The organism is Alicycliphilus sp. T452 (genome assembly GCF_054512775.1).
Window position 1 is genome coordinate 1 of record NZ_JBTNEH010000031.1, and the last position, 46,344, is coordinate 46,344.

Sequence of the window (46,344 nt, forward strand, 5' to 3'; positions counted from 1 at the left end):
TTTGCCTGGCTGGAGAAGAACCGCAGGCTGTGGAAGAACTGCGAGCGCCTGCTCAACACCAGCCTGCAGTTCATCCACTTGGCGTTCTTGGCGTTGCTACTCAGGAGATCGTAAACAGGTTCTAAGAACGTGTTCACGATCTAACTTGTTCACAATTCCCGGGAGCCCGGGGGTGAACCTTTGCCACCCTGCCCGCGTCCAATCCCGCCATGAACGACAAGCAAGCCATCAAGACCCTGGCCGCGCTGGCCCTGGCCGCCCTGGTGGGCGCCTGCGCCAGCGCCCCGCCGCAAGCCCCGGCCCCCATGCCCTCCACCACCGCGCAGCACGGCGCCCCGAGCCTCTCCTCCCACGACTGGAACCTGGCGTCCGCCTTCGACGCGCAGGGCAGGCCCGACGACGGCTGGCGCGTGGCCGGCCACGCCCCGATGCAGCTGCACTTCGAGGGCCAGCGCCTGAGCGTGCGCAACCTGTGCAACATGCTGGGCGCCAGCTTCGGCACGCAGGGCGACGACATGCAGTTCGGCCGCCCCGTGTCCACCATGCGCGCCTGCGCCGACAAGGATCTGATGCGGCTGGAGCAGCGCGTGGGCGCGCAGCTGCCGACCGTCAAGCGCTACCAGCTGAGCGCCGGCGGCACGCCGCGGCTGCAGCTGTTCTTTGCCGACGGCAGCCGCTGGGAGCTGGCCGGCCAGCCCACGCCGCAGACGCAGTACGGCGGCCCCGGCGAGCGCATGTTCCTGGAAGTGGCGCCCGAGCGGGTGGCCTGCAGCCATGGCGTGGTGAAGAACGCCCAGTGCCTGCGCGTGCGCGAGATCCGCTACGGCGACAACGGCGTCAAGACCCACGTGGGGCAATGGCAGGTGTTCTATGACGAGGTGCAGGGCTACACCCACGAGCCCGGCATGCGCAACGTGCTGCGCATCAACCGCTTCAAGCGCCAGAACCCGCCGGCCGACGCATCGGCCTATGCCTACGTGCTGGACATGGTGGTCGAGTCCGAGCGCATGAAGTAGGCGCCCGGCATTACGCCAAAAACGGCTGCAGCGCTTGTACAGAAAGCGCCTGCAGCTATTTTTTCGATAGTCTCAGTGGACGGCCTTGATCGCCCCGGCCTGGGTCAGCCGCTCGGCCACCAGGAGCTTCTGCATCTCGGCCCGGCCCATGATGCCCAGGTCCTCGGCCACCTCGGCGATAGGCTTGCCCGTGGCGATGGCGGCCTTGGCGATGGCCGCGGCCTTCTCGTAGCCGATCAGCGGGTTCAGTGCCGTCACCAGCGTCACCGACGCGGCGATGCGCTCGTCCAGCAGGCCCTGGTTGGCAGCTATGCCCTCCACGCAGTTGACCTGCAGCGTATGGCAGGCGCGGGCCAGGTGGTGCAGGCTCTTGTGCAGCGCCCAGGCGACCAGCGGCTCGAAGGCGTTGAGCTGCAGCTGCCCGGCCTCGCAGGCCATGGTGATGGCCGCGTCGTTGCCTATCACCTCGAAGCACACCTGGTTCATCGCCTCGGGGATCACCGGGTTGACCTTGCCCGGCATGATGGACGAGCCCGCCTGGCGCGCCGGCAGCCGGATGTCGGCCACGCCCGCCTGCGGGCCCGAGGACAGCAGGCGCAGGTCGTTGCTGATCTTGGAGAGCTTGGCGGCGATGCGCTTGAGCACGCCGGAAATATCGACGAAGGCGCCCGTGTCGGACGTGGCGGCGATCAGGTTGGCGGCGGCCCTGACCGGCACGCCCGAGAGCTCGGCCAGCTTCGGGACCACCGCGTCGACGTAGCCCAGCGGCGCGTTGATGCCCGTGCCTATGGCCGTGCCGCCCATGTTCACCTCGGTCATCAGGTAGGCCGACTCGCGCAGGCGGCGCTCGTCGTCGGCGATCATGGAGGCGAAGGCCGCGAACTCCTGGCCCAGCGTCATGGGCACGGCGTCCTGCAGCTGGGTGCGGCCGATCTTGAGGATGCCGGCGAATTCGCGCGCCTTGGCCTCGAAGGCGCCGCGCAGGGCGGCCAGGGCGCCGAGCAGCTCCTGGATGCCGAAATAGGTGGCGATCTTGACCGCCGTGGGATAGGTGTCGTTCGTGCTCTGCGATGCGTTGACGTGGTCGTTCGGGTGGATCGCGTCGTAGCTGCCCTTGGGCAATCCCAGGTGCTCCAGGGCACGGTTGGCGATCACCTCGTTGGCGTTCATGTTCGTGGAGGTGCCGGCGCCGCCCTGGATCACGTCGGTGACGAACTGCTCGTGCAGCTGGCCGGCGATCAGGTCGTCGCAGGCCGAGGCGATGGCGCGGGCCTGGGTTTCGTCGATCGCGCCCAGCTGCAGGTTGGCGTGGGCGGCGGCCTTCTTGACGAAGGCGAAGGCCCGGATCAGCGCGGGCATCTGGGCCACCGTGTGGCCGGTGATGGGAAAGTTCTCCACGGCACGGGCGGTGTGCACGCCCCAGTACGCGTCGGGAGGGATGGTCTTGATGCCGATGAAGTCGTGTTCTTGACGCATGGCTAACGGGCTTTCTTTCGAAAATGGATGGAAAAAAAGGCGCCGAGGCGCCTGACGTGGCAATGCCCTGGCCGCCGAAGCACACCCGGAAAGCAGGTGATGCGCCGCCGCACAGGGCATTGGGGCGCGATTATGGCCCAATGCCCGCCCCGCGCATGGCCTCCTTACTTTCGCGCATACCCCCCCCGCCTCTACACTTGCCGCCCATGCCTGACCTGCCCTCTTCCGCCCGCCCGCGCCGCACGCTGCTGCAGGCGCTGGGCCTGTCGCTGCTCGCCTCCCGCACCGCCTGGGCGGCCCCGCCCTCCGGCCCCTGGCCCCAGGACCTGCGCGTGCCCGGCGGCGTGGCGCGCCTGCCGCTGGGGCCCGCGCCCGAACGGCCCGTGGTGCGCATGCCGGACGGCGCGCCCGTGCTGGTCCTGGGCGACGCGATCGAATGGACCGCCCTCGTGGGCATTCCCCTGGCCGCCCCCGTGGGCGAGGCGCACGTGGCCGTGCAGGCCACGCAGGACGCGCCCGGGCGCCGCATCGCCTACCGCGTGGCGCCCAAGCAGTACCGCGAGCAGCGCCTGACGGTGGCGCCGCGCACCGTGGACCTCGCGCCCGAGGACCTGGCCCGCCACGAGCGCGAGCGCGCCCACCAGCAGCAGGTCATGGCGGCCTTCTCCACCCCGCTGCCGGACGACTTGCAGATGCGCCAGCCCGTGCCGGGGCCGCGCTCCAGCAGCTTCGGGCTGCGCCGCGTGTTCAACGGCCAGGCGCGCAACCCGCACAGCGGCATGGACATCGCCGCCGCCACGGGCACGCCCGTCGCGGCGCCGCTGCCGGGCCGGGTGATCGACGTGGGCGACTATTTCTTCAACGGCGGCACCGTCTGGCTCGACCATGGCGGCGGCCTGCTCACCATGTACTGCCACCTGAGCCGCGTGGACTGCCAGGCGGGCGACCGGCTGCGCGCGGGCGACGCCTTCTGCAAGGTGGGCGCCACCGGCCGCGTGACCGGCCCGCACCTGCACTGGGGCGTGATGCTGAACCGCACCATGGTGGACCCCGCCCTGTTCCTGCCCGCATGAAGACCCGCGCGCGGCTGATCCGCTTCAACAAGCCCTACGGCGTGCTGAGCCAGTTCACGCCCGAGGGGCGCTGGCGCGGCCTCAAGGACTTCATCGCCCTGCCCGGCGTCTACGTGGCCGGGCGGCTGGACGCCGACAGCGAGGGCCTGCTGCTGCTGACCGATGACGGCCGGCTGCAGGCGCGCATCAGCGACCCGCGCCACAAGATGGAGAAGACCTACTGGGTGCAGGTCGAGGGCATCCCCGGCGACGACGCCCTGGCCGCGCTGCGCGCGGGCGTGGCGCTGAACGACGGCCCCACCCTGCCCGCGCGCGTGCGCCGCCTGGAGCCGCCGCCCGCCCTGTGGCCGCGCGACCCGCCGATCCGCGTGCGCCGGAACATCCCCGACAGCTGGATCGAACTCGTCATCCGCGAGGGCCGCAACCGCCAGGTGCGCCGCATGACGGCCGCCGTGGGCCACCCCACGCTGCGCCTGGTGCGCGCGGCCATCGGCCCGTACACGCTGGACAGGCTGGCGCCCGGCGCGTGGGACGATACTGAAACGATAGCTGCTGGCGCTTGATGGGCGGGCGCTGGAGCCCGATTTGGCTTGCGATCAACCGCGCTGGCGCAGCCGCAGCGCGCCATCGATCACCAGCACCGCCACCGCCGCGAAGATGGGCCCGTAGGTCGGCCACTGCGCCGCGCCGATGCTCTCGCCCAGCAGCAGCGCCACCAGCGCCAGCAGCACCGGCTCCACGTAGCTCAGCAGGCCGAACAGCCCCAGCGGCAGCAGGCGGCTGGCGGCCATGTACAGCGCCAGCGCCACGGCGCTCACCACGCCCAGCACCGGCACCAGCGCCCACAGGTGCGCGTTGTCCGCCACCAGCGGCAGCGACGAGGGCGCGCGCAGCACGAACCACAGCGCCGCGGGCACGAGCAGCAGCATGTCCAGCCAGTGCCCGCCCAGGTGGTCGGTGCGCATGCGCCGGCGCGCCACGAAGTACACGGTGTAGCCCAGCGCGACGAGCCACGTCTCCCACGACATGCCGCCGGTGCGCAGCACCTCGTGCGCCACGCCCGCGGCCGCGAGCAGCGTGGCCAGCCACTGCAGGCGCGACAGGCGCTCGCGGTACAGCACGCGCCCGGCCAGCACCATCACCAGCGGCAGCAGGAAGTAGCCCAGCGACACCGGCAGCGCCCGCCCATGCAGCGGCGCCCAGAGGAACAGCCAGAGCTGCACCCCCAGCATGGCCGCGCTGCCCGCGAGCCCCAGTGCCAGGAGCGGCTGGCGCCACGCCCGCAGCGCCAGCAGCCGCACGCGCGGCCACTGCCCCTGCGCGAGCAGCAGCACGGTGGTGAACGGCAGCGTGCACAGCACGCGCCAGCCGAAGATCTGCTCGCCGTCCAGCGGCGCCAGCAGCGGCGCCAGGTAGTAGAGCGCGCCGAACAGCACGGAAGCGGCGACGGAAGCGGCGAGACCCTTGAACACGATGCGAGGCGAATGGAAGCGGCGAACGCGCGATTGTCCGCGAATGCGCGCACCGGCCCGGCATGTGTCCGGTATAGTGCGGCGCCTTTTCGCCGCCCATGCCCGCTGCCGCCTCCGCCCTGCTCTGCCTCGTGATCGCCATCGGCGACGGCGATTCGCTCACCGTGCGCTGCGGCGAGCACCGCCCCATGCGCGTGCGCGTGGCCGCCATCGACGCGCCCGAGCGCAGGCAGGCCTTCGGCCAGCGCGCGCGGCAGAACCTCGCGCGGCTGTGCTTTCGCCAGCAGGCGCGGCTGCACACGCTGGGGCACGACGCATACGGCCGCACGCTGGCCCACGTGCGCTGCAACGGGCAGGACGTGGCCGCCGCGCAGGTGCGCGCGGGGCTGGCCTGGGTGTACCGCGCGGGCAAGCCCGACCTGGAGCGGCTGCAGCGGCACGCACAAGCGAGCCGCACGGGCCTGTGGTCGCAGAAGCACCCGATGGCGCCGTGGGACTACCGGCGCCGCCATCAGAACGTGTTCATGATCTTCAATTCAGATCGGAGCGGTAGAGTCTGAATGCCGTTGAGGCATGCAGGCCGGCCCGTGCAGTTTGAACACCTCTGGGGTGATCGAGCCCGTCGCTGAGTACAGAGCGCACGGCCACCGCGCTGATCTTCATCAAGCCCGAACGGTTACGCGCGCCTTCGATGAGTGCGCATGCACAAGAAAGGGATCTGAAGATCATGTCTGTTTTGTCAGTGACGGTGGGCATAGACGTGGCCAAGGCCCACGTGGATGTCTATGTGCTGGGCGCCAAGAGCGAGGCCCAGCGGTTGAACAACGATGCCGAAGGCCATTCGGCACTGGCTACGATGCTGCAGCCCCTGGGCGTGAGCCTGGTGGTGATGGAGGCCACCGGAGGCTACGAGGCGGCGCTGGCCTGTGCGCTGCAGGCAGCGGGCTTGCCCGTGGCGGTGGTCAACCCGCGCCAGGCGCGCGACTTCGCCAAGTCCATGGGCCGGCTGGCCAAGACCGACGCGGTGGACGCACGCATGCTGGCCGAGTTGGGCTCGGTGCTGGTGCGCCGCGACGACCTCGCTCGCTTCCTGTGCCCGCTGGCCGATGAACGCCAGCAGTGGCTGGCGGCCTTGGTCACGCGCAGGCGCCAATTGCTGACCATGCTCCATTCGGAGCGCCAGCGCCTGCAGATCACGCCCAAGAAGCTGCATGCCAGCATCGAGGCCATCGTGGCTGCGATCAAGGCGCAGCTGGGCGAGATCGAGGCGCAGATGGTTGCTCACGTGCGCGAGCACTTTGGCGAGCTGGACCGGCTGCTGCAGTCGGCAGCGGGCATCGGCCCGGTGGCCAGTGCCGCGATGATTGCCGAGCTGCCGGAGCTGGGTCGGCTGAACCGGCGCGAGATCGCCGCGCTGGTGGGTGTGGCGCCCATAGCCAATGACTCGGGCAACAAAAAGGGACGGCGCAGGGTGCAGGGCGGGCGCTTTGAAATCCGCCGCGTGCTGTACATGGCCACGCTGACAGCCACACGCTACAACCCCGCCATCAAGGCCTTCTATGAGCGATTGAAAGCCGCGGGCAAGCTGCCCAAGGTCGCCCTGGTCGCCTGCATGCGCAAGCTGCTGACCACGCTCAACGCCATGGTCAGAACCGGCAAACCCTGGGACAAATCGCTTCACGGCGCTTGACTTTGAAGACGGTTACTCAGCGCGATTGAGCCGGCGGCGGTAGGATCGCCCGCTTTGCGCCCCGCACCGTGACCGATTTCCCCGCCGACTCCAACGTCTACCGCCACAGGGGGTTCGTCGCCTTTCTCACGGCGCGCCTGGTGGCGGTGTTCGCCACGCAGGTGCAGGCCGTGGTGGTGGCCTGGCAGGTGTACGACCTGACGCGCGCGCCCATGGCGCTGGCCTACGTGGGGCTGGCGCAGTTCCTGCCCATGCTGGTCCTGCTGCTGCCCGCGGGCGATCTGATCGACCGCTTCAGCCGCAAGCCCATCCTGGCGGCCAGCTGGGCGGCGGGCGCGGTGTGCAGCGCGCTGCTGTGGTGGCTGGCCGGGCATGGCGCGGCGGGGGTCGATGGCATCTACGCGGTGCTGGTGCTGTTCGGCTGCTCGCGCGCGTTCTCGGCGCCGGCGCTCTCCAGCCTGCTGCCGCAGATCGTGCCACGCGGGCAGCTCGCGCAGGCGGTGGCGGCCAACGGGATGATCATGCGCATGGCGACCATCGGCGGGCCGTTCCTCGGCGGCGTGCTCTACGCGGTGGGCGGCGCGCGGCTGGCCTACGCGGTGTGCATGGCCTGCTTCGCGCTGGGCACGCTGCTGCTGGCGCGCGTGGCGGTGGACCACGCGGCGCCCATCGGGCCCGCGCTGGGCAGCATGTTCCAGCGCTTCGGGGCGGGCATACGCTTCATCCGCTCGCGGCCCATCATCCTGGGCACCATCTCGCTGGACCTGTTCGCGGTGCTGCTCGGCGGCGTGGTGGCGCTGCTGCCCATCTACGCGCAGGAGGTGCTGCACGTGGGCCCGCAGGGCCTGGGCGCGCTGCGCAGCGCGATGGCGATCGGCGAGGTGGGCGCGGGCCTGTACCTGAGCATGCGGCCCTTCGACCACCGCGTGGGGCGCACGATGTTCGCCGCCGTGGCGGTGTTCGGGCTGGCCAACCTGGTGTTCTCGCTCTCCACGGTGTTCGCGCTGTCGTTCGCGGCGCTGATGGTGGCGGGCGCGGCGGACATGGTCAGCGTCTACATCCGCGGCGCGCTGGTGCAGTTCTCCACGCCCGACGAGATGCGCGGGCGCGTGAACGCGGTGAACATGCTGTTCATCGGCTCGTCCAACGAGCTCGGCGAATTCCGCGCGGGCACCAGCGCCGCATGGGTGGGCGCGGTGCCGGCCGCCGTGCTCGGGGGCCTGTGCACGCTGGGCGTGGTGGGGCTGTGGGCGCGCCTGTTTCCCACGCTGCGGCGCGTGGACAAGTTCGAGGAAGCTGCTTAGACTTTGATAGCTGCCAGCGCTTTCCAGACAAGCGCTGGAGCCCGATTTGGCTATGAATCGAAGCTGCCGCTCAGCAGCTCGGCCAGCCGCTCGGCCGGCATGCGGAAGCCGCAGGCCTGCGCATGCCCGCCGCCGCCCATGCGGACGGCCAGCGGCGAGCAGTCGTAGCCGCGCTGCGAACGCAGGCCCACCTTGACCTGCCCGTCGCCGCCCACGGCCCACATCAGCGCGTAGGTGCCGCTCTGCTTCGAGAGCAGCTCGCCCACCAGGCTGTGGAAGGCCCCGGGCGCATTCACCATCAGCCCGGCCTCGCCGTTGAACACCAGCGGCCGGGCGCCGCCGGCCACGTCCTGCGCCAGGTGGCGGAACTTCTCGTCCATGGCCTGGCCGCGCGCGACGAAGGCCGCCGCCTCGGCGGGCGAGAAGTCGGCGATGGCGCTCCAGCGCGCGAAGTCGAAGGGCTCCATGTCGAGCGCGGCCACGAAGCCCGCCGTCTCGGGATACCGCCAGGTCCACAGGTCGCGGTCCTCCACATGGCGCACCAGGTCGGGCAGCGGCGCCTCGGGGTGGAAGAACTCCCAGGCCAGGCGCGCGCCGGACTTGGCCATGTCGAAATGCACCGCGCCGCAGCGGCAGGCAAAGCCCGCGAGCTGCTCGGCCGCGCTCTTGTGGTGGTCCAGCAACACCAGCCTGGCGGCGCGCGCGTCGATCCCGGCCAGCAGCGCGGGCGCGAAGGAGAAGTCCAGCACGTAGACGGCGCGGCCCTCCAGCGGCGGCAAGTCGTCCACCGTGGCCGCCTGGCCGTGCGACAGGCCCAGGCACTGCACCTGCCCGCCATAGAAGCGCCAGGCCGCAAGGGCCGCGGCAAAGCCGTCGGCGCAGCGGCCGTGGTAGAGGACCAGGGGCCGGGGATCGTCGGCACGGGGCGCGGCCAGCAGGGGCAGCGGCAAAATGGCGGAGCGCGGGGACATCATCATGGCGGCGCATTGTGCTGCAGGCAGGCGCCAGGCAGGCTGCTATCATGCTGTACAAACATCCAGCGCGTATTTTCCACGTCACCCAACCAGCCACCGTTTCATGGGACTCGACCAGATCGCCATCGCCCTGCTGGGCGCCACCGCAGCCTGGCTGTCGCAGACGCGCAGCGCGGGCCTGCGCCGCTGGGCCTGCATCTTCGGGCTGCTGGGGCAGCCGTTCTGGTTCTACGCCTCGTGGAAGGCCGGGCAATGGGGCATTTTTGCCCTGTCCATCGTCTACCTGGGCGCCTGGCTGCACGGCCTGAAGGTGTACTGGCTCACGCCGCGCCGCAACCGGGATGCGCCCGACACGGGCCTGAGCACCATCCAGTTCACGCCGGGGCGCGACTCCTGACACCCGGCTCCACGCCCCCGCTGCACCTGCTGTGGCAGGACGAGCACATGGTGGCGCTCTACAAGCCCGCCGGCTGGCTGGTGCACCGCACGGGGCTCGACGCCGGCGAGACGCGCTTCGTGGTGCAGGCCCTGCGCGACCAGATCGGCCGCCACGTCTACCCCGTGCACCGGCTCGACAAGGGCACCTGCGGCGTGCTCGTCATGGGCCTGCACCCCGCGGCCGCGCGCGCCCTGGCCGACACCTTCGCGCGCCACGCGGTGCACAAGCGCTACCTGGCGCTGGTGCGCGGCTGGGCCCCGCCGCTGGCCGAGGTGGACCACCCGCTGCGCCCCGACGACGCGCCGCAGGACGCCCCCGCCCAGCCCGCGCACACGCTTCTTACCCGCCTTGCGCGGCTGGAGCTGCCCGAACCCAGCGACCCGCGCTTCGCCACCACGCGCGCATCGCTGGTGCTGGCCGAGCCCACGACCGGGCGGCGCCACCAGATCCGCCGCCACCTCAAGCACGCCGCCCACCCCATCCTGGGCGACGCCACGCACGGCAAGGGCCCGCTCAACCGCTGGTGGGCCGAGCGCCTGGGCCTGCAGCGGCTGTGGCTGCACGCCTGGCGCCTGCGCCTGCCGCACCCGCAGGACGGGCGCATGCTCACGATCGACAGCGGCCTGCCCTGGCCGCCCGCCGCGGCGCCCCTGCCCTGCGCGCCCGACGCCCCCTGGCGCGACTGGCAGGCGCGCGTGTTCACGCTGCCGTGGATGGCCGCATAGCGCCGCGCCGCGCTACCATGCGCTGCACGCCAACCCGCCGCACACCATGCCCACCACACCGCCCATCGACTCTGCCGAGCCCGGCACGGACGCACTGCGCGAGGACGGCCTGCCCGAGGACGCCACGCTGTGCCCCGGCGAGTCCATGGACGCCGCCGCCCTGCGCCAGCTGCTCAGGGCCGCCCTGCCCGACAGCAGCCGCCACAAGGCCGCGGGCTGGTTCGGGCAGACGGACTTCCTGTTCACGCGCAGCCACGTCGACGAAGAGCAGGACGCCTACCACGACGGCCTGTTCATCACCGTCTGGAAGCGCTGGGACTTCTGGCTCGCGCTGCCGCACGACGACCCCGCCGCCCATGCCAGCCTGTTCGCCCAGGCCTGGGCGCGGCTGCGCCAGCCAGCGGCGCCCACGGTGACGGACGGCCTGGTGCGCCAGTACCGCGGCTACGGCGCCACGGGCGAGCCCGGCCCCTGGCAGGGCCTGCACGACGCGCCGCCCGAGGCGCTGCAGGCCTGCGCCGAGGCCTGGCGCGGCGTCATCGGCTACTGGCGCCGCGCCGAGGGCCAGCGCCGCGCGGGCCGGCCGCTGCGCGCGCGCCTGCACGCCGCCCTGACGCCCGAGCGCGTGCGGGCGCTGACCCTGCTGCCCGTCTTCACCGGCCGCTACAACGACTGGTGGGACCCCGAGCGCAACGGCTGGTGGGAGGGCGACGTGTGGATAGGCGCGCGCCAGCCCGGCCATGAGGGCGGCCGCAGCTGGGGCCGCGCACTCAAGCTCAGCTGGCGCAACGGCAGCGAGGCGCCGGGCGACGCGGAGGACGACGCCCATGCCTGCTACCAGATCGACCTGGTCGATGACGACGCGCCGCACGAGGGCACGGCCCACCCGCCGGGCCTGCGCCTGAGCTATGCCCAGCGCCAGAGCGACGCGCGCCAGAGCCTGCCCAACGACGCCGTGGACCACATGGCGCGCCTGCTGCGCCTGTTCACCACGCTGGAGCAGCGCCTGTACGCGGAGCACGCGCGCGCGCAGCAGGCGCCGCCGCCGGACGGCCCGCCCGCCCCGCCATTGCCGCGCACGCCCCCGTTCGCGCCCGACGAGCCCGACGCCGAGGTGTTCGGCGCGCAGATCATGGCCCTGTCCCATGAATGGCAGCGCACCGGCCGCGCCCACGCCGCCCTGGTGCGCGAGCGCTGGGCGCTGCAGGCCGAGCGCATGGCGGAGCCGCCCGCGCAGGAGGATGGCGGTGCAGCAGCCTTGCCCGTGATCGACCCGCGCGGCGCCCAGGCCGGCGCCGTGCTGCAGCTGGCGCGCGCCGTGCACGCCTGGGCGGACGCCGACCTCTCGGCACGCTTTCACCGCCGCTTCGCGTTCGCGCCCGGCGCCCTCGCCTACCGCGCGGCGCGCGGCGGCCGGGCCGTGGGCCCCGTGCTGTGGCAGGCGGACGGCCGGCTGCTGGCGCATGTCGCGGCGGCGCACGGCGCGCAGGCCGGCGCCTGGTGGGAGGTCGGCGCCGACGGGTTGCGCATCGCCCCCGCGCCTGCGCCGCAGCCGACCCCCACGGCGGACATCGACGGCGCGCCCACGGCCGCCGCCCACGGCCTCACGGTGCGCGGCGACGCCGACGGCGACCTGCACGGCCTGGCCGAGGATGGCCGCACGCTGTGGCGCCACCACATCGGCGGGGCCATACGTAGCATCGCCATGGCCCCGGACGGCCACGCCCTGGCCGTGGGCACCGCCGGCGGCTACCTGGTGCTGCTGCGCAAGGGCAGCGGCATCGACCCCTATCTGCCGGGCACCTCGCGCTACGCGGAAGTGCGGCGCTTCATCTTCTGGGACGGCGCGCCCGCGCCGCTGGCCTGGTAGCGGCAGCGGCGATAAGCTCTGCTATTGATAGCTGCCAGCGCTTGATGGACGGGCGCTGGAGCCATTTTTCATCTAAAAAGCCTACCCATCGTCCCGCGGCGCATTGCGCGCGCGGCGCTCGTCGCGCTTGCGCTGCTCGGCCTTGCGCTCGGCGCGCTCCTTCTCCTGCTGCCGGGCGGCGGCCAGCCAGGCCTCGAACTCCCCGGGCGTCTCCAGCGTCACGCGGCCCAGGGCGGCGCTGCGCAGGTCGGTGAGCACGATCTCGGCGGCCTTCTGCAGGTTCAGCCGCCCGCCGCTCATCACCGCGCCGCGCTTTTTCGCGATCAGCGCCAGCAGCTCGTCGTCGTGGCTGGCGCCGATGGCCTGCGCGTCCAGGCCCAGCTTGTAGCGGGCGTCGAGCAGCGGCGCGTAGTGGCGCTTCACGTAGGCCAGCAGCTCCAGCGCCACCTCCTCCTCGTCGTAGGCGTTGCGCCCCACCGCGCCGCTGGCGGCAAGGCGGTAGCCGCTCTCGGGCACGATGATGCGCGGCCACAGCATGCCCGGCGTGTCCCAGAGGTAGAAGTCATCGTCGAGCACGATGCGCTGCTCCTGCTTGGTGACGCCGGCCTCGTCGCCGGTTTTGGCCTCGCGCTTGGCCGACAGGGTGTTGATCAGCGTGGACTTGCCTACGTTGGGAATGCCCACGACCAGCCCCCGCATGGGCCGCGACAGGCCGCGCCGGTTGGGCGCGAGCTGGCGGCAGGCCTCGACGAGCCGGCGCGCGGGCGCGGCGTCCGAGGCGTCGAGCGCGATGGCGCGCGTGCCGGGCCGCGCGTTGTACCAGTCCAGCCACGCAGGCGTGCGCGCGGGGTCGGCCACGTCCTGCTTGTTGAGCACCTTGAGCGTGGGCTTGTGCCCCGTGAGTTCGGCCAGCAGCGGGTTGCCGCTGGAGCCCGGCAGGCGCGCGTCCAGCAGCTCTATCACCACGTCGATGTCCTTGATGCGCTCGCCGATCGCCTTGCGCGTCAGGTGCATGTGACCGGGAAACCACTGGATGGCCATGGGGCTGTACTTTCACTCATCAAACTTCGGGGAAGCGGCAAGGATAATCGCCCCATGCCCCCTTCCTCCCAGCGCAAGCAAGATTCCGAGCTGTTGCTCAAGGGCGTGACCTGCGCGCTCATCGGCGCCATCATCCTGCTCGCCCCCTACGTGGCGCGCTCGCCCGGCGTGCGCGACCTCATGGGCCAGGCCTACCTGGCGGGCTGGTTCTCCCTGGTGCTGGGCTGCGCCCTCCTGGCGCGCTACGGCCTCGTCCGCTGGCGCCGCGGCCGCCGCTGAAATGCTCGAAGCCACGCGCCGGCGCTTCGCCGCCCTGCAGGCCGAAGCTGCGCGCGCAGGCGTGGCATTGCGCCCGCCGCCGCCCGAGCCCGCGAGCTGCTGCGGGCGAGGGTGCAACGGGTGCGTGTGGGAGGGGTTCTACGCGGCAGCGCAGTGGTGGTGCGAGGATGCGCGCGAGCGGATCCCCGGCCCTATCCGGCCTGCAGAGGCGCCACCACCGCCATAGCCTCGCCGTGCAGCCGCAGCGCCAGTTCCTCGGACAGGTGCAGGCGGCGCAGCAGCCAGGGGGTGAGGTCGGCCTCCACCAGCGGCGGCAGGGATTCGGATGGGCCCGCGCCGTCCGGCTGCGGGCCCTGCGGCGCCTGCGCGGCGGTGCCGGTCAATATCGCCTCCAGCCGCTCGGCCGCGGCCTGCAGGGGCGCCTGCACCTCCTCGCTGCGCAGATGCCCCCGGCGCAGCAGCAGCATGGACTTGACGGCCGTGAGCTGCGCCAGCAGCTGGTAGCAGTGCACCTGCATGCGCTCCAGCGGCGCCAGCGGCGGGCGCACGGCGCGCGGCTCCTTCCAGGCGCGCGCCGTGGCCTGCACCAGGGCGCCCAGGCTGTCGTAGGCCTCGCGCCGCGCCAGGCGCCAGGCGAGCTCGGGATGGTTGTCCACGGCCTGCAGCTGGCCCAGCGCCAGCGCCTCGCGCGCGTGGCGGATTTGCGCCGCCAGGGTGCGCGCCACCAGGGCCGGTATCTGCTGGCGCTCCCATGAGGGCAGCACATAGGCGAAGGCCCAGGCGATGCCGGCGCCGATCAGCGTATCGGCCATGCGCTCCAGCAGCACGAAGCCGGCACTGCCGCCCGCGCCCAGCAGATGCGCCTGCACCAGGCCCAGCACCGTGGCCGCCACGGCGGTGAACAGGTAGCGCCGCAGGGTGAAGGAGTGGGACACGGCCTGCGCCAGCGTCACGCAGGCGAGCAGCGCCCAGGGCGGCAGGTCGGCCGCCAGCACGGCCGACGCGATCAGGCAGCCGAGCAGGGTGCCCGCGACACGCTCGTTGCGCCGCTCCAGCGTCTGCGCCAGGCTGCCGCGCAGCACGACGATGATGGTCAGCACGATCCAGTAGGCATGCTCGCGCCAGGGCAGCAGCTGCGACACGGCATAGCCCACGCCGATGGCCAGCGCCGCGCGCATGGCGTGGCGCAGGGGCGCGGCGCGCCAGCGCCACAGGCCCCGCAAGGGCTTCCAGCCCCAGCCCGTGGGGCTGACGAACATCTGCCAGTACACGCGCACCAGGGCCAGGTCGGGCGCGCGCTCGCCGCGCGCCAGGGCGATGAGCTGGCCCACTTCGTCATGGATGTGGCCGATGCGGTACGCCAGGCCGCGCGCCAGCCGCGCGGGGGTGAAGCCGGCCTGGGCCGGCTCCTGCAGCGCGCCCAGGTCGGGGCGCGGGCGCGGGTGCAGCTCGGGCTTGCGCGCCAGCAGCAGCGCATCGGCCAGCTGCGCGAGCGCGCCGGCCTGCGCCAGCAGCTCGGTGTGCAGGCGCTCCAGCGCCCCGGCCTGCTCGGGCTGGCGGCGCAGCTGCTCCAGGTCGAGCGCGCTGGCCAGCAGGTGGTCGCGCATCTCCAGGGCGCACAGCAGCATGCCGGCCAGCTGCTGCTGGCGCGCGCTGGCGGGCGCTTCGAGCACGATGTCGCGCGCCGCCTGCAGCTGGTCGGCCAACGTGGCCTGGCGCAGCAGGAGCGCGCCCATGAGCGGGTTGTCGCGCTCGCCCAGCGCCAGCACGGGCGTGAACTGCAGTGCCTGCAGCCGCATCAGCGCGGCCAGCGACAGCAGCACGTCGGCGATCAGCTGCACGCGGTAGCGGCCGTTGAGCACGCGGTTGGCCAGCACCGCCCAGGGCAGGTACAGGAACGCGCCCAGGCCGAAGTGGAAGGTGGTGGTGAGCGCCGCGCGCCAGCCCTCCCCTTCGGCCGGCGCCGGCACCGCCATGGAGAACACCAGCGCCAGCACGGCGGCGATGGCCACGGGCGCGCCGCGCTTGCCCCAGGCCATGGCCAGGAAGGCCAGGAAGCTCGCGGGCACGATGAGCAGGCCCAGCATCCAGGGCGCGTCGTGCAGGCGCTGCACCACCAGGAACAGCGGCAGCGCCAGCAGCGGCGCCGGCAGCATGTGCAGCAGCTTGCCGCGCCGCGGCGCGGGCATGTCCGGCGGAATGGCGACGATGGCACCCACGGTGGCGGCCGATGCGGCGGCGCTGCCCAGCCACAGGTGCACCAGGGCCGAGATCAGCAGCAGCCCCAGGGCCGCCGCCGCGCCGTTGGCGACGTAGTGGGACAGCAGCACCCGCCGGGCGGCGTGCAGGCGGGATGCGAGGGGAATGGGCATGGCCGGATGGTGCGCCCCCGCCGCCGGGGCGGGCGGTTCGGGGTTCAGCCGAGCTGGCGCGGGTCCATGTACTGCTGGCGCCAGTCCTCGAAGGGCAGCTCGTCCTGCGCCTCGATGTCCTTCTGCTCGGCCAGCGAGCGTGCGGCCAGCGCCTCGTAATGCGCCTGCTGCCGGGCGCTCCAGGGCAGCGCCAGGAGCCGGTCGCGCGCCTTGGCGGACTGGGCGAACGAGAACGCCTCGAAGCCGCAGCCCGGCTGCGCCTGCATGGCCGCCAGCACGCGCGCCGACGGGGCCAGCGCGCTGTCGGCCAGCACGGCCCGGGCCTGGCGCAGCGCGGCGGCATAGTCCTGCCCCTGCTGCGCCTGGTCCAGGGCCGCGGCGATGGGCGCGCATTCGTCCAGCACCTGCGCGGCCCAGTCGGCCAGCGCCACGGGCTGGCCGCGCCGCTGCAGCAGCAGGCCCGGCTCGCGCCCGCGCTCGGCCGTCTGGTGCTGGTTGTGCTTGCACTCGGCGATCTCCTGCGGCGTGTCGGGCGGGCTGTCGGTGAGCAGGCAGTGCAGCAGGAACACGTCCAGCAGGCGCATGGTCGCGGCGGTGATGCCCACGCTCTCGAACGGGTCCAGGTCCATGAGGCGCACCTCGACGTATTCCACGCCGCGCTCGCGCAGCGCGTGCAGCGGGCGCTCGCCGCGGCGCACGGTGCGCTTGGGGCGGATGGTGCCGTAGAACTCGTTCTCGATCTGCAGCAGGCTGGTGCCGAGCTGGTTGTAGTCGCCGCCGATGTTGCGGATGCCGATGGCCTCGTAGGCCGGGTACGGCTGCGTCAAGGCCTCGTGCAGCGAGTCGGCGTAGCCCGACAGGCCGTTGTAGCTCACGTTCAGGCTGGCCTGGGCGTCGCTCTGGTAGCCCAGCCGCCCCATGCGCAGCGAGGTGGCGTGCGGCAGGTACAGGGCCTGCGTGCCATCGCCCATGGGCTGCAGGCCGTGCTGGCGCCCCTGCACGAAGCAGGGGCACAGCGCCGGCGAGGCGCCGAACAGGTACAGCAGCACGAAGGCATGGCGGCGGAAGTTGCGGATCAGCGCGAAGTATTCCTCGCTCGTCACGCCGGGCAGCGACCAGTTGTAGTGGATGCCCGAGATGGTCTGCATGCGCCGCCCGTAGCGGTGCGCCAGGCCCATGCGGTAGATGCTCTTGGCGCGGCCGATGTGCGAGTTGCCGTAGCGGCCGATGGGAATGGTCTCGTCCGTGGGCAGGCCGCAGGGCATGCTGGAGACCCACAGCATCTCGCCGCCGGCCTCGGCCAGGGTGCGCAGCACGTACTGGTGGATCTCGGTCAGTTCATCGAGGCAGCCCTGCACGCCCGCGTGCGCGCCGGTGATGAGCTCGATCTGCGACTCGCTGTAGTCGGTGGTGATGCTGGGATGCGTGAGGGCCGAGCCCAGCGCCTGCGGATGCGGCGTGAGCGCCAGGCCGCCCGTGGGCAGCACGCGCAGCCCCTCTTTTTCCATGCCGCGGCGCATGCCGGCCAGGCGCTCGGCCGGCAGCGCGGCGATTCTCTGTTGCAGAGTGCTCATCTTGTTGTTCCAACTTTGGCGTGGGGCCGGAACTTAGCACGCCGCGCCAGCGGCTGCCTGAAGCCGCGTCAATGCCCGGGAACCGCGTCGCGCGGCAGTGCCGCGCCGCCCGGCCGCGCTAGGCGACCGCGTCCATGGCCAGGCGCACCTCGTTCGCGCCCTGGGCGGACCCGTTCTGCGGCACCTGCTCGCCCGCGCGGTCGCACACCTCGGCCAGGCGCGCGGCCAGCTGCTCGGGCACGTCCTGCCCCGACCCCAGGTGCACGCCCTGGGTGAGCGTGATGTGCGCGGCCTCGAAGCTGCCGGCGCCCGCGCACAGGATGGTGCGCGTGGGCGCGCTCTCGTGCGCCAGCACCAGCATGGCGGGCACCACGGCCTCGGGCGCGAGCCGCGCCAGCACGTCGTCGGGCATCAGCCCCGCGGTCATGCGCGTGGCGGCCGTGGGCGCGAGGGCGTTCACGTGGATGCCGTACTTGGCGCCCTCGATGGCCAGCGTCTGCATCAGGCCCACCTGCGCCAGCTTGGCCGCGCCGTAGTTGGCCTGGCCGAAGTTGCCGTACAGGCCCGTGGACGAGGTCGTCATGACGATGCGCCCGTATTTCTGCGCCTGCATGTGCGGCCACACGGCCTTGCAGCAATGGGCCGCGCCCATGAGGTGGACCTGGACCACCAGCTGGAAGTCCGCCATGTCCATCTTGGCGAACGACTTGTCGCGCAGGATGCCGGCGTTGTTCACCAGGACGTCCACGCGGCCCCAGGCGTCGATGGCCTGCTGCACCATGGCCTGCACGGCCGCGAAGTCGGTCACCGAGGCGCCATTGGCCAGCGCCTGGCCGCCAGCGGCGCGGATCTCGTCGACCACGGCCTGCGCCGCGCCGGCCGAGCCGCCGCTGCCGTCCACCGCCCCGCCCAGGTCATTGACCAGCACCCTGGCGCCACGCGCGGCCAGCGCCAGCGCATGCTGGCGGCCCAGGCCGCCGCCGGCGCCCGTCACGATGGCCACGCGGCCCTTGAAATCCATCTCCATACTGCATTGACTCCTGCTAAGGTGCATGCGGAACGTCCGCCTGCGAAGGCGTCACTCTACGCCAGAAGGACAATGCGGCAGGAAACGTCCGAGACTCCAACCACCCACATCATCACGAACCACACCATGCAACCCGTACCCACCCCCAGCACCCCCGAGACCCCGCGCGACGCAGCCACCGTGGTGCTGCTGCGCGACACCCCCTCGGGAATCGAGACCCTGCTGCTGCGCCGCCATGCGCAGATGGCCAACATGGGCGGGGCCTATGTTTTCCCGGGCGGCAAGCTCGACGCCGCCGACCGCGACGGCGCCGCCCACTTGGACCAGCCGGCGCAGGCGCTGCACGAGGGCCTGGGCGAGAGCGCCCTGGACCCCGCCACCGCCGCCGGCCTGCATGTGGCGGCGCTGCGCGAGGCGCTGGAGGAATGCGGCCTGCTGCTGGCCGAGCCCCTGCAGGCCCAAGCCCCGGTGGACGCCCCGCGCGCCCGCGCCATGCTGCACGAAGGCCAGCCGCTGGCCCAGGTGCTGGCGGCGCTGCAGCTGCGCTTGGCCACGCGCCGGATGTGCGCCTGGTCGCGCTGGATCACCCCGGTGACGCCGGCCATGGCGACGCGCCGCTTCGACACGCGCTTCTTCGTGGCCCAGGCGCCCGACGGCCAGGAGGCCGGGCACGACGACGAGGAGACCACCGCCAGCATCTGGATCGCGCCGCGCAGCGCCCTGGAGCGCTACCGCGACGGCCAGATCGACCTGGCGCCGCCGCAGATCATGAGCCTGGCGCACCTGGCGCGCCACGCCAGCGTGCGCAGCGTGATGGAACAGGCGCGGCTGCGGCGCCCGCCCACCATACTGCCCGAGGCCTTCGAGCACGAGGGCGCGCGCGTCATCTGCTACCCCGGCGACCCCCGGCATTCGGTGCGCGAAAGCGCCCTGCCCGGCCCCACGCGGCTGTACCAGCGCGAGCGGCGCTTCTTTCCAGGAGATGGCTTCGAATCCCTGTTTGCCTGATGCACCGCGGGTTATCCCTGGCCGCGCTGGATAATCATGTGGATAACCACGGACAAGCACTGTATGGCGCATGCAAGCCATTGATTTGCAATGGCTTCCTTCGCACTGCTTGTTTTTTAGGCAGGATGGGCCGGCTTATCCCAGCCCGGGCTGGACAATCGTGTGGATAACTTTTGACAAGTCCTGTATGGCGCCCGCAAGTGCTTGATTTGCATGGGCCGCCCCTGTCCTGCCTAAAAAACAGGCAATGCACGGCCGGTTCGGAACGCCTTCCGGATACTATGTTTTCAGTAGCTGCCTGCGCTTGACCAGCAAGGGCCAGCCCCATTTTTCATTCAAAACCACTCCCGCAATCCATGAGCACCCCACCCTTCTTCACCGCCCGCGTGGGCGACGACGGCACGCAGTGCGACGCCTGGCCCGACCAGCCCCTGCTGGCCTCGCTGGAGCAAGGCGGCATCGACTGGCCCAGCTCCTGCCGCAACGGCACCTGCCGCACCTGCATGTGCCTGCTGGTGCAGGGCCAGGTGCGCTACGAGATGGACTGGCCCGGCCTCTCGGCCGAGGAAAAGGCCGAGGGCTGGGTGCTGCCCTGCGTGGCCCGCCCGGCCAGCGACGTGACGCTGCAGGCGCCGGCGATATAGCCGCGCGCGCTAAAATCGCCCGCTTCGGGATCCACGCATCCCCCACCCGTGCGGCCCGTGGCCGCTGCGCATGTTCTTTGGGCCACCCGCCGGGAATTTGCCGCCGCGCCCGCGCACGGTTTCCCTGAAAGCTCCGCATGAACACCCCCCTGACGCCCGCGCCCATCTCGCCCGTGCAAGACATCGTGGCCGAGCTGGCCGCCGGCCGCATCGTCATCCTGGTCGACGAGGAAGACCGCGAGAACGAAGGCGACCTGGTCATCGCCGCCGACCACGTGACGCCCGAGGCCATCAACTTCATGGCGCGCTTCGGCCGCGGCCTGGTGTGCCTGACCCTCACGCGCGAGCGCTGCGAGCGCCTGCAGCTGCCCCCCATGGTGGCGCGCAACGGCACCAAGATGGGCACGGCCTTCACCGTCTCGATCGAGGCGGCCGAGGGCGTGACCACCGGCATCTCCGCCGCCGACCGCGCGCGCACCGTGCAAGCGGCCGTGGCCCCGGGCGCCGTGGCCGCCGACCTGGTGCAGCCCGGCCACATCTTCCCGCTGCAGGCCGTGGACGGCGGCGTGCTCATGCGCGCCGGCCACACCGAGGCCGGCTGCGACCTGGCCGCCATGGCCGGCTGCAGCCCCGCCGCCGTGATCTGCGAGGTGATGAAGGACGACGGCACCATGGCCCGCCTGCCCGACCTGCAGCTGTTCGCGGCCGAGCACGGCCTCAAGATCGGCACCATCGCCGACCTGATCGAGCACCGCAGCCGCACCGAGTCGCTGGTGCACAAGGCGGGCTCGCGCCCCATGCAGACCGCGTTCGGCGAGTTCACCGCCCATGCCTTCCGCGACGAGCCCAGCCAGGGCGTGCACCTGGCGCTGGTCAAGGGCCAGTGGGACGCGCAGGAGAGCGTGCCCGTGCGCGTGCACGAGCCGCTGTCGGTGCTCGACACGCTGGAGGCGAGCCGCGCCATGCACTCCTGGAGCCTGGACGCGAGCCTGCGCTACATCGCGGCCCAGGGCCGGGGCGTGGCCGTGCTGCTCAACTGCGGCGAGACGGGCGAACAGCTGCTCGCGCAGTTCGAGGGCCGCGCCCGCGCCGCCCAGGCGCCCGAGCGCGGCCGCATGGACCTGCGCACCTACGGCGTGGGCGCGCAGATCCTGCGCGAAGTGGGCGTGGCGCGCATGCAGCTCATGGGCCAGCCGCGGCGCATGCCCAGCATGGCGGGCTACGGCCTGGAAATCACCGGATACATCCCCAAGGAATAAATCATGTTTGGCGCAGACAAGGGAACGGCCGACCGGCTGGACGGTAGGAAGCTGCACATCGGCATCGTGCAGGCCCGCTTCAACGAGAACATCACCAACACGCTGGCGGCCGCCTGCCGCGCCGAGCTGCTCCGGCTCGGCGTGCAGGAGCAGCACATCCGCCACGTGCTCGTGCCCGGCGCTCTGGAGGTGCCCCTGGCGCTGCAGGCCATGGCCGAGCGCGGCGGCTACGACGCGCTCATCGCGCTGGGCTGCATCATCCGCGGCGAGACCTACCACTTCGAGCTGGTGGCCAACGAATCGGGCGCCGGCGTCACGCGCATCGGCCTCGACTACCAGATCCCGATCGCCAACGCCATCCTGACCACCGAGAACCTGGAGCAGGCCATCGCCCGCCAGAGCGAGAAGGGCGCGGATGCCGCCCGCGTGGCCGTGGAGATGGCCAACCTGCAGGAGGAGCTGTCGTGAGCGAAGCCCCCACGCCCGGGCAACCCGCGCAGCCCAAGCGCCCGCCACGCCAGCCGCGCACCGGCCTGACCGCCACCGGCGCGCGCAAGGCGGGCTCCAAGTCGGGGCGCTCGCGCGCGCGCGAATTCGCGCTGCAGGCGCTCTACCAGCACCTGGTGGGCGGCAACGACGCCACCGCCATCGACCTGTTCACGCGCGACCTGTCGGGCTTTCACAAGGCCGACGCCGCGCACTACGACGCGCTCCTGCACGGCTGCATCGAGACGGCCCAGCACATGGACGCGCTGATCGCGCCGCTGCTCGACCGCAAGATGGCCGAGATCTCGCCCATCGAGCATGCGGTGATGTGGATCGGCGTGTACGAGTTCCAGCACTGCCCCGACGTGCCCTGGCGCGTGGTCATCAACGAGTGCATCGAGCTGGCCAAGGAGTTCGGCGGCACCGACGGCCACAAGTACGTCAACGGCATCCTCAACGGCCTGGCGCCGCAGCTGCGCGCCGCCGAGGTCGCTGCCGACAAGGCCGCGGGCAAGGCCGGCTGACCCTTCGTTTGTCTTCACGCCCGCGCGCCGCCGGCCGCGGGCAGGCTGCTTCGCCATGAAATTCTCCACCCGCGCCGAGCGCATAGAACCCTTTTACGTGATGGAAGTGGCCAAGGCCGCGCAAGGCCTGGCGCGCGAGGTGGCCGGCACGCGCGAGCCCATGATCTTCCTGAACATCGGCGAGCCCGACTTCACCGCGCCGCCGCTGGTACGGCAGGCCGCCGACCGCGCCGTGCGGGACGGCCTCACGCAATACACCAACGCCCTGGGCCTGGACGAGCTGCGCGAGCGCATCAGCGGCTGGTATGCGACGCGCTTCGGCGTGAATGTGCCGGCGCGGCGCATCGTGGTCACGGCGGGCGCCTCGGCCGCGCTGCAGCTCGCGTGCCTGGCGCTCATCGACGCGGGCGACGAGATCCTGATGCCCGACCCGAGCTACCCCTGCAACCGCCACTTCGTGAGCGCGGCCGACGGCCGGGCGGTGCTCGTCCCGACCACGGCCGGGGAGCGCTTCCAGCTCAGCGCCGCCAAGGTCGAGGCCGCCTGGGGCGCACGCACGCGCGGCGTGCTGCTGGCCTCGCCCTCCAACCCTACGGGCACCTCCATCGCGCCCGATGAGCTGCGCCGCATCCAGGCGGCGGTGCGCGCGCGCGGCGGCATCACGATCATCGACGAGATCTACCTGGGCCTGTCCTACGAAGAGGCGTTCGGCCACACGGCCCTGGCCCTGGGCGAGGACGTCATCAGCATCAACAGCTTCAGCAAGTACTTCAACATGACGGGCTGGCGCCTGGGCTGGATGGTGGTGCCCGAAGCCATGGTGCCCGTGGTCGAGCGCCTGGCGCAGAACCTGTTCATCTGCGCATCCACCGTCTCGCAGCACGCGGCCCTGGCCTGCTTCGAGCCGGACAGCATCGCCGAATACGAGCGCCGCCGCGCCGAGTTCAAGGCGCGGCGCGACTTCTTCATCCCGGCGCTGGACCGGCTCGGGCTGACCGTGCCCGTGCCGCCCGACGGCGCCTTCTACGCCTGGGCCGACTGCGGCGAGGCCGCGCAAAGGCTCGGCGTGCAGGGCAGCTGGGACTTCGCCTTCGAGCTCATGCGCCGCGCCCACCTGGCGATCACGCCGGGGCGCGACTTCGGCACGGCGGACACCGCGCGCTTCGTGCGCTTCTCCACGGCCAACTCCATGGCGCAGCTGCAGGAAGCGGTGGCGCGCATGCAGGCCCTGATCGGCTGAGTGCGATGTTCGAGTGGCCCGTGCGCATCTACTGGGAGGACACGGATGCCGGCGGCATCGTGTTCTACGCCAACTACCTCAAGTTCTTCGAGCGCGCGCGCACCGAATGGCTGCGCTCGCTGGACCTGGGGCAGCAGCGCCTGCGGGAACTCACGGGCGGCATGTTTGTCGTAACCGACGCACGCCTGCGCTACCTGCGCCCCGCACGCCTGGACGACGAACTGATTGTTACCGCCAGGCTCCAGGAATGCGGCCGTGCTTCGCTCACAATCGAGCAGCAGGCGCTCTTGAAACCAGAGCAGATGAACCCCGGATCCCCTCCCGCGCTGCTGTGCGAAGGCAGCATCCGCATCGGCTGGGTGGAGGCCGCCACCCTGCGCCCGGCGCGCATCCCGGGCCCTCTTTTGGAACGACTCTCCTCATCATGAATTCCCAAGACATGTCGATACTGAGCCTGGTGCTCAATGCCAGCTGGGTCGTGCAGCTGGTCATGCTGCTGTTGCTGGCCGTCTCCGTGGCCAGCTGGGCCGCCATCTTCCGCAAGCTGTTCGCCCTGAAGCGCGTGAAGGCGCTCAACGAAGACTTCGAACGCGACTTCTGGTCGGGCACCAGCCTGAACGAGCTGTTCGCGGCCGCCGCGCACAACGCCAAGAGCGCCGGCCCCATGGAGCGCATCTTCGCCAGCGGCATGCGCGAATACCAGAAGCTGCGCGAGCGCCGCATCCAGGACCCCGGCACGCTGCTCGACGGTGCGCGCCGCGCCATGCGCGCGAGCTTCCAGCGCGAGATGGACGTGATCGAGTCCAGCCTCTCCTTCCTCGGCTCGGTCGCCTCGGTCAGCCCCTACGTGGGCCTGTTCGGCACCGTGTGGGGCATCATGCACGCCTTCACGGGCTTCGCGGGCATGGAGCAGGTCACGCTGGCCACCGTGGCGCCGGGCATCGCCGAAGCGCTGGTGGCCACGGCCATCGGCCTGTTCGCCGCCATTCCGGCCGTGATCGCCTACAACCGCTTCGCGCGCGACATCGACCGCGTGGCCATCCACCAGGAGACCTTCATCGAGGAGTTCTCCAACATCCTGCAGCGCAACCTGGGCGCCCAGCCCGGCTCGCCTTCGGGGCACTGAAAGGGAGGCACGGCATGCCCGCAATGGCCTCGCGCAGCGGCACGCGCCGCCGCTCCATGAACGAGATCAACATGGTGCCGTTCATCGACGTGATGCTGGTGCTGCTCATCATCTTCATGGTGACCGCGCCCATGCTCACGCCCAGCTCGGTGAACCTGCCCTCCGTGGGCAAGGGCACCAAGATGCCCAAGACGCGCGCCGACGTCATCGTGGACAAGGATGGCGGCATACGCTTCAAGGCCGACGGCAACGAGCGCACCGTGCCGCTGCAGAACCTGGGCAGCACGGCCAGGAACTGGCTCAAGGACCAGCCCGAGGACACGCCCGTGCTCATCAGCGCGGACAAGAACGTCTCCTACGACTCCGTCATGAAGGCCATGTCGGCCCTGCAGGCCGCGGGCATTCCCCGCGTCGCCCTGGCCGTCAAGAGCGGCGGCTGACCACAAGGAGCCCCCACCCGCATGCACGCCACCAACGACCGCGACCAGTTCGCCCCACCGCGCCCGCCCGGGCGCATGCGGGCCATCGCGCTGGCGGTGCTGGCCCACGCCATCCTGATCGGCGCGCTGACCTGGGGCGTGAACTGGAAGAGCAGCGCCGATCAGCCGGCCGTGGAGGCCGAGCTCTGGGCCGCCGTGCCCCAGCAGGCCGCGCCGCGCGCGGCCGAGCCCCCTCCTGCCCCCGAACCCGAGCCCCAGCCGCAGCCCACACCGGCTCCTCCGCCGCCGCCTCCTCCGCCACCGCCGCGCCAGGCCGAGCCCGACACGCGCGAGGCCGACATCGCCCTGCAAAAGCAGAAAAAACGCGAGGAAGAGCTGAAGAAAAAGCGCGAGCAGCAGCTGGAGCAGGAAAAGAAGGACAAGGAGCGCCGCGAGCGCCTGGAGCAGGAGAAAAAGGAACGCCAGCTGGCCCAGCAGAAGGCCGAGCGCGAGAAGCGGCTTGCCGAGGAGAAGCGGCTGGAGCAGCAAAAGGCCGAGCAGGAAAAGCAGAAGAAACTGGCCGAGGAGAAACGCAAGGCCGAACTCGAAGCCAAGCGGGCCGAGGAATTCCGCAAGGACCAGATGCGCCGCATCGCGGGCCTGGCCGGCGCCACGGGCGGCGAGACGGCCACGGGCACCGCGCAGCGCAGCGCCGGCCCCTCGGGCGGCTACGCCGGCAAGGTGGCGGCCAAGGTCAGGCCCAACATCGTCTATCCCGATCTGGTGGAAGGCAACCCGCGCGCCGAGGTCGAGGTGCGCGCCGCGCCCGACGGCACCATCGTCGGCACGCGCATCCTGCACTCCAGCGGCAACAAGGCCTGGGACGACGCCGTGGTCCGCGCGCTGCAGCGCACCGAGACCCTGCCGCGCGACGTGGACGGGCGCGTGCCCTCTTCGCTGGTGATCGGGTTCCGCCCGAAGGACTGAGCTAGCAAAAAAAGAGCTGCCAGCGCTTGCCCTACCTGTATTTCAGGCCACTTCGTGCCTGAAATGAAGGAGGGACAAGCGCTGGCAGCTATGTTTTTTGAAGAACCGTCAGGAGCGCTGCTCGATCATGCGGTTGATGCGCAGCGCCGCCAGGGTGCATGCCACGCCCGACAGCAGGTACAGCGTCACGGCCCCCAGGCCGAAGCGGGCCGACAGCCCCAGCGCCACCAGCGGCGCGAAGGCCGCGCCGATGAGCCAGGCCAGGTCGGCCGACAGCGCCGCGCCCGTGTAGCGGTAGCGGGCGGAGAAGTTGGCCGTGACGGTGCCCGAGGCCTGGCCATAGGACAGCCCCAGCAGCACGAAGCCCGCCAGCAGGAACACATTGCCGCCGAGCTCGCCCCCGCCCAGCAGCCAGGGCGTGGCCAGGCTGAACAGGCCGATGAGCACCGCCATGGCGCCCAGCAGGCTGCGCCGCCCCACGCGGTCGGCCAGCCGGCCCGAGAGCGCGACGGCCGCCACCGCCAGCAGGGCCCCCACGACCTGCACGCACAGCACCTCGGCCATGGAGCGGCCCGAGTACAGCGACATCCACGACAGCGGGAACACCGTCACCACGTGGAACAGCGCGAAGCTGGCCAGCGCGGCGAAGGCGCCCAGCACCACGTTGCCGCCTTCGTCGCGCATCAGGCGCGCCACGCCCACGGGCTCCAGCTCCTTTTCCTCCAGCAGCTCGGCATAGGACTGCCCCACCACCAGCCGCAGGCGCGCGAACAGCGCCACCACGTTGATGGCGAAGGCCACGCAGAACGGATAGCGCCAGCCCCAGTCCAGGAACTCGGCCAGCGACAGGCTGCCGTACAGGTAGGCGAACAGGCTGGCCGCCAGCACGAAGCCCAGCGGCGCGCCCAGCTGGCCCAGCATGGCGTACCAGCCGCGGCGCTCGGGCGGCGCCGCCATGGCCAGCAGCGACGGCAGCCCGTCCCAGGAACCGCCCAGGGCCAGGCCCTGGCCGAAGCGCAGCGCGACCAGGGCCGCGATGGCCGCCGCGCCCGCCGTCCGGTAGCCGGGCAGGAAGGCCATGCCCACGGTGCATACGCCCAGCACGAACAGCGCCAGCGTGAGCTTGGTGCCCCGCCCCCAGCGCCGCTGCACGGCCATGGAGATGGCGGTGCCGAACGGCCGCGCGACGAAGGCCACGGCAAAGATGGCGAAGGCGGCCAGGGTGCCGTCCAGGCGCGACAGGAAGGGGAACAGCAGCGACGGAAAGACCAGCACGCAGGCGATGCCGAAGACGAAGAAGTCGAAATACTCCGAGGCGCGCCCGATGACCACGCCCACGGCGATCTCGCCGGGGGTGACGTCCTCGTCCGTATGGGCGCGCGACAGGGAGGCCGCATCCTCGTGGCCGTAAACGGGGTATGCGATGGAAGCGCTAGTCATATTCTCCCCAGCTCCTTTTTGTTAGACACGACACCGTTCTACACGCAAGTCCATTGGTCAACAAGTGCGCTTTCACCAGGGCCATAGCCGGGAAAACCCCTAATTCAGATCGGGTATCGCGCAGCGCCCGACACGCCCAAAAACCATGCCTGGCGCGCCATTGAAGCCCATTGTTTGACCCTGGACAAAATGTCTCACTGCAAAAAGCGCTAGCCGCATTACATTTGCACCCGTTCTGTAATTCGCGTTTACCCCTACGGCGTGCATCTCGCCGGGCTCGGTGGTGGGCGCATTCGTCACGTTCCTCGCATGCTCCACATGAAGAAACTCCGCGGGCCGGCCCGGCTCGCCGCGGCCGTCGCCGCTGCCGGCCTGGCCGGCTGCAGCAAGACCGTCGTGCTCAACCCGGCGGGCGACATTGCCGCCCAGCAGGGCAACCTGGTCATCACCGCCACCCTGCTGATGCTCAGCATCATCGTGCCGGTGATCCTGCTGACGCTGCTGTTCGCCTGGAAATACCGCCAGGGCAACGCCGGCGCCGACTACGACCCCGACTGGCACCACTCCACGGTTCTGGAGCTGGTGATCTGGACCGTTCCGCTGATGATCATCATCGCGCTGGGCGCCCTGACCTGGATCGCCACCCACAAGCTCGACCCCTACCGGCCGCTGGACCGCATCGACGCCCAGCGCGCCCTGGCCGCGGACACCCGGCCCCTGGAGGTGCAGGTGGTGGCCATGGACTGGAAGTGGCTCTTCTTCTATCCCGAGCAGGGCATCGCCACGGTGAACGAGCTGGCCGCGCCGGTGGACCGGCCGATCACGTTCAAGCTCACCGCCACCTCGACCATGAATGCGTTCTACGTGCCCGACCTGGCCGGCATGATCTACGCCATGCCCGGCATGCAGACCGAGCTGAACGCCGTGATCAACAAGCCCGGCGTGTTCCCGGGCCTGGCCTCGCACTACAGCGGCAAGGGCTTCTCGGGCATGACGTTCAAGTTCCACGGCCTGTCGGACGCCGAGTTCGCCCAGTGGGTGGACAAGGCCAAGGCCGGGGGCAAGCCGCTGGACAAGGCCGCCTACCTGCAACTGGCCAAGCCCAGCGAGCGCGATCCCGTGCAGCGCTTCTCCAGCGTGGAGCCGGGCCTGTACCACCGGGTGCTGAACCGCTGCGTGGAAGACGGCCAGCCGTGCATGCACGAGACCATGGCCATGGACGCGCGCCGCGGCGCGCCCGCCCCCAAGGCCGCCGGCCCCGCCCATCACGAGGCGGCCGGCCACCACCACCAGTGAATCTGACGAGCCAAGAGATCCGATATGCCTGAACACACTACCCCGGCCCACTGGCTGCTGGGCCGCATCACCTGGGACTCGATCCCCATGGCGCACGAGCCCATCGTGCTCTGGACCTTCATCGCCGTGGTGCTGGGCGGCCTCGCCGTGGCCGCCGCCCTCTTCAAGTTCCGCCTGTGGGGCCCGCTGTGGCGCGACTGGTTCTGCAGCATCGACCACAAGAGGATCGGCATCATGTACATGGTGCTGGGCCTGGTCATGTTCCTGCGTGGTTTCGCCGACGCGGCGATGATGCGCCTGCAGCAGTCCATGGCCTTCGGCGAGAACATGGGCTACCTGCCGCCGCACCACTACGACCAGATCTTCACGGCCCACGGCGTGATCATGATCTTCTTCGTGGCCATGCCCTTCGTCACGGGCCTGATGAACTACCTCGTGCCGCTGCAGATCGGCGCGCGCGACGTGTCCTTCCCGTTCCTGAACAACTTCAGCTTCTGGATGACCACCGGCGGCGCCGTGCTGGTCATGCTGTCGCTGTTCCTGGGCGAGTTCTCCACCTCGGGCTGGCTGGCCCTGTCCAACCTGGGCGCGCAGGACCCGGGCGTGGGGCTGGACTACTACATCTGGGGGCTGCAGGTGGCGGGCGTGGGCACCACGCTGTCGGGCATCAACCTGATCGTGACCATCATCAAGATGCGCGCGCCGGGCATGCAGCTCATGAAGATGCCCGTGTTCAGCTGGACCGCCCTGTGCACCAATGCGCTCATCGTGGCCACCTTCCCCATCCTGACGGCCGCGCTGGTGCTGATGTCGCTGGACCGCTACGCCGGCACCAACTTCTTCACGAACGACCTGGGCGGCAACTCCATGCTGTACGTGAACCTGATCTGGATCTGGGGCCACCCCGAGGTCTACATCCTCGTGCTGCCCGCGTTCGGCGTGTTCTCCGAGGTGGTGGCCACGTTCAGCCGGAAGCGCCTGTTCGGCTACACCTCCATGGTCTACGCCACGGTGTGCATCACGGTGCTGTCGTACCTGGTGTGGCTGCACCACTTCTTCACCATGGGCTCGGGCGCCACGGTGAACACCTTCTTCGGCATCACGACGATGATCATCTCGATCCCGACGGGCGCCAAGATCTTCAACTGGCTGTTCACCATGTACAAGGGCCGCATCCGCTTCACCGTGCCCATGCTGTGGACGGTGGGCTTCATGTGCACCTTCGCCATCGGCGGCATGACCGGCGTGCTGCTGGCCGTGCCCCCGGCCGACTTCGTGCTGCACAACAGCCTGTTCCTGATCGCGCACTTCCACAACGTCATCATCGGCGGCGTGGTGTTCGCCGTGTTCGCCGGCATCAACTACTGGTACCCCAAGGCCTTCGGCTACAGGCTCGACGAGTTCTGGGGCAAGTGCTCGTTCTGGTTCTGGCTCGTGGGCTTCTGGGTGGCGTTCACGCCGCTGTACATCCTGGGGCTGATGGGCGCGACACGCCGCGTGAACCACTTCGAGGACCCGTCGCTGCAGATCTGGTTCGTCATCGCCGCCTGCGGCGCCGCGCTGATCGCGCTGGGCATCGCCAGCTTCCTGGTCCAGCTCGTGGTCAGCTACCTGCGCCGCGAGCAGCTGCGCGACGTGACGGGCGACCCCTGGGACGCGCGCACGCTGGAGTGGGCCACCTCCTCGCCCCCACCGCAGTACAACTTCGCCTTCACCCCCGTGGCGCACGAGATCGACGCCTGGTGGGACATGAAGAAGCACGGCTACCGGCGCCCGCTGGCGGGCTTCCAGCCCATCCACATGCCCGCCAACACCGGCGCCGGCGTGGTCATCGCAGGCCTGTCCACGCTGTTCGGCTTCGCCATGATCTGGCACATGTGGCCGCTGGCCATCGCCTCGTTCGCCGCCACCGTGCTGGCCTCGATCATCCACACCTTCAACTACCAGCGCGACTACCACATCCCCGCCGCCGAAGTGGCGGCCACGGAAGAAGCGCGCACCCAGCAGCTTGCCGCAGCCCATGTCTGATACGCACACCCTCACCCCCGGCGCCGCGCTGGCGCCGCGCGAGTACCACCTCGCGCACGAGCCCCATCCCGAGAACGGCACCTCGCTGGGCTTCTGGCTCTACCTGATGAGCGACTGCCTCATCTTCGCCGTGCTGTTCGCCACCTACGGCGTGCTGGGCCGCAGCTATGCCGGCGGCCCCACGGGCGCCGAGCTGTTCGATCTGAAGCTGGTGGCCATCAACACCGCCTTCCTGCTGCTGTCGTCCATCACCTTCGGCTTCGCCATGCTGAGCAAGCAACAGCGCAACGTGCAGAGCACGCTGGCCTGGCTGGCCGTCACGGGCCTGCTCGGGCTGGCGTTCCTGGCCGTGGAGCTGTACGAGTTCGCGCACCTGCTCCACGAGGGCGCGGGCCCGCAGCGCAGCGCCTTCCTGTCGTCGTTCTTCACGCTGGTGGGCACGCACGGCCTGCACGTGACCTTCGGCTCGATCTGGCTCGTCACGCTGATGCTCCAGATCGGCAAACACGGCCTGATCCCCGAGAACACCCGCCGCCTGAACTGCCTGTCCATGTTCTGGCACTTCCTGGACGTGGTCTGGATCGGCGTCTTCACCTTTGTGTACCTGATGGGGGTGCTTTGAAATGAGCGCACACGAACTTCACGCCGGCCATGGCGAGCATGGCCACGACGACATCCACGTCACCAAGGGCGACTACGTCAAGGGCTTCGTCCTGGCCGTGATCCTGACCGCCATCCCCTTCTGGCTGGTGATGAGCGGCGCCATCCAGGACCGCACCACGGGCGTGCTGGTGCTGGGCCTGTTCGCGGCGGTGCAGATCGTCGTGCACATGGTCTACTTCCTGCACATGAACGGCAAGATCCAGGGCGGCTGGACCATGCTGTCCACGCTCTTCACCGTGGTGTTCCTGGCCGTGACCATCGCCGGCACGCTGTGGGTCATGTTCCACATGAACGCGGCCATGATGCCCTCGCACCCCTGAAATGAAACGACCAAGCCCCCTGAGCGACTTCGTCGCTTCCCCCTTCTCTCACGCCACGCGTGGGAAGGGGGACGCCGCCCGTGCGGCGGGGCGGCCCTTGCACGGCTGCCCTCGCCTGGGGTGCGCCAGTTTCATGGGGCGCGGGCCGTGCAATGCGCGGTGAAAAGCTGAAATAAACGGAGACCAGGCATGCAGGCGCGCTCCAGGCTGACGATGGCGCTGTTCGCCCTGGCGGGCATCGCCCTGTGCCTGGTGTTCACCGCGCTGGGCGCCTGGCAGCTGGAGCGGCGCGGCTGGAAGCTGGCGCTGATCGAGCGTGTGGAACAGCGCCTGCACGCCGCCCCCGCCCCCCTGCCCGCGCGCGCCGACTGGCCGCGCGTGGACGCCGCCGGTTACGAATACCTGCCCGTGCAGGCCCAGGGCCGCTGGCTGGCCGGCAAGACGGTGCTGACCCAGGCCGCCACGGAGCTGGGCGCGGGCTTCTGGGTGCTCACGGCGCTGCAGCTCGATTCGGGCGGCCAGGTGCTGGTCAACCGCGGCTTCATCCCCCAGGCGCAGCGCGCCGCCTGGGCCGCGGGCACGGCCGACCCGATGGCCCGGGGCAGCGGGCCGGTGCAGGTGCAGGGCCTGCTGCGCATGACCGAGCCCGGCGGCGGCTTCCTGCGCCACAACGATCCGGCGCGGCAGCGCTGGCATTCGCGCGACGTGGCCGCCATCGCCCAGGCCCAGGGCCTGCCGGACGCCGCCCCCTTCTTCATCGACGCCGGCATTCCCGACGCGCGCGCGCAGGCCGGCGCGGCCATCGCCAGCCCCGGCGCGGGCCCCTGGCCCAGGCCCGGCATGACGGTGGTGCGCTTTCACAACAGCCACCTCGCCTACGCCATCACCTGGTTCGGCCTGGCGGCCATGGCCGCCGCGGCGGCGGTCTTCGTGGCGCGCCACGAGCGGCGGCCGCCTGCCGCCGCGCACGCCCCATGACGCCCGGCGCCGATGCCGCCATGCCCTCGGCCGATGCCGCGGCGGGGCTGAAGAACCTGCACCAGCTGATACAGCTGCGCTGGATCGCCGTCATAGGCCAGATCTTCACCATCGAGGTCGCGCACTACGGCCTGGGACTGCTCCTGCCGCTGCGCGAGATGCTCATGGTGGTCGGGTGCCTGGCGCTGTACAACGTGGTCAGCCTCCTGCGCTGGCGCACCGGGCGCGGCGTGCGCAACGTGGAGCTGTTCCTGGCCCTGCTGGTGGACGTGGCCGCGCTCACCGTGCAGCTGTACCTGAGCGGCGGCGCCGGCAACCCCTTCGCCCCGCTGTTCCTGCTGCAGATCGCGTTGGGCGCGGTCCTGCTGCACAGCGGCTACATCTGGGCCATGGTGTGCATCACCGCGCTGTGCCTGGCGCTGCTGGCGCGCTACCGCGTGCCCCTGCCGCTGGCGCCCGACTTCGCGCGCGGGCTGGACAGCCCCTATGTGCTGGGCCTGCTGGTGTGCTTCGTGCTGAACGCGGCGCTGGTGGTGATCTTCATCAGCCGCATCCACCGCAACCTGCGCCAGCGCGACGCGCGCCTGGCCGCCGCGCGCCAGCGCGCCGCCGAGCAGGAGCACGTGCTGCGCATGGGCCTGCTGGCCTCGGGCGCGGCGCATGAGCTGGGCACGCCGCTGTCCACCATGGCCGTGATCCTGGGCGACTGGCGCCGCGACCCCGCATTGGCCGGCAACGCCGCGCTGCAGCAGGACGTGGCCGAGATGCAGGTGCAGCTGCAGCGCTGCAAGGCCATCGTCAGCGGCATCCTGCTGTCGGCCGGCGAGGCGCGCGCCGAAGCCTCGGCACAGACCACGGTGCGCCAGTTCCTCGACGCGCTGGCGCGCGAATGGCGCGCCACGCGGGCCGTGGACCGCTTCGACTACGACAACCGCTTCGGCCAGGACGGCCCCATGGTGTCCGACGTCACGCTGCAGCAAATGGTTTTCAACGTGCTGGACAACGCGCGCGACGCATCGCCCCACTGGGTCGGCCTGGCGGCCGAGCGCGACCGGGACACGCTGCGCATCACCGTCTCGGACGACGGCCCCGGCTTCGCGCCCGCCATGCTCGCGCGGCTGGGCACGCCCTACCAGTCCAGCAAGGGGCATCCCGGCGGCGGGCTGGGGCTGTTCCTGTCGCTGAACGTGGCGCGCACGCTGGGCGGCAGCGTGCACGCCGAGAACCGCGCGCAAGGTGGCGCACAGGTCACCATCACGCTGCCCCTGGCCGCGATCGCGCTGCAGGGCACCGGGCGCGAGACAATATCCTGATGGACATGGACACCGAACGCCTGCTGCTGCTCGTGGAGGACGACGAGGCCTTTGCCCGCACGCTGGCGCGCTCCTTCGAGCGGCGCGGCTACCGCGTGCTGCAGGCCGACGGCCTGGCGCGCGTGGCGCAACTGCTGGCCGAACATTCGCCCGGCTACGCCGTGGTGGACCTCAAGCTCAAGGGCGAGGCCACCGGCCTGGCCTGCGTGCGCCAGCTGCGCGCACACGACGCGGGCATGCTCATCGTCGTGCTCACGGGCTACGCCAGCATCGCCACGGCCGTGGAGGCCGTGAAGCTCGGCGCCTGCCACTACCTGGCCAAGCCCTCGAACACCGACGACATCGAGGCCGCCTTCGGCCTCACCGAGGGCAATGCCGACGTGGAGCTCACCAACCGCTGCAGCTCCATCAAGACGCTGGAATGGGAGCGCATCCACGAGGTGCTTGCCGAAACCGGCTTCAACATCACCGAGGCCGCGCGGCGCCTGGGGCTGCACCGGCGCACGCTCACGCGCAAGTTGGACAAGCGGCAGGTCCACTGATTTTCAAGGAAAAACAGGCTTTTCCGCTTACCGAAAAAGCGCTTTTAGCTATTGAATCAGAAGCAAATCACACGACGGCCATTACCCGTGCGGCCCGCCACGCCATGGCGCATCGGCGAAAATCGCGCCCCATGACCCTGAAAAACCCCGAACTGCTGCTGCCCGCCGGCTCGCTCGACAAGATGCGCGCGGCCTACGACTTCGGCGCCGACGCCGTCTATGCCGGCCAGCCGCGCTACTCCTTGCGCGCGCGCAACAACGAGTTCCGCCTGGAGCAGATCGCCCAGGGCATCCAGGAAGCACACCAGCGCGGCAAGAAGTTCTTCGTCACCAGCAACCTCATCGCGCACAACGACAAGGTGCGCACCTACCTGCGCGACATCGAGCCCGTGATCGCGTGCAAGCCCGATGCCTTCATCATGGCCGACCCCGGCCTCATCATGATGGTCAAGGAAAAGTGGCCCGAGACCGAAATCCACCTCTCGGTGCAGGCCAACACCACCAACTGGGCCACAGTGAAGTTCTGGCAGAAGGCGGGCGTGTCGCGCATCATCCTGTCGCGCGAGCTGTCCATGGACGAGATCGAGAAGATCCGCCAGGAATGCCCGGACATGGAGATCGAGGTCTTCGTGCACGGTGCGCTGTGCATCGCCTACTCGGGCCGCTGCCTGCTCAGCGGCTACTTCAACCACCGCGACCCGAACCAGGGCACCTGCACCAACGCCTGCCGCTGGGAATACAAGACGCACGACGCGGCCGTGGACCCCAACACCGGCGAGGCCCTGGCCGCCGGCATGGACAAGGGCTTCAGCTTCGACAAGGCCCGCGAGGAGGCCGACGCGCAGTTCGCCTCCACCTGCGGCAGCGGTCAGCGGCATCCGAAGGCTGACCAAGTCTACCTGATCGAGGAAATCGGCCGCCCCGGCGAGATGATGCCGATCATGGAGGACGAGCACGGCACCTACATCATGAACAGCAAGGACCTGCGCGCCGTGGAGCACGTGGAGCGGCTCGTGAGGATCGGCGTCGATTCGCTCAAGATCGAGGGCCGCACCAAGAGCCTGTACTACGTGGCGCGCACCGCGCAGGTCTACCGCCGCGCCATCGACGACGCCGTGGCCGGCCGCCCGTTCAACCCGCACCTCATCACCGAGCTGGAGGGCCTGGCCAACCGCGGCTACACCGGCGGCCTGCTGGAGCGCCGCCCGGCCAACGACTACCAGAACTACGAAACCGGCAACAGCGTGCTGCAGCGCGCCCACTTCGTCGGCGAGGTGCGCGGCTGGGAGGGTGGCCTGGCCGAGGTAGAGACGAAGAACCGCTTCGCCGTTGGCGACACCCTGGAGATCATCCATCCCCAGGGCAACCGCCAGATCCTGCTGGAGAAGATGTTCAACCTCGACGGCGAGCCCGTGCAGGTCGCCCAGGGCAGCCCGGTGCGCGTACGCATTCCGCTCGAAGGCCCGGTCGAGGGGGCGCTGATCGCCCGCCTGCTCTAGTTGGCAGCCCGGGCCGCCTGCCGGCCGCCGCGCTCAGCAACTTCTGCACTGGCGAAGGGCACGCCCACCCGCAGGAGGGCGCCAGGGCAGCAGGATCAGCACTCCGGGTTCAGGCCAACGGCCTCAGCATCTCGAACATCTCGCCGATCGATGTGTAGTCGCCCCGGTAGCCCGCGCGCAGCACGGGCTGCGCCGCCCGCAGGTCGAACAATCCTTCGCGCAGGTACTCGCGGCGGATCAGCACCCCGACGACCTGGCCCAGTGCAATCCAGTTGCCTGTCGACTGGCCGTCCAAGCCACGCAGGCGAATCACCTGCAACAGCCGGCACTCCAGAGCGGCGGGCGATTCCTGCACGTGCGGCACGCGCACGTTCAGCCCCGACGCCGGCGTGAGGCCCGCCAGGGCGAATTCATCGACCTCGGGCGCGACCGGCGCGGAAGTGCGGTTCATCGCCTCGGCCAAGGGCCGGCTGGCCAGGTTCCAGGTGAACTCGCCCGTTTCCTCGATGTTGCGAATGGTGTCCTTGTAGCCCTCGCTCGAGAAGCCAATGATCTTCGGGTGGGCTGAGAACGCCCCGAAGAAACTGTAGGGCGCAAGGTTGACTTGGCCCTGCGCGCTGCGGCTGGCAATCCAGCCGATCACGCGCGGCGCCACGATGGCCTTGAACGGATCGTGTGCAAGCCCATGCGGGCCCTGCGGGTCATAAAAGTGCACTGCGTCGGTCATGGTCGCGCTCCTTCAACTGTTGCCGGCGACCATAACCCGAAGCTTTGCTGTCCGTGCAGAAGCCGGCTCCGCTTCGCGTTCCGCCCCGGCGGCTGCCATGGCGCCGGGCACCCTGCCCCTGTCCATTCCATTGTTCAACGCACTGCACACCACATCGATCTCCATCACAACCATTTCGTTGAATTTATCCTCTATTTGGTTTATTATTTCAATCAATTAAGCAATGGATCATTCGATGAAAACCCTTGTCACCGAGCTTCTGGGAATCGAACACCCCATCATCCAGGCGGGCATGAGCTGGGCATCATCCAATGCGGCGCTGCCCGCCGCAGTGTCCAACGCCGGCGGCCTAGGCATGGTCGCGGCCGGTCCGATGTACGTGGATGACTTCTGCGCCGTGCTCGACCAGATGAGCGAGCAGACCGACCGGCCCTATGCCGTCAACATTCCGCTGTACCGGCCGCAGGCGCAGGAGATCCTGGACGCTATGCATGCGCGCCGGGTGCCGGTCGTGGTCGCCTCCCAGGGCGGCCCAAGGGCGCATATGGCCCGTTTCCGAGACTACGGCGCCAGATGGATCCAGGTGGTCTCGACGCTGGAGCACGCGCTCAAGGCCGAGGACGCCGGCGTCGATGCGATCGTGGTGGTCGGCATGGAGGCCGGCGGCCACCCGCCAGCCCACGGCGTGAGCACGCTGGTCACGGTGCGCCAGGTGCTGCGCCAGGTGTCCATTCCCGTGATCGCCGGCGGCGGCGCGGCCGACGGCTGGGGTATCGCCGCCTTGCTGGTCCTGGGGGCCGAGGCGGTGCAGCTGGGCACGCGCTTTTTAATGACGCAGGAAGCCTCGGTGCACCCCGCCTACAAGCAAGCTGTGCTGCAGGCCGGCGCGGCCGATGCGGTGCTGGTCGGCCAGCGCAGCCTGCCGGTGCGCATGCTGGACAACGACTTCGCGGCACGCATCTTCGCGGCCGAACAGACCCATCTGCCGCAGGAAGAATACGAGGCGCTGTTCAAGCAGAGCACGCTGCGCCAGGCAGCGCTGGACGGCGACATCGTCTGGGGCAAGGTCGAGGCGGGCCAGACGGCCGGCCTGATCGACGACATCCTGCCCGCACGCGAACTGATGCGCCAGCTCGTCGAGGAGCTGGCCCGGGCGTGCACGCGCATGCAGGACATGCGCGCCCCCGCCCTTGCCCGCCAGGCCGCGCTGGCCCTCTGATTCCCCATCGAACACCGAAAGACCACCATGACCCTGTTGACCGACAACCGCGGCGCCGTGCTCGTGCTGACGCTGAACCGCCCGGACAAGCACAACGCACTGAACACCGCACTCACCCAAGGCCTGCTCGACGCCCTGCGCCAGGCCGAGGCTAACGAGTCGGTGCACGCCGTCGTGCTGACGGGCGCCGGCAAGTCGTTCTGCGCCGGCGCTGACACGACCGAGTTCTCCGCCCTGGTGCCCGAGGACCCCGGCGCGGTCATGCGGCGTGCCGACCTCACCACCGCGCTGCACCTGGTGTTCTCGCAGATGTCCAAGCCGGTGGTCTCGGCCGTGCGCGGCAACGCGCTGGGCGGCGGCGCGGGGCTGGCGATCGCCTGCGACCTAGTCGTGATGGCGGACAACGTGCGCTTCGGCTACCCCGAACTCAAGCACGGCATCGTCGCCGCCGTGGTGCTGGCCAACCTGGTGCGCCAGGTGGGTCGCAAGCAGGCCTTCGAACTCGTGTCCATGGCCGATCCGATCGACGGCGCGCGCGCCCTCGCCCTGGGCCTGGCCAACCGCGTCGTGCCCGACGGCGAGGTGCTGGACACTGCCCTGCAGATGGCCGAGCGCCTTGCGGGCTGGAGCCCCGTCGCGATGGCCACTACCAAGCGCACCTTCCACCGCGCCGCCGATCTGGCGCTGGCGCAGGCCCTGGACGTCGGCCGCGACGCGAACGTGATGATGCGGGGCTTTCGCAAAAGCGCATCCGGCACGCAGGGAGAGCGCTGATGCGTCCGCTCGAAGGCATCACAATCCTCGACCTGTCGCGGGTGCTGGCCTGCCCGTTCGCCACGCAGATCCTGGCCGAGCTCGGCGCCACCGTCATCAAGGTCGAGCAGCCCGGCAGTGGCGACGAGACCCGCAGCTACGAGCCCGTCGTGCACGGCAGCGAGGGCGACGTCTCGGCCTACTACTTGGCGTTCAACCGCAGCAAGCGCTCCGTCACGGTGAACCTGCGCTCTCCCGAAGGCCAGGAGGTGGTGCGCGGGCTGGCCGCGTCGGCCGACGTGCTGCTGGAGAACTTCCCGGTCGGCACACTCAAGAAGTACGACCTCGACTACGAGAGTCTGTCGGCGCTGTATCCGCGCCTGGTGTACGTCTCGTGCACCGGCTTCGGCATGACGGGCCCCTACGCCTTCCGTAAGGGCTACGACACCATCTTCCAGGCCATGGGCGGGCTGATGAGCCTGACCGGCGAACGCGGCGGCGGCCCGGTCAAGCCAGGGCTGCCCATGGGCGACCTGACCTCCGGGCTGTGGGTGGCGATCGGCATTCTGTCCACTCTGCTGGGCCGCCAGAAGACCGATGCCGGCTGCCACGTGGACTTTTCCATGCTTGACGGCCAGGTGGGCCTTCTGTCGCTGGCGGCGGCGCGCTGGTTCACGCTGGGAGAGGTGCCGCCCCGCATGGGCACCGAGCACCCGGGTCGCATTCCGTCGGCCGCCTTCGTCTGCAGCGATGGCAAGTGGGTGCAGATCACGGGCGCCGACCAGCACTGGGCGCCGCTGTGCAACCTGCTGGGGCTGGAGGCCTGGGCCACCGATACCGGCCTGGTGCGCAACGCCGACCGCGTCGCGCGCCGCGAGGAGGTCATGGCGGGCCTGTCGCGCGCCGTCGGCCAGCTCACGCGCGATGAGGTCTGCCGCCGCTGCGACGCGGTGGGCGTTCCCGCCGGCCCCATCCTGAACGTGGACGAAGTGCTGTCCGACCCGCACGTCACCGCGCGCGGCATGGTCAAGCAGTACGAGCACCCCCTCATCGGCAGCTTCAGCGGCCTGCGCATTCCCTTCCGCTTCCAGGGCTTCGACGACCCCGCCATGGGCCGGCCACCGCTGCTGGGCGAACACACCACAGCCGTCCTGCAGGAGCGGCTGGGGCTGACAGAAGAGCGGATCGCTCAGCTGCAGGCCCAAGGCGCCATCTGAACCCCCCTACTTTTTCCAAGGAGACAGAGATGAACCCGATCAAGACCCAGGCCCTGCGCACGCTGTGGGCCGTCACGCTGGCCGCCCTGCCGTTGGCCGCGGGCGCACAGGCCTTCCCCAGCAAGCCCATCGTCCTCATCAACCCCTATGCGGTCGGCGGCCCGGCCGACCAACTCGCGCGCGTGCTGGCCAAGGGTATGGGCGACCAGCTCGGCCAGCCGGTCGTCGTCGAAAGCAAGGCGGGCGGCGGCGCGGCGATCGGCGCGGCCTTCGTCGCCAAGGCGCCGGCCGACGGCTACACCCTGCTGCTGGGAACCTCCGCGGCGCACGTCGTCACACCCACGGCCACCAAGGTGACCTACGACGGTATCAAGGACTTCGACTTCCTGGGCATCGTCGCCAACGTGCCCAACGTGCTCACGGTGCACCCGAGCGTCGAGGCCAAAACGCTGCCCGAGTTCATCGCGCTCGCCAAGGGCCAGCCGGGCAAGCTCAACTACGCCTCGGCCGGAATGGGCAGCTCGCCGCACATCGGCATGGAACTGTTCAAATACAAAACCGGCACCTCCTTGCTACACATCCCCTACCGCGGCGCGGCGCCCGCGACCACCGACATGGTGGCCGGCACCGTACCCGTGGGGCTGCTGAATGTCTCGAGCGTTCAGGGCTTTATCAAGTCCAACCGCCTGCGCGCGCTGGCCTATGGCGGCAGCAAGCGCTCGGCCGGACTGCCCGACGTTCCCACCTTTGCCGAAGCCGGCCTGCCCAACCTGGTCACCGGCAGCTGGTACAGCCTGGCAGCCCCCGCAGGCACGCCGGCCCCGGTCCTGGACCAGCTGACCAAGGCCCTCGTCAAGACGCAGGCCAGCCCCGAATTCGTGAGCGCGGCCGCGCAGCAAAATGCCGAGATCTATCACCTCACTCCTGCACAGACCGTCGACTTCGTGCGCGACGACGCCAAGACCGTGCAGGAGCTCGTCAAGGCCATGGGCATGAAGCTCACGGACTGAGCCAAGCCCATGGAACACGCGATGAACTACGACACCCTCACCCTGCACGTCGCCGACCACGTGGCGACGCTGACACTCAACCGTCCCGACAGCCGCAACGCCCTGAACCTGCAGATGTGCCGCGAGATCACGCACGCCTGTGAGCGCATGAGCGCAGACCCCGACATCCACGTCCTGCTGGTCAAGGCCCAGGGCAGCGTGTTCTGCGCCGGCGCCGACCTCAAGGAGCGCAAGGATATGTCCACCGCGGATCTGGTGGCGCGGCGCGTGGAAGGCTTCACGGCCTACGCCGCGATCGAGGCCCTGCCCATTCCGGTCATCGCCGTCGTGCAAGGTGCGGCCTATGGGTCCGGCGGCGAGATCGCCGCCGCCTGCGACTTCATCCTGGCCAGCACGCAGGCCGCGTTCAAGTACCCCGAAGTGGGCTGGGGCACAGTCGGCGCCACGCAGCGGCTACCGCGCATCGTCGGCCCCCGCATGGCCAAGGAGCTTCTGTTCACCGGGCGCGTGGTGGACTCCGAAGAAGCCCGGGCCCTGGGGCTGGTCAACCACGTGTATGCACCCGAAGCGCTGGACGCCGAGGCCCAGGCCATGGCCGAGGCCATCGCCCGCAATCGGCCCCTGACCGTGCGCCTGACCAAGCACAGCGTCGATACGGGACTGGAAGCCACGCGCCAGGGTGCGATGGCCGTCGAACTGCTGGCCATTCAGGAAAACCTGCGCCACAGCGACTGGAAAAGCGCGATCGCCACGTTCGGCGGCGCCAAGACGGAGGCGCAGCAACATGCGGCCTGAACTCGAACCCGCCACGGCAGCCGCCGTGCTCGCCCGCACAGTGGCTGCCTGTGGCGAGCAGGAGGCTTATGTCGGCCCCGGCGAACGCCTGGCCTGGAAGCAGATGGCCGAAGGCGCGCGCCGTACGGCCGCAGCCCTACATGCGGCGGGTGTGCGTAAAGGCGATCACGTCGGCCTGATGCTGGGCAACAGCGGCACCTGGATCCAGACCTTCCTGGGAATCGCAAGCATCGGCGCCGTCACGGTTCCGGTCAACACACGCTTTAAGGCCGACGAACTGCGCTTTTGCCTACGGCAGGCCGACGTGCGGCTGCTGATCTTCTCGGACGAGTTCCTGGGCATCGACTTTCGCGCGCTGCTGCAGGGCGCCGAGCCCGCGTTCGCCACCGCCCTGCCCGGCACCGAGCTACCCGAGCTGCGCCATGCCGTGATGCTCGGCCAGAGAGCGCTGCCCGCAGGTTGCCAGTCGTACACCAACTTCCTGCGGGCCGGCAAAGCCGTGCCCGCGCAGGCGCTTGACGCCCTCGCCCTCGCCGTCCAGGCCGACGACGTGCTGCTAATCCAGTTCACCTCGGGCACGACCTCCTTCCCCAAGGGCGTGATGCTGAGCCACGCCAACATGCTGCTGGACGCGCAGGCCGCAGCCAGGCGCATGGGAGTGCGTGCCGATGACCGCTACTTCAGCATCCGGCCGTTCTTCCACGTCGCCGGCAGCACTCTGTCCATCCTTGTCAGCCTCTCGACCGGCTGCTGTCTCCTGTCGCTGCCCAAGTTCGACGTCACTGAGAACCTGGCCATCCTCGACCAGGAGCGCTGCACGCTGATTTCGGGCAACGACACCATCTTCCTCATGCTGATGGGCCACCCCGACTTCGACCCCGACCGCCTGCACCTGCGCGGCGGCTGGGCGGCCGCGGGCCCCGAGGTGATGGAGCAGATCCATCGACGCATGCGCGTGCCCGGTCTGTGCAACGCCTATAGGCAGTCCGAGGCCGCGCCGAACGTGCTGCTCTCCGCCCACGACGATCCGCTGGAGTTGCGCATCCAGGGCTTCGGCCTACCCCACCCTGGCGTCGAAGTGCGCCTGGCCGACCCCGCTACCGACGAACCCTGCGGCCCGGCCCAGTCTGGCGAGATCCAGGTGCGCGGCTGGAACGTGATGCGCGGCTACTACAAGATGCCGGAGGCCACGGCCAAGGCGTTCAGCCGCGACGGCTGGCTCAAGACCGGCGACCTGGGCGAGATGAATGCCGAGGGCCGCGTGCGCATGCTGAGCCGCCTCAAGGACATGTACCGCGTCGGCGGCGAGAACGTGGCCCCGTCGGAGGTCGAGGAAGTGCTGCACGCCCACCCGGCGGTGCGCCAGGCCCAGGTCATCGGCGTGCCCGACGCCCGCCTGGGCGAGGTGACCGGCGCCTTCGTCCTGCTCAAGGAAGGCCAGGCAGCCAGCCGCGAGGAACTGATTGACTGGTGCAGGGCCCGCGCCGCGAACTTCAAGGTGCCGCGCTACCTGGAGATCGTCGATACCTTCGAAAACATCGGCATGACCGGCAGCTCCAAGGTGCAAAAGAACAAGCTGCGCGAGCACGCCCTGCGGTTGTGGGGACTGGAGCGCACGGAGGCTGCCGCATGACGAGCACAGCCGCCAGGACACCCCTGCCCGCCGATCGCGACGTGGTGCTGTGCGAATGCTTTGCACGCGACGGTCTGCAGCATGAGACCGTGATGCTGACGAGCGCACAGAAGGTCGCGCTGATCGAGCGTTTCGCCAGCATCGGCTTTCTGCGCGTGGAGGCCACCTCGTACTCCAACCCCAAGGTCATCCCGCAGTTCGGCGACGCCTCCGAGGTGCTGCGCGCTCTGCTGCGCAGGCCCGGCATTTACTACAAGGCGACCTGCGCCAACGTGCGTGCCGTCGAGCGCGCGCTCGCCGATCAGGCCGCGGGCTTCGGTGCCAACGAGGTGAGCCTGCTGGTCAGCGCCACCAACACGCATTCGATGAAGAACCTGGCGCGCTCGCGCGAAGACCAGTGGGTCAACATCGCCGCCATGGTGGCCGCGGCGAACGGGCGCTTTCGGCTGATCGGCACCATCTCGATGGCGTTCGGCTGCCCGTTCGAGGGACAGGTCGATCCCGACGAAGTGATGCGCGATGCGGCCCGCTTCGCAGCCCTGGGCGTGCGGCACGTCGCGCTGGGCGATACCACGGGAGTGGCGACGCCGCAGACCACGCGCGCTCTGTTTGGCCGCATGCTGCAGGAACTACCCGAGGTCGAGGCCATCGCGCATTTCCACGACACGCGGGGCACGGGCCTGGTGAACTACGTCGCGGCGCTCGAGGCCGGTGTGCGCTACTTCGACTGCGCATTCGGCGGCGTGGGGGGCCACCCGGTCAAGGTCAGGTACGGGGGCGGGCACACCGGCAACGTCGCGACCGAAGACCTGGTAGACCTGTTCGAGGCGATGGGCGTGCGCACCGGCATCGACCACGCCGCGCTGCTGGATGTCGCCCAGGCCTGCGAGGAGGCGCTGGGCCGCGAGCTTCAGGGCCGCGTCACGCGCAGCGGCCTCAATCCGCTGTACCTGGCGTCCCAGGCTGCCAGCGCATGAGCAACGGCGGCAGCACGGCCAGCGCGCCCGGCGCGCTGGCCGAGGTGGCGCCTTTCGCCGCGTGGATGGGGATCGAGGAAGTCTCCAGTCAAGCCGGCGAAGTCTGCCTGCAGCTCGCGCAGCGCCCGGAGCTGAACAACCGGCGCGGCGTGGTCCACGGCGGCGTGGTTGCCACCCTGGTGGACAGTGCCATGGCGCGCGCCGCACGCACGTTGGGCAAGGGCGTGGAACTGCACGGCACCACCGACCTACACGTGCAGTTCCTGCAGCCGGTCGCCGGCCGGCTCACCGCCACGGCGCGGGTTGAGTCGGCGGGGCGCACGCTTGCCTTCTGCCGGGCCGAGGTGCGCGACGAGACCGGGCAGCCGGTCGCCTGCGCCATGGCCACCCTGCGCCTGCGCCGGCCGCGCTGAGCCCCTGAGGCATGCCCCCCGACCTCTAAAATCGTGGATGGAATCCACCCTGGGAACGCACTTAGCATGAGCATTGCGAAGAAAAGCGCACCGGCACCGCGCGTCATGAGCGACCTTCTGTCAGCGCGCCTGCACGCGCTGGCCAACCTGTCGGCCGCGACGACCACGCTGCGTGTGGAACGCAAATTCGGCCTGAGTCTGCTGGAATGGCGCTCGCTGGGCCAGTTGGGTGGCTTCGCCCCGCTGTCCCTGAAGGAGCTGGCCGCGCGCGCGGGCCTGGACAAGAGCTATGCGAGCCGCACGGTGTCGAGCCTCATTGACCGCGGCCTAGTGGCCAGCGAGCGTAACGATGCCGACGGCCGCGGCGTGATGCTCAGCCTGACGGCCCAGGGCCAGGAACTGTACGAGCGGGCATTCCAGGACGCCGTGGCGCGCAACGAGAAGCTGCTCGCCCCACTGCGCGCAGAACAGCGCCTGCTGCTCATCGAGATGCTGAGCGCGCTCACCGTCAGCGCCCGGCAGGCGCTGCACGACGAGCGCAGCGCCGCCGACACCAACGAGCTCCCCGAAGAGCCACCGCCGGCCCTCAAGAAGAAGGCCGGCAAGGCGCCTGCCGCAGGCAGCAGCCCCGACCTCATCGAGATGCGCTACCTGGTTTCTCGGCTCAGCGAACTGCTGAAAAGCCACTGATCGCCCGAGCCCCGATCGTCCAGGGCCCGAGAACCTTTGCCTAGAGCGTGAACGCGCCCACGGCCTGCCGCACCAGGGCGGCGTTGTGCTGCGTGGCACCATCCATGTGGGCAACGGCCTGGTTGACGTGGGCGATGCCCTCGCTCTGCTCGCCCAAAGCATGAGAGATCTCCCCCAGCAGGCCGCTGGCCGAGCGCGCGCGCGGCGTTCTGGCACACCGTGGCGATGAGCTGCTCCATGCTGGCCACGCCCACCTGCTCCTCGGTGCGGCGTGACAGATCGCCGCTGCCTGAATCGATCTCGCCGGCGGACACGCCGATGGCGTCGGCCGATTGCTTGATGCGCCCGACCAGCTCGGTCAATGTGTCCTCCATGGTGCCCAGCGCGCTCAGCAGGCGGCCGAAGTCACCCTGCAGCTCGGTGCTGAGCTCCTGGCCCAGGTCGCCCGCGGCCACGGTCTCGGCGATCAGAATGGCCTGGGCCAGCAGCTGCACGATACCGCGGCGCAGCGACAGCTGGAACAGCAGCGCCACCGCCGTGCACCCCAGCCCCAGACCCAGGCGGTGGCCGCTTCAGCCTCGCCCGCCGGCTGCGGCAGCCCCCACAGAGCCGCCCCCCATGAGCGCCCACACCGCCAGCGATCTGAACGCCAGCGCGAGGCGCACTCCAATCGTCATTCTGAAGTTGCCCCGGTTTGACGGACACCTTACGCTGTAAAGCAAGGAGTTCGAGATGGGCAAGACAAGGCTGCCGTATCCGGCGGAGTTCCGAGAGCAGATGGTGGAGTTGGTGCGAGTCGGCAGGAC

47 protein-coding genes and 2 pseudogenes are annotated in these 46,344 nt (G+C 70.2%); 39 read left to right on the forward strand and 10 right to left on the reverse strand.

What is annotated here, in order from left to right:
* Both ACX12L_RS20220 and ACX12L_RS20225 read left to right on the forward strand, forming a co-directional pair.
* Positions 1–114: pseudogene (locus tag ACX12L_RS20220) on the forward strand (IS5/IS1182 family transposase); the annotation flags it as partial.
* 95 nt (positions 115–209) lie between these two features.
* Positions 210–1,016 carry a DUF4377 domain-containing protein gene (locus tag ACX12L_RS20225; protein WP_459264235.1) on the forward strand — a complete coding sequence of 269 codons (807 nt, stop codon included), beginning with the start codon at positions 210–212 and terminating at the stop codon, positions 1,014–1,016.
* A gap of 72 nt (positions 1,017–1,088) precedes the next feature.
* On the opposite strand, the gene ACX12L_RS20230 is transcribed toward ACX12L_RS20225, so the two are convergent.
* Positions 1,089–2,492, reverse strand: coding sequence for an aspartate ammonia-lyase (locus tag ACX12L_RS20230; protein ID WP_459264236.1), 1,404 nt, complete (start codon positions 2,490–2,492; stop codon positions 1,089–1,091).
* Between the two features lie 206 nt (positions 2,493–2,698).
* Between ACX12L_RS20230 and ACX12L_RS20235 the strand changes: the two genes are divergently transcribed.
* Both ACX12L_RS20235 and ACX12L_RS20240 read left to right on the forward strand, forming a co-directional pair.
* Complete coding sequence (locus ACX12L_RS20235; protein WP_459264237.1) at positions 2,699–3,565, forward strand: peptidoglycan DD-metalloendopeptidase family protein; 867 nt, start codon at positions 2,699–2,701, stop codon at positions 3,563–3,565.
* A complete protein-coding gene (locus ACX12L_RS20240; RefSeq protein ID WP_459264238.1) occupies positions 3,562–4,128 on the forward strand; it encodes a pseudouridine synthase in 567 nt (188 codons plus the stop codon). The genes ACX12L_RS20235 and ACX12L_RS20240 overlap by 4 nt, the downstream gene beginning before the upstream one ends.
* Before the next feature lie 33 nt (positions 4,129–4,161).
* Here the strand turns inward: ACX12L_RS20240 and rarD are convergent, their stop codons facing one another.
* Positions 4,162–5,037 (reverse strand): EamA family transporter RarD, encoded by an 876-nt coding sequence (gene rarD / locus ACX12L_RS20245; RefSeq protein ID WP_459264239.1) that lies wholly within the window; start codon positions 5,035–5,037, stop codon positions 4,162–4,164.
* 98 nt (positions 5,038–5,135) lie between these two features.
* Between rarD and ACX12L_RS20250 the strand changes: the two genes are divergently transcribed.
* The 3 genes from ACX12L_RS20250 (at position 5,136) to ACX12L_RS20260 (ending at position 8,031) form a co-directional block, all read left to right on the forward strand.
* Positions 5,136–5,597: a thermonuclease family protein gene (locus ACX12L_RS20250; RefSeq protein WP_459264240.1), complete on the forward strand. Its 462-nt coding sequence runs from the start codon at positions 5,136–5,138 to the stop codon at positions 5,595–5,597.
* Positions 5,598–5,764: 167 nt separating this feature from the next.
* Positions 5,765–6,727, forward strand: coding sequence for an IS110 family RNA-guided transposase (locus ACX12L_RS20255; RefSeq protein WP_459264241.1), 963 nt, complete (start codon positions 5,765–5,767; stop codon positions 6,725–6,727).
* Between the two features lie 44 nt (positions 6,728–6,771).
* Positions 6,772–8,031 (forward strand): MFS transporter, encoded by a 1,260-nt coding sequence (locus ACX12L_RS20260; protein WP_459264278.1) that lies wholly within the window; start codon positions 6,772–6,774, stop codon positions 8,029–8,031.
* 50 nt (positions 8,032–8,081) lie between these two features.
* Here the strand turns inward: ACX12L_RS20260 and ACX12L_RS20265 are convergent, their stop codons facing one another.
* Complete coding sequence (locus ACX12L_RS20265) at positions 8,082–9,008, reverse strand: DHH family phosphoesterase (RefSeq protein ID WP_459264242.1); 927 nt, start codon at positions 9,006–9,008, stop codon at positions 8,082–8,084.
* Between the two features lie 100 nt (positions 9,009–9,108).
* Here ACX12L_RS20265 and ACX12L_RS20270 point away from each other — a divergent pair, with 100 nt between their 5' ends.
* Genes ACX12L_RS20270 through ACX12L_RS20280 form a run of 3 tightly spaced genes read left to right on the forward strand, consistent with a single transcriptional unit; the run spans position 9,109 to position 12,039 of the window.
* Positions 9,109–9,402 (forward strand): hypothetical protein, encoded by a 294-nt coding sequence (locus ACX12L_RS20270; protein WP_459264243.1) that lies wholly within the window; start codon positions 9,109–9,111, stop codon positions 9,400–9,402.
* A gap of 47 nt (positions 9,403–9,449) precedes the next feature.
* Positions 9,450–10,169, forward strand: a complete 720-nt coding sequence (locus tag ACX12L_RS20275; RefSeq protein ID WP_459264244.1) for a pseudouridine synthase — start codon at positions 9,450–9,452, stop codon at positions 10,167–10,169.
* Between the two features lie 46 nt (positions 10,170–10,215).
* Entirely contained in the window at positions 10,216–12,039 is a 1,824-nt protein-coding gene (locus ACX12L_RS20280) for a hypothetical protein (RefSeq protein WP_459264245.1), read from the forward strand.
* Between the two features lie 81 nt (positions 12,040–12,120).
* Here the strand turns inward: ACX12L_RS20280 and ylqF are convergent, their stop codons facing one another.
* Positions 12,121–13,080 carry a ribosome biogenesis GTPase YlqF gene (gene ylqF / locus ACX12L_RS20285; protein WP_459264246.1) on the reverse strand — a complete coding sequence of 320 codons (960 nt, stop codon included), beginning with the start codon at positions 13,078–13,080 and terminating at the stop codon, positions 12,121–12,123.
* Between the two features lie 54 nt (positions 13,081–13,134).
* On the opposite strand from ylqF, the gene ACX12L_RS20290 reads away from it, so the two are divergent.
* The gene (locus ACX12L_RS20290; protein ID WP_459264247.1) at positions 13,135–13,359 is read left to right on the forward strand and encodes a hypothetical protein; all 225 of its coding nucleotides are present in this window, start codon (positions 13,135–13,137) and stop codon (positions 13,357–13,359) included.
* A 1-nt stretch (position 13,360) separates the two neighbouring features.
* Positions 13,361–13,585 carry an oxidoreductase-like domain-containing protein gene (locus ACX12L_RS20295; protein ID WP_459264248.1) on the forward strand — a complete coding sequence of 75 codons (225 nt, stop codon included), beginning with the start codon at positions 13,361–13,363 and terminating at the stop codon, positions 13,583–13,585.
* Here the strand turns inward: ACX12L_RS20295 and ACX12L_RS20300 are convergent.
* The 3 genes from ACX12L_RS20300 to ACX12L_RS20310 all read right to left on the reverse strand — a co-directional run bounded on the left by ACX12L_RS20300 (position 13,551) and on the right by ACX12L_RS20310 (position 18,332).
* Positions 13,551–15,731, reverse strand: coding sequence for an FUSC family protein (locus ACX12L_RS20300; RefSeq protein ID WP_459264249.1), 2,181 nt, complete (start codon positions 15,729–15,731; stop codon positions 13,551–13,553). The genes ACX12L_RS20295 and ACX12L_RS20300 overlap by 35 nt on opposite strands.
* Positions 15,732–15,775: 44 nt before the next feature.
* Entirely contained in the window at positions 15,776–17,305 is a 1,530-nt protein-coding gene (gene gshA, locus ACX12L_RS20305) for a glutamate--cysteine ligase (RefSeq protein WP_459264250.1), read from the reverse strand.
* A gap of 118 nt (positions 17,306–17,423) precedes the next feature.
* Positions 17,424–18,332 carry an SDR family NAD(P)-dependent oxidoreductase gene (locus ACX12L_RS20310; RefSeq protein WP_459264251.1) on the reverse strand — a complete coding sequence of 303 codons (909 nt, stop codon included), beginning with the start codon at positions 18,330–18,332 and terminating at the stop codon, positions 17,424–17,426.
* 126 nt (positions 18,333–18,458) lie between these two features.
* Between ACX12L_RS20310 and ACX12L_RS20315 the strand changes: the two genes are divergently transcribed.
* From ACX12L_RS20315 to tolA, 10 genes are all read left to right on the forward strand, one after another.
* On the forward strand, positions 18,459–19,340 hold the full coding sequence (locus tag ACX12L_RS20315) for an NUDIX hydrolase (RefSeq protein ID WP_459264252.1): 882 nt from the start codon (positions 18,459–18,461) through the stop codon (positions 19,338–19,340).
* Positions 19,341–19,696: 356 nt separating this feature from the next.
* Positions 19,697–19,984 carry a 2Fe-2S iron-sulfur cluster-binding protein gene (locus ACX12L_RS20320; protein ID WP_459264253.1) on the forward strand — a complete coding sequence of 96 codons (288 nt, stop codon included), beginning with the start codon at positions 19,697–19,699 and terminating at the stop codon, positions 19,982–19,984.
* Between the two features lie 137 nt (positions 19,985–20,121).
* Positions 20,122–21,243, forward strand: coding sequence for a bifunctional 3,4-dihydroxy-2-butanone-4-phosphate synthase/GTP cyclohydrolase II (ribBA, locus tag ACX12L_RS20325; protein ID WP_459264254.1), 1,122 nt, complete (start codon positions 20,122–20,124; stop codon positions 21,241–21,243).
* A gap of 3 nt (positions 21,244–21,246) precedes the next feature.
* Positions 21,247–21,711: a 6,7-dimethyl-8-ribityllumazine synthase gene (gene ribH / locus ACX12L_RS20330; RefSeq protein ID WP_459264255.1), complete on the forward strand. Its 465-nt coding sequence runs from the start codon at positions 21,247–21,249 to the stop codon at positions 21,709–21,711.
* The gene (gene nusB, locus ACX12L_RS20335) at positions 21,708–22,253 is read left to right on the forward strand and encodes a transcription antitermination factor NusB (protein WP_459264256.1); all 546 of its coding nucleotides are present in this window, start codon (positions 21,708–21,710) and stop codon (positions 22,251–22,253) included. The genes ribH and nusB overlap by 4 nt, the downstream gene beginning before the upstream one ends.
* A 55-nt stretch (positions 22,254–22,308) precedes the next feature.
* Positions 22,309–23,493 (forward strand): pyridoxal phosphate-dependent aminotransferase, encoded by a 1,185-nt coding sequence (locus tag ACX12L_RS20340; RefSeq protein ID WP_459264257.1) that lies wholly within the window; start codon positions 22,309–22,311, stop codon positions 23,491–23,493.
* A 5-nt stretch (positions 23,494–23,498) separates the two neighbouring features.
* Positions 23,499–23,921: a YbgC/FadM family acyl-CoA thioesterase gene (locus tag ACX12L_RS20345; RefSeq protein WP_094436430.1), complete on the forward strand. Its 423-nt coding sequence runs from the start codon at positions 23,499–23,501 to the stop codon at positions 23,919–23,921.
* Positions 23,918–24,619: a protein TolQ gene (tolQ, locus tag ACX12L_RS20350; RefSeq protein WP_459264258.1), complete on the forward strand. Its 702-nt coding sequence runs from the start codon at positions 23,918–23,920 to the stop codon at positions 24,617–24,619. The genes ACX12L_RS20345 and tolQ overlap by 4 nt, the downstream gene beginning before the upstream one ends.
* Before the next feature lie 14 nt (positions 24,620–24,633).
* Positions 24,634–25,059, forward strand: a complete 426-nt coding sequence (locus tag ACX12L_RS20355) for an ExbD/TolR family protein (RefSeq protein WP_013722120.1) — start codon at positions 24,634–24,636, stop codon at positions 25,057–25,059.
* Between the two features lie 21 nt (positions 25,060–25,080).
* Positions 25,081–26,025 carry a cell envelope integrity protein TolA gene (gene tolA, locus ACX12L_RS20360; protein ID WP_459264259.1) on the forward strand — a complete coding sequence of 315 codons (945 nt, stop codon included), beginning with the start codon at positions 25,081–25,083 and terminating at the stop codon, positions 26,023–26,025.
* 108 nt (positions 26,026–26,133) lie between these two features.
* On the opposite strand, the gene ACX12L_RS20365 is transcribed toward tolA, so the two are convergent.
* Positions 26,134–27,465 (reverse strand): MFS transporter, encoded by a 1,332-nt coding sequence (locus ACX12L_RS20365; RefSeq protein ID WP_459264260.1) that lies wholly within the window; start codon positions 27,463–27,465, stop codon positions 26,134–26,136.
* Between the two features lie 309 nt (positions 27,466–27,774).
* Between ACX12L_RS20365 and cyoA the strand changes: the two genes are divergently transcribed.
* The 8 genes from cyoA to trhP all read left to right on the forward strand — a co-directional run bounded on the left by cyoA (position 27,775) and on the right by trhP (position 36,104).
* Positions 27,775–28,761, forward strand: coding sequence for a ubiquinol oxidase subunit II (cyoA, locus tag ACX12L_RS20370; RefSeq protein ID WP_459264261.1), 987 nt, complete (start codon positions 27,775–27,777; stop codon positions 28,759–28,761).
* A gap of 24 nt (positions 28,762–28,785) precedes the next feature.
* Complete coding sequence (cyoB, locus tag ACX12L_RS20375; protein WP_459264262.1) at positions 28,786–30,789, forward strand: cytochrome o ubiquinol oxidase subunit I; 2,004 nt, start codon at positions 28,786–28,788, stop codon at positions 30,787–30,789.
* Positions 30,782–31,411, forward strand: a complete 630-nt coding sequence (cyoC, locus tag ACX12L_RS20380) for a cytochrome o ubiquinol oxidase subunit III (RefSeq protein ID WP_459264263.1) — start codon at positions 30,782–30,784, stop codon at positions 31,409–31,411. The genes cyoB and cyoC overlap by 8 nt, the downstream gene beginning before the upstream one ends.
* A gap of 1 nt (position 31,412) precedes the next feature.
* The gene (cyoD, locus tag ACX12L_RS20385) at positions 31,413–31,772 is read left to right on the forward strand and encodes a cytochrome o ubiquinol oxidase subunit IV (protein ID WP_459264264.1); all 360 of its coding nucleotides are present in this window, start codon (positions 31,413–31,415) and stop codon (positions 31,770–31,772) included.
* A gap of 189 nt (positions 31,773–31,961) precedes the next feature.
* Complete coding sequence (locus tag ACX12L_RS20390; RefSeq protein ID WP_459264265.1) at positions 31,962–32,750, forward strand: SURF1 family protein; 789 nt, start codon at positions 31,962–31,964, stop codon at positions 32,748–32,750.
* Entirely contained in the window at positions 32,747–34,063 is a 1,317-nt protein-coding gene (locus ACX12L_RS20395) for an ATP-binding protein (RefSeq protein ID WP_459264266.1), read from the forward strand. Before ACX12L_RS20390 ends, ACX12L_RS20395 begins: the two co-directional genes overlap by 4 nt.
* A gap of 5 nt (positions 34,064–34,068) precedes the next feature.
* Positions 34,069–34,605 (forward strand): response regulator transcription factor, encoded by a 537-nt coding sequence (locus ACX12L_RS20400; RefSeq protein WP_459264279.1) that lies wholly within the window; start codon positions 34,069–34,071, stop codon positions 34,603–34,605.
* Between the two features lie 131 nt (positions 34,606–34,736).
* The gene (gene trhP, locus ACX12L_RS20405; RefSeq protein ID WP_459264267.1) at positions 34,737–36,104 is read left to right on the forward strand and encodes a prephenate-dependent tRNA uridine(34) hydroxylase TrhP; all 1,368 of its coding nucleotides are present in this window, start codon (positions 34,737–34,739) and stop codon (positions 36,102–36,104) included.
* Positions 36,105–36,213: 109 nt separating this feature from the next.
* Here the strand turns inward: trhP and ACX12L_RS20410 are convergent, their stop codons facing one another.
* Positions 36,214–36,831: a flavin reductase family protein gene (locus ACX12L_RS20410; RefSeq protein WP_459264268.1), complete on the reverse strand. Its 618-nt coding sequence runs from the start codon at positions 36,829–36,831 to the stop codon at positions 36,214–36,216.
* A 235-nt stretch (positions 36,832–37,066) separates the two neighbouring features.
* On the opposite strand from ACX12L_RS20410, the gene ACX12L_RS20415 reads away from it, so the two are divergent.
* From ACX12L_RS20415 to ACX12L_RS20455, 9 genes are all read left to right on the forward strand, one after another.
* Positions 37,067–38,050: an NAD(P)H-dependent flavin oxidoreductase gene (locus ACX12L_RS20415; RefSeq protein WP_459264269.1), complete on the forward strand. Its 984-nt coding sequence runs from the start codon at positions 37,067–37,069 to the stop codon at positions 38,048–38,050.
* A 27-nt stretch (positions 38,051–38,077) separates the two neighbouring features.
* Positions 38,078–38,824, forward strand: a complete 747-nt coding sequence (locus ACX12L_RS20420) for an enoyl-CoA hydratase/isomerase family protein (RefSeq protein ID WP_459264270.1) — start codon at positions 38,078–38,080, stop codon at positions 38,822–38,824.
* A complete protein-coding gene (locus ACX12L_RS20425; RefSeq protein WP_459264271.1) occupies positions 38,824–40,020 on the forward strand; it encodes a CaiB/BaiF CoA transferase family protein in 1,197 nt (398 codons plus the stop codon). The genes ACX12L_RS20420 and ACX12L_RS20425 overlap by 1 nt, the downstream gene beginning before the upstream one ends.
* A gap of 29 nt (positions 40,021–40,049) precedes the next feature.
* Positions 40,050–41,030 carry a Bug family tripartite tricarboxylate transporter substrate binding protein gene (locus tag ACX12L_RS20430; protein WP_459264272.1) on the forward strand — a complete coding sequence of 327 codons (981 nt, stop codon included), beginning with the start codon at positions 40,050–40,052 and terminating at the stop codon, positions 41,028–41,030.
* A gap of 21 nt (positions 41,031–41,051) precedes the next feature.
* The gene (locus tag ACX12L_RS20435; protein ID WP_459264273.1) at positions 41,052–41,825 is read left to right on the forward strand and encodes an enoyl-CoA hydratase/isomerase family protein; all 774 of its coding nucleotides are present in this window, start codon (positions 41,052–41,054) and stop codon (positions 41,823–41,825) included.
* Positions 41,815–43,458 (forward strand): AMP-binding protein, encoded by a 1,644-nt coding sequence (locus ACX12L_RS20440; RefSeq protein ID WP_459264274.1) that lies wholly within the window; start codon positions 41,815–41,817, stop codon positions 43,456–43,458. Before ACX12L_RS20435 ends, ACX12L_RS20440 begins: the two co-directional genes overlap by 11 nt.
* The gene (locus ACX12L_RS20445; protein WP_459264275.1) at positions 43,455–44,435 is read left to right on the forward strand and encodes a hydroxymethylglutaryl-CoA lyase; all 981 of its coding nucleotides are present in this window, start codon (positions 43,455–43,457) and stop codon (positions 44,433–44,435) included. The genes ACX12L_RS20440 and ACX12L_RS20445 overlap by 4 nt, the downstream gene beginning before the upstream one ends.
* Positions 44,432–44,848 carry a PaaI family thioesterase gene (locus tag ACX12L_RS20450; RefSeq protein WP_459264276.1) on the forward strand — a complete coding sequence of 139 codons (417 nt, stop codon included), beginning with the start codon at positions 44,432–44,434 and terminating at the stop codon, positions 44,846–44,848. The genes ACX12L_RS20445 and ACX12L_RS20450 overlap by 4 nt, the downstream gene beginning before the upstream one ends.
* 105 nt (positions 44,849–44,953) lie before the next feature.
* Complete coding sequence (locus ACX12L_RS20455) at positions 44,954–45,538, forward strand: MarR family winged helix-turn-helix transcriptional regulator (RefSeq protein ID WP_459264277.1); 585 nt, start codon at positions 44,954–44,956, stop codon at positions 45,536–45,538.
* Between the two features lie 171 nt (positions 45,539–45,709).
* Here ACX12L_RS20455 and ACX12L_RS20460 read toward each other — a convergent pair.
* Positions 45,710–46,059 (reverse strand): annotated as a pseudogene (locus tag ACX12L_RS20460) (methyl-accepting chemotaxis protein); the annotation flags it as partial.
* Positions 46,060–46,344: the final 285 nt, after the last annotated feature.

Excerpts from the sequence above, each read along its gene's own strand:
- ylqF (WP_459264246.1), bottom strand. The coding sequence starts at position 13,080 with ATGGCCATCCAGTGGTTTCCCGGTCACATGCACCTGACGCGCAAGGCG.
- cyoD (WP_459264264.1), top strand. The coding sequence starts at position 31,413 with ATGAGCGCACACGAACTTCACGCCGGCCATGGCGAGCATGGCCACGAC.
- ACX12L_RS20445 (WP_459264275.1), top strand. The coding sequence starts at position 43,455 with ATGACGAGCACAGCCGCCAGGACACCCCTGCCCGCCGATCGCGACGTG.
- ACX12L_RS20390 (WP_459264265.1), top strand. The coding sequence starts at position 31,962 with ATGCAGGCGCGCTCCAGGCTGACGATGGCGCTGTTCGCCCTGGCGGGC.
- ACX12L_RS20450 (WP_459264276.1), top strand. The coding sequence starts at position 44,432 with ATGAGCAACGGCGGCAGCACGGCCAGCGCGCCCGGCGCGCTGGCCGAG.
- tolQ (WP_459264258.1), top strand. The coding sequence starts at position 23,918 with ATGAATTCCCAAGACATGTCGATACTGAGCCTGGTGCTCAATGCCAGC.
- ACX12L_RS20365 (WP_459264260.1), bottom strand. The coding sequence starts at position 27,465 with ATGACTAGCGCTTCCATCGCATACCCCGTTTACGGCCACGAGGATGCG.
- ACX12L_RS20440 (WP_459264274.1), top strand. The coding sequence starts at position 41,815 with ATGCGGCCTGAACTCGAACCCGCCACGGCAGCCGCCGTGCTCGCCCGC.
- ACX12L_RS20320 (WP_459264253.1), top strand. The coding sequence starts at position 19,697 with ATGAGCACCCCACCCTTCTTCACCGCCCGCGTGGGCGACGACGGCACG.
- ACX12L_RS20250 (WP_459264240.1), top strand. The coding sequence starts at position 5,136 with ATGCCCGCTGCCGCCTCCGCCCTGCTCTGCCTCGTGATCGCCATCGGC.
- ACX12L_RS20280 (WP_459264245.1), top strand. The coding sequence starts at position 10,216 with ATGCCCACCACACCGCCCATCGACTCTGCCGAGCCCGGCACGGACGCA.
- ACX12L_RS20275 (WP_459264244.1), top strand. The coding sequence starts at position 9,450 with ATGGTGGCGCTCTACAAGCCCGCCGGCTGGCTGGTGCACCGCACGGGG.
- ACX12L_RS20395 (WP_459264266.1), top strand. The coding sequence starts at position 32,747 with ATGACGCCCGGCGCCGATGCCGCCATGCCCTCGGCCGATGCCGCGGCG.
- ACX12L_RS20410 (WP_459264268.1), bottom strand. The coding sequence starts at position 36,831 with ATGACCGACGCAGTGCACTTTTATGACCCGCAGGGCCCGCATGGGCTT.
- ribBA (WP_459264254.1), top strand. The coding sequence starts at position 20,122 with ATGAACACCCCCCTGACGCCCGCGCCCATCTCGCCCGTGCAAGACATC.
- ACX12L_RS20455 (WP_459264277.1), top strand. The coding sequence starts at position 44,954 with ATGAGCGACCTTCTGTCAGCGCGCCTGCACGCGCTGGCCAACCTGTCG.
- ACX12L_RS20265 (WP_459264242.1), bottom strand. The coding sequence starts at position 9,008 with ATGATGATGTCCCCGCGCTCCGCCATTTTGCCGCTGCCCCTGCTGGCC.
- ACX12L_RS20420 (WP_459264270.1), top strand. The coding sequence starts at position 38,078 with ATGACCCTGTTGACCGACAACCGCGGCGCCGTGCTCGTGCTGACGCTG.
- ACX12L_RS20270 (WP_459264243.1), top strand. The coding sequence starts at position 9,109 with ATGGGACTCGACCAGATCGCCATCGCCCTGCTGGGCGCCACCGCAGCC.
- ACX12L_RS20425 (WP_459264271.1), top strand. The coding sequence starts at position 38,824 with ATGCGTCCGCTCGAAGGCATCACAATCCTCGACCTGTCGCGGGTGCTG.
- ACX12L_RS20415 (WP_459264269.1), top strand. The coding sequence starts at position 37,067 with ATGAAAACCCTTGTCACCGAGCTTCTGGGAATCGAACACCCCATCATC.
- ACX12L_RS20400 (WP_459264279.1), top strand. The coding sequence starts at position 34,069 with ATGGACACCGAACGCCTGCTGCTGCTCGTGGAGGACGACGAGGCCTTT.
- ACX12L_RS20430 (WP_459264272.1), top strand. The coding sequence starts at position 40,050 with ATGAACCCGATCAAGACCCAGGCCCTGCGCACGCTGTGGGCCGTCACG.
- cyoB (WP_459264262.1), top strand. The coding sequence starts at position 28,786 with ATGCCTGAACACACTACCCCGGCCCACTGGCTGCTGGGCCGCATCACC.
- ACX12L_RS20315 (WP_459264252.1), top strand. The coding sequence starts at position 18,459 with ATGCAACCCGTACCCACCCCCAGCACCCCCGAGACCCCGCGCGACGCA.
- ACX12L_RS20300 (WP_459264249.1), bottom strand. The coding sequence starts at position 15,731 with ATGCCCATTCCCCTCGCATCCCGCCTGCACGCCGCCCGGCGGGTGCTG.
- trhP (WP_459264267.1), top strand. The coding sequence starts at position 34,737 with ATGACCCTGAAAAACCCCGAACTGCTGCTGCCCGCCGGCTCGCTCGAC.
- ACX12L_RS20295 (WP_459264248.1), top strand. The coding sequence starts at position 13,361 with ATGCTCGAAGCCACGCGCCGGCGCTTCGCCGCCCTGCAGGCCGAAGCT.
- ACX12L_RS20225 (WP_459264235.1), top strand. The coding sequence starts at position 210 with ATGAACGACAAGCAAGCCATCAAGACCCTGGCCGCGCTGGCCCTGGCC.
- ACX12L_RS20340 (WP_459264257.1), top strand. The coding sequence starts at position 22,309 with ATGAAATTCTCCACCCGCGCCGAGCGCATAGAACCCTTTTACGTGATG.
- ACX12L_RS20255 (WP_459264241.1), top strand. The coding sequence starts at position 5,765 with ATGTCTGTTTTGTCAGTGACGGTGGGCATAGACGTGGCCAAGGCCCAC.
- ACX12L_RS20230 (WP_459264236.1), bottom strand. The coding sequence starts at position 2,492 with ATGCGTCAAGAACACGACTTCATCGGCATCAAGACCATCCCTCCCGAC.
- cyoC (WP_459264263.1), top strand. The coding sequence starts at position 30,782 with ATGTCTGATACGCACACCCTCACCCCCGGCGCCGCGCTGGCGCCGCGC.
- ACX12L_RS20345 (WP_094436430.1), top strand. The coding sequence starts at position 23,499 with ATGTTCGAGTGGCCCGTGCGCATCTACTGGGAGGACACGGATGCCGGC.
- ACX12L_RS20240 (WP_459264238.1), top strand. The coding sequence starts at position 3,562 with ATGAAGACCCGCGCGCGGCTGATCCGCTTCAACAAGCCCTACGGCGTG.
- tolA (WP_459264259.1), top strand. The coding sequence starts at position 25,081 with ATGCACGCCACCAACGACCGCGACCAGTTCGCCCCACCGCGCCCGCCC.
- ACX12L_RS20355 (WP_013722120.1), top strand. The coding sequence starts at position 24,634 with ATGCCCGCAATGGCCTCGCGCAGCGGCACGCGCCGCCGCTCCATGAAC.
- ACX12L_RS20290 (WP_459264247.1), top strand. The coding sequence starts at position 13,135 with ATGCCCCCTTCCTCCCAGCGCAAGCAAGATTCCGAGCTGTTGCTCAAG.
- ACX12L_RS20435 (WP_459264273.1), top strand. The coding sequence starts at position 41,052 with ATGAACTACGACACCCTCACCCTGCACGTCGCCGACCACGTGGCGACG.
- cyoA (WP_459264261.1), top strand. The coding sequence starts at position 27,775 with ATGCTCCACATGAAGAAACTCCGCGGGCCGGCCCGGCTCGCCGCGGCC.
- ribH (WP_459264255.1), top strand. The coding sequence starts at position 21,247 with ATGTTTGGCGCAGACAAGGGAACGGCCGACCGGCTGGACGGTAGGAAG.
- ACX12L_RS20310 (WP_459264251.1), bottom strand. The coding sequence starts at position 18,332 with ATGGAGATGGATTTCAAGGGCCGCGTGGCCATCGTGACGGGCGCCGGC.
- gshA (WP_459264250.1), bottom strand. The coding sequence starts at position 17,305 with ATGAGCACTCTGCAACAGAGAATCGCCGCGCTGCCGGCCGAGCGCCTG.
- ACX12L_RS20235 (WP_459264237.1), top strand. The coding sequence starts at position 2,699 with ATGCCTGACCTGCCCTCTTCCGCCCGCCCGCGCCGCACGCTGCTGCAG.